Origin of the sequence: Staphylococcus coagulans, from assembly GCF_022557135.1 — a bacterium.
Taxonomy (GTDB): domain Bacteria; phylum Bacillota; class Bacilli; order Staphylococcales; family Staphylococcaceae; genus Staphylococcus; species Staphylococcus coagulans.
Genome location: NZ_CP092966.1, coordinates 1,996,726 through 2,054,396, shown reverse-complemented (window position 1 = coordinate 2,054,396; position 57,671 = coordinate 1,996,726). Strand labels below are relative to the sequence as shown.

Here is a 57,671-nt window from a genome sequence, read left to right as displayed (position 1 = left end):
ATATGAAATGGCTAGTCAATCATCTATGCGCTTTGATGTGCCTACTGCATCTGTGATTAACAAAGCGATTGAACAACCTATTGAATTTATCCGCCTGGTCCCAACATTACAGAAACATCGCAACGAGGTTCTTAAACGTATCCGCATTCACATAACACAAGGTATCATGAGCGGTGAGGGCTATTCTAAAATTGCTAAAGCGTTGCGTGATGACATAGGTATGACAAAAGCACAATCACAACGCGTGGCACGCACAGAAGCAGGCAGAGCGATGGCACAAGCAGGATTAGACAGTGCTATGGTAGCTAAAAACAATGGCATGAAGATGATGAAACGTTGGTCAGCTACTAAAGATACACGCACACGTGATACACACCGTCATTTAGATGGGCAATCGGTTGAAATAGATGACAATTTTAAATCTAGTGGTTGCGTGGGTCCTGCACCACATTTATTTGTGGGTGTCGCCAGTGCCAAAGAGAATATTAACTGTCGTTGTAAGTTACTGTATTACATCGACGAAGATGATTTGCCTGGCGTAATGCGTGTACGCAATGACGATGGTTCTACAGAAGTAATCCCGTCAATGTCCTATCGCGACTGGGAGAGAATGAGAAGGAAAGGATGATTAAAGTGAAGGAAAATAATGTGATTAAACTTTACTGGCTGAAGAATTATATTTTAATCATTCATTCTGATGGTAGCGAAGAACGAAGAAATTATAAAGGTGGAAAATGATATGGATTTTACAGTAAAAGTAAACGTTGAGGCTGATGAAGCTATAAGGAAATTAGAAAGAATTAAAGTTTTATGCGAAGAAATTAACGAGTTGCAGAATGGTAAACCGCTTATCAACTTCAATGTAAAAAACGAGTCAGATATTCCTGCTATCAAATCATTTAAAGAAGAAGAAAATGTAAAAAACGCTATTTTTTAATCTTATGTAGCTAGCACCTTACTGCTCGACCTAAAGTATGTCGTTAAACTGCTTTTTTATTATGCACTTTTCGGACTATTACGGTACGCAAAGGGCGAAAAAAGGAGCAATGATATATGAATGTCGAGGATATTAAGTCGTACTTTGAAGAACACAAAGACGACAAAGACGTAAAAGAGTATCTAAGTGGACTTAAGACGGTGTCTGTTGATGACGTTAAAGGCTTTTTAGATACAGAAGAAGGTAAACGATTTATTCAACCTGAATTAGATCGTTACCACACAAAAGGTTTGGAATCTTGGAAAGAGAAGAACCTTGAGAACTTGATTGAGAAAGAAGTACAAAAACGCAATCCTGAACAATCAGAAGAACAAAAGCGAATTAGCGCACTTGAAAAAGAGCTAGAGAAACGCGATGCAGAGGCTAAACGCGAGAAACTAAAAAGTTATGCATTAGGTAAAGCCCAAGAGATGAACCTACCACCATCATTGGTAGATAGATTCTTAGGTGATTCTGATGAAGATACTGAAGCGAATTTAAAAAGCCTTAAAGAAACTTTCGATAAGTATGTCAAAGAAGGCGTTGAGGCTAAATTTAAGTCAAGTGGGCGACATGTTCGAGAAGCGCAAGACAATGATGTGGACTTATCAAACGTTAAGTCAATCGAAGAAATGGCGCGAGAAATTAATATCAGAAAATAAAGTGAGGTAATAAAATATGGCAACTCCAACGTACACTCCGGCTAATGTTATTTTGTCGGATTTTAAAAATGGTGTAATTCCAGCAGAACAAGGCACGTTAATTATGAAAGAGATTATGGCAAATTCAGCTATCATGAAGTTAGCTAAAAATGAGCCAATGACAGCACAAAAGAAAAAGTTTACTTACTTAGCTAAAGGCGTAGGTGCTTATTGGGTTTCGGAAACTGAACGTATTCAAACTTCTAAACCTGAATATGCGCAAGCAGAAATGGAAGCTAAAAAAATCGGTGTAATCATTCCATTATCAAAAGAGTTTCTTAAATGGACTGCAAAAGATTTCTTTAACGAGGTTAAACCTTTAATTGCAGAAGCATTCTACAAAGCGTTTGACCAAGCTGTAATCTTTGGTACTAAGTCGCCTTACAACACTTCAACTAGCGGTAAACCTCTTGTTACTGGTGCAGAAGAAAAAGGTAACGTTGTCACAGATACAAACGACTTATATGTAGACCTCTCTGCATTAATGGCAACAATTGAAGATGAAGAGTTAGATCCTAACGGCGTATTAACTACACGTTCATTCAGAAGTAAAATGCGTAATGCTTTAGATGTTAATGACAGACCATTATTTGATGCTAACGGGAACGAGATTATGGGATTACCACTATCTTATACTGGAGCGGATGTATACGACAAAAAGAAATCGTTAGCATTAATGGGCGATTGGGATTATGCGCGTTATGGTATTTTACAAGGTATCGAATACGCAATTTCAGAAGATGCAACATTAACTACATTACAAGCATCTGACGCATCAGACCAACCAGTGTCATTATTCGAACGTGACATGTTTGCACTACGTGCAACAATGCATATTGCTTACATGAACGTTAAACCTGAAGCTTTCGCAACACTTAAACCAGCAGAGTTATAGGAGGGATAGTATGATTAATCCAGCTGAAGAAATCAAAGTTCAACGTGACGATGAGACTATCACAGTTACACGTAAAGCCTTCGATGCTTATTACAGTCAAGTAGGTTATCAAGAGGTTAAAACACGACGTACAGCGTCTAAAAAGAGTGAGTGATAATTATGACTCTTTACGAAGATATCAAACTTCTTCTTAAGAAAAACGGGGTTGATATTAAACCTGATGAAGAAGATTTATTTAAGATGGAAGTTGACGGAATACTGGAAGATGTTAGAGAAGTAACAAACAATGACTTTATAAAAGATGGTCAAATTGTTTATCCCTATCCAATTAAAAAGTACGTTGCAGACGTGCTTGAGTATTATCAACGACCTGAAGTTAAAAGAAATTTAAAATCGAGAAGCATGGGGACAGTATCGTACACATATAACGATGGTGTCCCTGATTACATTAGTGGCGTGTTAAATAGATATAAGCATGCTAAGTTTCATGTTTTTAAACCTATAAGATAGGAGTTTTGCTTGTGTTTGATCCATTCGACGAATACCCCCACACAATCACTAAAGTTAAAAAGACTAAAGTCAATAGTTACCCAAACCCAATCGTAAATTACGAAGATGTTTCTACGTTTAACGGATTTATGGACACACCCACAACTTCTGAAATGCTTAAATATCATCAAATGGGAAAAACTTACGATAGAAACCTATATACAAGGTATGACATACCAATAAATACAGAAGATTACTTTAAATACGAGGGTAGAATCTACCAAATTATAGGTTATCCAGTAGACCAAGGTGGTATGCATGAAGTCAATTTAACGCGATTGCAGGAGGTTCCAAATGGCAAAGGTTAAGTATGGCAATTGGGACTTGGTTGCTGAGTTGGACGATTATCGCGAAGAGATGGAAGATTGGGTTAAAAAAGGTATTTTAAAAACGACGCTTGCCATTTATAACACAGCTGTCGCATTAGCACCCGTCGACTTAGGATACTTGAAAGAAAGTATAGACTTTAAAGTTACTGATGGCGGTTTCTCGTCTGTGATTAGCGTAGGGGCTGAGTATGCGATTTACGTTGAATTTGGTAGCGGCATCTACGCTACCGGCCCTGGTGGTAGTCGTGCACATAAGATACCATGGTCCTATAAAGGTGACGATGGCGAATGGCACACAACCTACGGACAAGTAGCACAACCGTTTTGGAACCCTGCCATAGATGAAGGTAGAAAAGTATTTGAACGATATTTCAGTTAGAGGTGTTGATATGTGGGTATCCGCTGAATCGCTACTATTTAACCAAATTATGAATAACTTAATTGATAACCCTATCACTGACAAATTGGTCGGCGGTAGGGTTTTTGATTGCGTTCAAAAAGACGTGGATTACCCATATATCATTGTGGGTGAAACTAACGTGACTGAAAGCGAACGTTCGCCAGGTATGCGTGAGGTAATCGCTATTACGTTTCATGTTTATAGTCAGTACGAGAACGGGGCTGAAGCGCGTGAATTACTACGCTTTTTGGATATAGTAACAAAACAAAATATTTTATTTAAAGATTACGAAATCGAGTGGATAAAAAAAGATAATTCACAAGTTTTTACAGATATAGATCAATTTACAAAACACGGCGTATTACGAATGTTATATAAAATACGCCATAAAACGAAACAAGAAGGAGTGTAGTATATGGCAACTAGTTATATTGCTGTTTGTGAGCCGACTAATAACTCTTTAGGAATGGCTGGAGTGTTAGTTTCTGATTTGCTTGAGGGAGAAGAAAAAGTTTCTGCTGAACTTTCAGAAAAAATCGTTGCTGGTAAAAAGGATTACGACTATACATCAGTGGCCGAAGAATTGAGTCTTACATTCGGCTATATCCCTGGAGATAAAGGTCAAACACAATTTAAAAAAGCTATTAAAGATAGAAAACAAATCAAAGTTTGGTTGATTGAGAAGAAAAAGCGTAAAGACGGTTACCATGCTGCCTTTGGTTATGCTTTGGTTGAAGAGCATTCTAAATCGTTTGATGATGAAGAAGATAAAATCGAAGTAACTTTAAAAGTTAAATTCAACACAGCAGATGGTGTTTTTACAGATTTACCAAAATCCTGGTTAGATGCATCAGCGGCTGGCACAACAGTTGAGTTTGAAAAACCAGGAGAGTACACAGGTGACCTAGAAGAACGTCAGTCGACAAGCCAAAAATTCGAAACTACTATTTCTAGCAGAGATGAAAGTCACGAAGACGAAGAAGTAATGTAAATAAAAAGGGTGCACGACACCCTTTTTTTATTTCTAAAATCCAAAAATGCGAGGTATTAAAATGACTGAAAAAAACGTATTTCAAGCAGAAAAATTTGAACCCATTACAGAATTAGAGTTTAAAGATACTAAATTAAAAGCTAAAGGTACATTTTGGTTTGATATTGAAGCAGAAAAATATGCCAAAGAAGATAAAGAGGGTAACTCAAGTGGTTATCATGAGATTTTGCAAGGTATTTTAAACCGCAAAACTATAGCCATCGTTCAATTTTGGGATTGTGCATTAGCTCATATTAAGAATCGCCCGTCTAAAGAAGAAATTCAAGAAGCTATTCAAAATGTTATTGAAAAAGAAGGTACTACATTAGGTTTGTTGCAAGGGGCTATTCAAGTGTTAGGTGAATCGGGTTTTTTCAAGGAAGAGTTCAAGATGTTTTGGTTCCAGATGGCTCGAGCACCGAAATTAGTGAAGGAAGAGAACAGAGAAGAAGCGGAAAACGCGCTTCCGTTCATGAAAGAAACATACACAACACTGACAGGCAAAGAACCTTATTAAATTATAGTGAAATACGTTCAAAAACATCACAATATCTCGGTTATGTACGTTCTGAGGAGCTTTACCAAATGACACCAAAAGAATGGCAAGATTGGATAAGGGGAGCTCGTGAACGAGAGATAGATCAACTTGAAAGAAACTTACATCAAGCTGTTGCAAATGCAATGGCACAAAGTAAAAAAGGCGTCAAAGGCATGCACAGACAGCTGGTTAAGGAACGTAAAAATCTATATAAAGATGATGTTCAAATCAGAAATGATAGGCAGAAAGAAATTGAAAAACGCAAAATAATTCGACAAAAACAAATTGAAGAAGCTGAATCATTCTTTGGGAATCAGGAAGGAGGAAGTTAATGGAGAAGAACTTTTACGCTCGTATAAATGCTATTCTAAAAGATTTTGAACGTGGCGTAAGAAAAGCACAACGTTTAGCTAAAACTTCTGTTCCAAACGAAATTGAAACAGAAATTAAAGCGAACACAAGTAAGTTTCAACGAGCGTTGACACGGGCTAAAGCAATGGCTCAAAAATGGCGTGAGCATACTGTTGAAATTGATGGTGACGCATCCCCTTTGAAAAGAGTTATTACAATGACAAAAGCAATTTTAAAAACTTTTAGAAAACACACAGTAAAAATCGATGCAAATGTAAATAACTTTGATTTAATTAAAGCAAAGCTAGTTGACGTATGGCATGCTGGGGGACGCTCTTTAGATGATTTTAGTGAAAGGATAGACCATTTAGCGTCCAGAATACGTTCTTTTGGTACTGTTTTTGCACAACAAATTAAAGGTGTGATGATTGCTAGTGTACAAGCACTCATACCTGTAATTGCAGGCTTAGTCCCCGCGTTATTTGCTGTACTTAATGCGGTTGGTGTATTAGGTGGCGGTGTAATTGGCTTAGCAGGTGCTTTCTCTGTAGCTGGACTAGGCGCTGTAGCATTTGGTGCTATGGCTATCAGTGCAATTAAAATGTTTAATGACGGATTGATACAATCTACTGATGCAACGGATGCTTACGAAAAAAGCTTGGAAGGGTTAAAAAACACTTGGTCAGACATTATTAAACTTAATGCTGATTCAATATTTGGTGCTATGTCATCCGGATTAAACGGATTACAGACTGCATTAAAAAACCTAACGCCGTTTTTATCTGGTGTTTCTATGCTGGTGGATGCCAATGCACAACAATTTGAAAAGTGGGTAGCAAAGTCTAACACTGCTAAAAAAGCATTCAAAGCTCTTAATTCAGTAGGTGTTCAAATATTTGCTGACTTACTTAACGCGGCAGGGAGATTTGGCGATGGTTTAGTTAATATATTCACGCAATTTTTCCCACTATTTAAATTCATGTCGCAAGGCTTACAAAATATGAGTATCGATTTTCAAAATTGGGCTAATAGTGTGAACGGTCAAAATGCGATTAAATCATTCATTGAGTATACAAAAACCAACTTACCTAAAATCGGCAAAATATTTGGAAATGTGTTTAAAGGTATCGGCAATCTAATGATTGCTTTCGGTCAAAACAGTGCAGGTATTTTTGATTGGTTAGTACAAATGACTAATAAATTTAGAGAATGGTCCGAAACGGTTGGCAAATCAGAAGGATTTAAGAAATTTGTGAAATATGTGGAACAAAATGGCCCAGTGATTATGAAACTGATTGGCGATATTGTGCGTATCCTTGTTGCGTTTGGTAAAGCGATGGCGCCTATTGCAAGTGGTTTACTAAAACTTATAGGCAAAATAGCCGAATTTACGGCAGCGTTATTCGAGAATCACCCGAATGTTGCGAGATTCTTTGGTATTCTTACTATTCTCGGTGGTGCGTTTTGGGCATTGCTTACGCCTATTATATTCGTATCCACCATGCTAAAAGGCGTGTTCGGTAAAAGTCTTTTCGGTGCAATTAAATACATCATTAAATTTACAAGAGCGTCAACTATCTTAAAAGGTGCATTTAAATTAATAAAAGGTGCTATTGGATTACTCTTAAACCCAATAGGAAATCTTATGAAGCTATTACCAATTCTGGGCGGTGCATTAGCAGGTATCAGCTTACCTGTTTGGATAGCAATAGGTGCGGTTTTAGCGTTGGCTGGTTTCATAATTTATTTATGGAATACGAATGAAGATTTCAGAAATGCTGTTATAGAAGCTTGGGAGACAATCAAAAAAAGCATAGGAGAAGCGATAGAGGGAATCAAAAAATGGTTTGATGACCTATGGAGTAAAATTCAAGAAACATTAGAACCTATCATGCCTTTGTTGCAACAATTAGGTGATATTTTTAATGAAGTTTTAGGTAATGTGTTTATTGCAGTTGTAGAAGGTGTTATAACTGCTATACAAGGTTTATGGACAGTTATACAAGTTGTGTTTCAGGCGATAGGTACTATTATTTCAGTTGTTATACAGTTAATTGTTGGCATTTTTACTGCTTTTATCCAATTTTTGTCCGGAGACTTTTCTGGCGCTTGGGAAACACTGAAAAATACGATTGCTAACGTAGGCGAGACGATATGGCAAGGCATTCAATCTATTTGGAATACGATAAGTCAGTTCTTACTAGATACTTACAACAGAATTACTGGTCAGACAGCGTCGAGTTGGTCTGAAGTTTGGCAGACAATCCAAAATTATGCAATTGCAATTTGGAATGTTGTTGTGCAGTGGTTCCAAGAAGTTGCAAATACTGTTTTGACTAAAATGCTAACAGCCTATAATTACATTGTTCAAAAAGGACTTGATTGGGTTAATGCGATAAGACAAGCGATGATCAACTTTATAAATACGGTTGTACAAAAGTTTTGGGAAGTAGTTAATGAGTGTAGGAATGGCATGCAAAACGCTTTGAATGCCGTCAGAAGTTTTATAGGAGATTTTGTTCAAGCTGGTATTGATATTATCGGCGGATTAATTAGCGGAATTGTACAAAAGGCTAAAGATTTAGCACAGGCGGCATGGAACGCAGCTAAAGGTGCACTTAATGCAGCAAAAAGCGCACTCGATAGCCATTCGCCATCAAGGGAATTTATGCAACTAGGAAGGGACAGTATGACTGGTCTAGGTATGGGTATTAATCAATTTGCTAGTAAGGCAGCGAAAGAAAGTAAAAATGCTGCACTTAAAGTTATGGATGCATTTGACGCAAATCTTGTTCCCACTTTTGACACAGGTGCTATGTCAAAATCTTTAACTAGTGATATAAGCGGTTTAATAGATGGCGACATCAGACATGAATTACAAGAGAATAATCGACCTGTTGTGAATGTAATGGTAAAAAATGAATCTGATTTACCCGCTATCAAATCTTACATTGATGAGGTTAATGGTAAAGATGCAGCGTTCAGCGTGTTTTAAGGAAAGGGGTTAATATAATTGATTGCGCACGACATTGAAATTATAAAAGAAAATGGTAGCTACCGTTTAAGCGATAACCCTTTCACTTTTGATGCGTTGAGGGTTGTCGCTTTTAATGTTGAAGGTGCAGGTTATGAGCGCACTTATGACAACATAGAAGGTGTTAATGGCCGTTTTTATAATTCTTCAACAGAAGAGTTCAAAAAGGTTGAAGTTCACGTGAGATACGAAGTTGACAAAATTGCGTATGCTTCACATTTAAAAACTGGCTTACAAAATTTATTGAGTGGTCACTTCTATTTAAGGGAGTTAGCGACTCCCGATAATACTATTCAATTTGAAGATGTGTTTGCATCTAACTCAACACAAAAGTTTGAACTTGAATACGTTGATGGTCGTCAAATATACGTTGGTCTAACTAGTCAAGTATCCTTTGATACAACAAAAACTTCCGGAGACATTGCCTTGACTTTTGAAACGGTAGACTTACCTTATTTTGAAAGTATTGGATATAGCACGGATTTAGAACAATCGCCTTATATGGAAAAATGGGCAGTTCCTGACGAGATACCTTTTGATGAATCGAGTTATCGACGCAAATACACATTTACTGATGTGAACTATGGCGATGTTTATTACAATGGTGATGTACCTATCAACCAATTTAATCAAGATAGTTTGGTGCTTATAGAATTGGGAAAACCTGTAAAAAAAGGTGATGATAATGGATTTACCTTCTACACAGACAAAGGGAATATCGCAATCATCAAAGGTATTGAGTTAAAAGCTGGAGATATTATTAAGTTTGACGGATTACACACATATCGTAATGATATAAAGATTGATAATTTCAACGAGACGCTAGAACAACCCGTTTTAGTGCCTGGTTTTAATCGCTTTAGATGTAATCAAACAGTTCGCAAAATCGTGTTCAAACATAAAATTTACTTTAGATAGGAGGGGATTAACATCACGGTATTATTAAAAAGTTTGCAAGGGGTAGGTTATCCCCTCAATGTTAAAACTAAAGTTACGCACAAATTGAATGAAGAAAGTTCTTTAGAGATGGATATTATCGAAAATAAGGCGACCTTTGATGCTATTGGTGCGATAACTAAGATGTGGACGATTACAAAAGTTGATGGACCACAAGATTTAAAAGAGTATCGCATTACTTTAATCGATAAAACGAGTGTTGGTTCAAAAGAAAAGATATCTATACGTGCTATACCTGTTGAACTTGATGATTTAAATAATAAACGTGTATATCAAAGTTATACAGAAAGTATGACTGGTAAAGAGTTTTTCGATTTAACGTTCAAAAATACAGGTTACAAATATCAATTACACGCTAAAGTTAAATCTTCGAGATTCGAAAATTTGGGTGCAGGCGATACAAACCTCGAGTTGCTAAAAAAGGGGCTTGAACGTTATAAACTTGAATATGAGTATGATCCTAAAACAAAAACATTCCATCTATTCGATTCTGTACAACGCTTAGCTGACTACTATATTAAAGCGGGGGTAAATGCTAACAACGTAAAAATACAAGAGGATGCGACAAAGTGTTACACCGTGATTAAAGGTTTCGGCGGCTTTGAAGATGACCAAAATTATACAGAAGCTTCACTACAGTTCACTTTTAAGCACCCACTCGCAAATGTTATTGGAGAACGACATGCACCACCTATCATTAATAGTAAAATAACGCATGAAGATACCCTTAAAAAGGCTATGGAATTAGCTATTGATGAAAGCATCAAAGTATCCGTTACACTTGATTTCGTATCACTAAAAACAAAATTCCCCGAAGCAGAACCTAAAGTAGGCGACGTTGTTAAAACTGTAGATGATTTAATTGGTTTTAATGACTTTGTGCGTATAGTTGAGGTTACAACTGAACGTGACGCATATAATAACATTGTTAAACAAGATGTTGTACTCGGTGCATTCACTATCCAGCAACGTCATGCTAAAGCTGTCGGAGAGGCAGCGAACTACGTTAAAGCGTTGAAAGTCAATAAAACCGACCCCACGAAACTACTGAAAGAGTTACAAGCACAGACAAAGGCTAACACTAAAATTAGTCAAGATTTATTAGGACGTACTGACAAACTCAAACAATCTAACAAAAAAGAAAAGGCTATAACAACAGCAAACGGTACAATCATGTATGACTTCACCAGCCTTTCGGATATCCATAAAATAAAAAGCATCGCTACAATAGGTGATTCTGTTGCTAAAGGTACGCTAGCTAAAACAAATTTTACACAAATGTTAGCTAATAAAATTAAAGCTAGTCAAACGAATTTAGCATCAGGCGGGGCAACAATGTCTACAACTAAAAGTAACAATATATACACACAAGCAACCAAAGCGCACGGAGACCTTATCATATTACAAGGTACAGATGATGATTGGTTAGCGGATGTAGAAATAGGCACTGATAAAACGGACACAAAAACGTTTTACGGTGCCTTTTGTAGTTCTATAAAAGTTATCAAAGATAATAATCCTCAAGCCAAAATACTTGTGATGACTGCAACAAGACAGTGTCCTATGGACGGTGTCAAGATACGTCGTAAAGATACCGACAAAAACAAATTGAATCTAATTTTAGAAGATTATGTTAACGCGCAAGTTTTAGCTTGCAGTGAGTTAGATGTGCCTGTATTTGACACTTACCACACAGATTATTTTAGACCTTACAGTCCGGCGTTTAGAGCATCGAGTATGCCTGACGGCTTACATCCGAATGAAAAAGGCCACGAGGTTATTATGTACGAACTTATTAAAGACTATTACTTGTTTTATAACAGTAAAGGAGGACTTGAATGAAACTGAAACTTTCTACAAAATTACATTCTCTATTTGGTATTAAGAGTATTCATCAGCACGAAGATAATTACAGCAAAATTGAGTATGTAGTTAATAAAAATGATGAAACATTAAAAAAACACAAAAACGACGATAAGGATGCACACACTACCAATCAAATTGTTCACATTCGCAAAGACAGTTTAAAAGTCCCTGCTAATGAAGAATTAGATTATTTAAATGGTCGTTTTAGCAATATGGTATTAGGGCATAATGGAGATGGTATAAATGAGGTGAAGGATGCAAGGGTAGACAATACTGGTTTTGGGCATCCTACACTGCAAGACCGCTTGCGAAGAGATCAACTGCTCGTTTCCAACGAGTTGGAAAAAGTTAATAAAACTGTCGCTGAAAATTATGAGGAATTTACATTTAATGAATACAGATTTGAGCCTCAGAAACAAGAAATGCAATTTGTTACTGATTTAGCACCTTATCATAACGCTGTAATGCAATCGTTTTGGGTTGACCCTAAAGACCGTTTGATTTATATGACGCAAGCGCACGGTAATAAAAAAGACTATATTCTGACTAGATTAAAACCTAACGGGCAATTTGTTGATAGAGCAACGGTAAAAAACGGCGGTCATGGCACACATAACGCATACAGATATATTGGTGATACTCTTTGGATATATTCATCAATGATGGATGATAGAGGAAAAAAACGATTCGTACGATTTAAATATAAGTCCGGCGAGATTAATTATGGGTCTGATGCGCTAGAAGTTTTATCCAATCATACTTACAACAAATATGTTACTGCCATTTATAATCCGAAAGAAGAATTGTTTGTATTAAGATTTGGTGTAGATGACAACGAACAAACAAGTACAGGAGTTATAAACAGAGTTGAATTTATCAAAGCGAGTGATCTCGATAAAAACAACGCTGTAATTCAATACAAATTCGATATTCCAGCAAAATATACGAGTACCGTTCAACCGTTTCAAGGTATGACTTATGACGATGGTATTTTATACATTTACACAGGAGATTCTAACCCTAGTAATAGAAATTACTTAAATGCTTTTGATGTAAAAACTGGAAAAGAAATTTGGAGTCGTATTGTTGATATAGGCGGTATTTCAGGCGATTTTTACGGTAACTTTCAAGAAGCGGAAGGTGCATCTATGTATTATGACGAAGAAACTGGTAGAAAAGCGCTTTTATTAGGTGTAACAACTGGTCCTGGTAATAATAGACATCATTCCATATACTCTGTTGGTCAAAGAGGTGTGAACGAATTACTTACAAGCAAAACACCACCAGTATCAATGACAGATACCGGAGGGCGTGTCAAACCAATGCCAGCACAAGGACTCGGCAATTTGTATGATGTTACAGAAATAGGACATTATTATCTGTATACTGCTGACACATATAATATTGCAGACTTCCCTTTACCTAAAGAATTTAAAGATGCGGGTTGGTTTTTGGACGTATACCCAGGGAATTATAAAGGCGCTTTAAGACAGGTTTTAACAAGAAGCAGTACAGGCCGTAATATGGTTAAGTTTGAAAGAATCATCAATGTTTTTGATAAAAACGAGAACAGCCCTTGGAACTATGTTTATCAGACGGCTGGTTATTGGGAAAAAATTCCGAAAGGATTTAACAAACTATCGGATGTCGATTTTGTGGGCATGACATTCTATATATCTACAGAAGAGAGTCAGAGATTTTCTGATTTCCCTAAAAATTATAAGAATATTGCAGGGTGGACTTTTTCTATAGAACAAGTCAGCGAGAATGTAAAAAGACAAGTATTAAAACGCAATAACTATGAGTCTACATTCCAATGTCTTGTCAGAACAATTTCTAATAAAAATGCATCAAAATGGAATTTGATTGAAGGCAAGGAGGTAGAATGATGGATAATTTTTCTAAAGATGATAACAAACTTGAACTTGAAGTAACATCTAAGTATGGCCGGATTATAAATACAGATATACGCTTTTTTGCATCTGATAAAGGGACGTCGGTATTAAATTTTCTTATCACTAAAAATAACGTCCCGTTAGCAATTAGCGATAATCACGCAAAAGCTAGTATCGTTTTGAAATCCGAAAATTATAGCGTTGATTCAGGAGCTTACATTTCAGACGATTTAACAATTGTAGATCCAATAAATGGGCTATTGCAGTATGTGATACCCTCTAAATTCTTAAAATATAACGGTAAAGTTAACGCTCAAGTCTTTTTTACACAAAATGGAAGCGGAAATGTTGTGGTCGAAAGAGAATTTACATTCCAAATTGATAATGACCTAATTAGTGATTTCGACGGAGAAACTAAGTTAACATATATTAAATCAATTCAAGATGTTATTGAAAGTGTTGGTGATGAGGTAACAACACTTAAAAAGAGTTTAGAAAGTGCTAAATCAGTTGTTAGCTCAATAGAAAGCGAATCAAGCAAAAGTATTCAACAAATTGAAGTAAAGAAAAACGAGTCTGTAGAAGCAATTACAATTACGCAAAAGGCAGCTATAGAACAATTAGATTCCAAATTGGCGGAAGTAGTTTTGCACAAAAAAGAAATCGAGCAAAAGATTGATTTTTACACTTCTAAAGTAGATGACGATGATCTTGTAAAAAATACAACAACATCAAATTGGCAAAAGTATAAGATTACTGACGATGATGGAACTGTAAAAAACCTATCAGATGTTAGTATCTATCAAACTTTAAATGATAGTAATGCGTGTAGATTGGTTCATATCGAAAATGCTACAGACGCGCCTTCTGTGTACAACAATTCAGGATTATTAACGGTTTATGTAAATAAAAATAATAGTGGTAGAGCAATATGGCAACCAGATAATACAAATGATTATTACACTTCTCTAAAAAGTAGCGGCATATGGTTGCGTTTTGAAAAGTTAAGTGACGAAAGTGTATCAAAACAATTTGTAGAGAATTTAAGTAGATCAACCTTGGAACAAGCTCAATCATATTACGACGAGAATATTGATAAAAAAGAATGGCAAAAGCACCCTATCACTAACGAGCAAGGTTATATAAAAAATGTGAGTCTTGCAAATTCTGATGATGTTTTTTTCTCATTAGGCACAGGCTTTTACTATGTTACTAATGTTCCAAAGTTACCAAGCGAAATTAACTCTAGTGACGGTTATTTAAACGTATATGCTAAAGATAGTTTGAATATGTTATATGACTTCACACCGAATAATTCAAACGTTAGTCTAAAAAAACGTATGGTTAACGGAAGATTAGAGGAACGATGGTCGTCTTTATCAGGCAATCAAAACAAAAAAACATTATTTGATGGTTCAGCAACTGGAGTGGGCACTTCCCTAACTTTAACTGATGATTATACAAATTATTCATTATTAATGATTTCAGGCGTTTACTCTGGTGGTACCTTTACAAATGCTCATTTAGTTTATGATGCATCGCGTATAACTTTATCGAATACTAACCTTAACGATGAACGAGCTCAAGGATGCGCGGTATATGAATGTCAATTACAAAAGGATAACAACAGAACGCTCAGCATTAAAAACGATGTTTATTTTGATGCAGTAAAACAGCAAGGCTCTGGTCCTAACGCCAATAAATATACAATCAAAAAGATTGTGGGGTGGAAGTAATGCAAATAGCAGTTAACGAAAAGGGAGAAGTGCTTAACTATGCCAACATAGGTAGTTTAGGTAATGGTTTTTATGTAGATTCAAAGAATATTCCTAGTGATTTTGATGAAAAATTTGAGCCTAAAAGATTTATATATAGCAACGGCAAAATCAAGGAAAATGCCAACTTTAAGCCAAATAACGAAAATAATGATGAGTTGAAAGATGAAGAACCATATAAAAATGAAAACGACGTCTTAAAAGAAATGCTTGCATCCTTACAAAAACAAACAGTAAAAGCAAATATGACTTCTATGCAATTAGCTCAACAAAATACGTCTTTAACCAAACAACTGACAGAATTAAGTTCAGAAGTTAAAAAATTAAAAGAAAGCGGTGTTTAGAATGGCTAAAATGAACGATTTAATTTTTCCAACTTTCAAAGATTTAAAAGTGCAATGGAGCTGGGGATTCGTCACGTTGGAAGATATGCAGTGGTATGTTGATATGGGTGTTATCGACAAAGCTGAATATGCATTGATTACAGGGGAAAAATATCCCGAGACGAAAGACGAAAAGTCACAGGCATAATGCTTGTGGCTTTATTTTATAGAAAGCAGGTGCTTCAAAGGTACCAAAAAGAGTAGGTGACATGATGTTTGGTTTTATCAAACGGCGGGAGCACGAATGGCGTATTTTGCGCTTGGAAGAAAATGATAAAGATATGTTTAAAAAACTAGATAACATTGAACATAGTCTTCGAACACAAGAAAGGGTTTACGACAAGCTTGATAGGACTTTTGAAGAATTAAAACGCGATAGATTAAAAGATGAGCAAAATAAAAAGGAAAACGCCAAAAACATTAAAGATTTGAAAATGTGGATGCTGGGTGTTATAGGCACGATTGCAAGTACGATTGTTATTGCTATTCTACGTACATTTTTTGGTATTTAAAGGAGGTGAATCTTATGAAATTTGCATACAGTTTTTGGAGTTGTTTTTGGTTTGGCAGATGTAAACGATAACTACAGTGGATTAAGTCGGCACTTATGTGTCGGCTTTTTATTTTGTTTGAAATGAGGTGCATAAATGGCATTACCAAAAAAAGGAAAACCAACGGCCTCACAAGTTGTTAAATGGGCAAAAAATTTAGCTAAAAGACACGGTGGCGTTGATGTTGATGGTTATTACGGTTATCAGTGTTGGGATTTACCAAACTATATATTAAAAAAATATTGGGGCTTTACGACATGGGGCAACGCTAATGCCATGGCTCAAAAAAGTAATTACCGTGGCTATGATTTTAAAATATTACGTAACACACCTAGTTTTGTTCCAAAACCTGGAGATTGGGCTGTTTGGGCTGGGAGTAATCCTGGGCATGTAAATATTGTCGTTGGTCCTAGTACAAAAAAATACTTTTATGCTGTTAACCAAAATTGGCGTAACCATAGTAGTTATGTAGGCTCTAAGGCGACGCTTGAAAAACATGATTATAACGGTGTTACGCATTTTGTGCGTCCTCCTTATAAAAAAGAAGCGACTAAAGACAACCATAATCCTTCGCCAGCACCACAACCGCAAAAAGACCCTAAACCTGACCAAAAGCCTGAAGAGCCAAGATGGAAAAATATCAAAAAGGTAGAATATACACTTTTCAGCAGTGTTTTAGACCAAAAAATACAATATATAGACCATAACGTAGCGTTAGGGAACCTTCAAAAAGACCCAAAAGGGATATATCTCAAAGAATCATCACACTTACGTTCTGTTAAACAGCTGTATATCCAGCGTAATAAATATATCGAAGAGAATCAATATCCCCACGCATACGTTGATAGGGAGCACGTATGGATAACAAGACCGATTAATTTTGAAGCCCCATTGCACCCTGGTTGGCTTGTTATAGAAGTTTGTGGTGGACTTACAGAGAACAAGCGTCAGTTTATGCTGAATCAAATCAGAGCGCTGATATATGGGGTGTGGTTACTTGGTTCAACGGATTTAAAATTATCAAAAAGCAGTTTGAAAGTTGATGATAACATTTGGCGTACGATGAAAGACCTTATTGATTACGATTTAATCAAAAATGGTATACCCGATAATTCGAAATATGAAGATGTTGTAAAGAAATTGATTGAAATGTACGGAAAAAGAGACAAGTTGTTGCGTGAGACGATATATACAAACACGACTAATACTAAAATCAAGATAAAACCATCAACAAGTGTTGATAACACTACAAGCGGACATACTACAATTAAAGGACATTCGGTTAAACACACAACTAGCCCTAAAATTACGGTAGAAAAAAGTAAATACACATTTAAGCAAGCGTTGAACGCTCAAATGGCAAAAGGTAAACCTAAAAAGTCAGTTAGCTACGGTTGGATAAACGCGACGCGTGATCAAACAAGTAGTGCAATGAACCCTAAGACGATATGGGCTAGTTCAACGCAACGTTATCAGATGCTTAACTTAGGTAAATATCAAGGCGTGCCGGTCAATAAGTTAAATCAATTACTAAGAGGTAAAGGTACACTACACAATCAAGGCAAAGCATTTGCAGATGCCTGCAAAAAGTACAATTTGAACGAGATTTACTTAATTGCTCATGCGTTATTAGAAAGCGGAAATGGTAAATCAAACTTTGCCAGCGGTGCAAGTGGTGTATATAACTACTTTGGAATCGGTGCGTTTGATAACAATCCTAACAACGCTATATCTTTTGCACGTCGTCACAATTGGACTTCCCCAGCAAAAGCAATCATAGGTGGCGCAAAATTTGTGAGAGAGGGATACATCAATCAAGGTCAAAACACGCTATACCGTATGCGTTGGAACCCTAAAAATCCAGGTACACACCAATACGCAACGGCGATTGAATGGTGTCATCATCAAGCAACAATAATGGCAAGTTATTACAAAAAAATAAAGTTATCAGGAATATACTATATTCAAGATAAGTATAAGTAGGTTATTGAGTGATAAATGAACAAAAATAATATATGTTTTTAAGCTGACTATTTACTTGGTCGGCTTTTTATTTTGATTAAAAGGAGCAAGTGACATGAAAATTAATTGGACAAATCGACTTAAAAATGGAGCAACTCTATCTGCTTTGATAGGGTTGCTTTTTTTATTAGCTAAACAAGTTGCTGACATTTTCGGCGTCGATATTTCCGACCAACTACAAACAGCCAGCGGCATTGTAGGCACGATTCTAACGCTCTTAGCCTATTTGGGTGTTATTACCAATCCAAACACAAAAGGCGTGTCTGACGCTGGCATAGACATGCAATTGAGCAAGCCGCGTGACCAAGATACACACCCAGTCTCTTTTGAAGAAGATAGCAATAGTAAAACCCCGAAATTTTACGATACATCACAACCTTTTACAGACGACAGCACAGACGTTGTCTTTGATGTTAACCAGTATGAGGCAAACGAAAGAGAAAGAGGGTTATAACATGGTTGCTAATCTTTCTAAAAAAGAATTCCTATCTTTTTTAAATTCGACTGAAGGCAAACAGTTCAACGAAGATGGGGTTTTTGGCTTTCAATGCTTCGATTATGCGAACACCGGGTGGAAAAAGCTTTTTAACCATATGCTAATGGGACAAGGTGCAAAAGATATACCATTTAACTCCATCAACAAAAACCACTTTAAAACAGAGGCGAAAATTTATTCAAACACGCCTGATTTTTTAGCAGAACCTGGCGACATGGTTGTATTTGGTTCGAATTATGGCGGTGGCTATGGCCACGTTGCGTGGGTCATTGAGGCGACACTAGATTACATTATTGTACTCGAACAAAACTGGTTAGGCGGTGGATGGACTGACAATATAGACTATCCTGGTTGGGGTTGGGAGAAAGTAACGCGTCGTAAGCATGCGTACGACTTTCCGATGTGGTTTATCCGACCTAATTTTAGACCAGAAGGCGTTCAAAAAACAGCGCAATCCGTTACTAATTCAAAAGAAAAAGCCGTTAAGCAACCGCAAAAGCAACCTAAAAAATTGACTTACATCCGTGATGAGATAAAAGGTTACAACATGGATAAACGCGGTTATAAACCACGCGGTATCGTTCTACACAACGACGCAGGTAGTGCAGGGGCAACAGCAGAGGCGTATCACAACGGATTAGTTAATGCCGATTACAACCGTTTAGAAAGAGGCGTCGCACACGCATACATCAGCGGTAACACGGTGTATCAAGCTATACCAGAGGGCAGGGTGGCGTGGCATGTAGCTAATCGTGCAGGTAACCACGACTATTATGGTATCGAGATATGTCAATCTGTTGGTGCAACCGATAAACAATTTTTGGCAAACGAGCAATCAGCTTTCCAAGAATCGGCACGAATGCTAAAAAAATGGGGATTGCCTGCCAACCGTAATACAGTACGTTTGCATGTTGAGTTTTACAATACAGCTTGTCCACACCGTAGCATGTTATTACACACAGGTTATGATCCAACAACAAAAGGTATCGCACCTGAATCAATGCAGTTAAAATTAAAAGATTACTTTATTAAGCAAATACGCGCTTACATGGACGGTAAAGTACCAGTAGCAACTGTATCAAACAAAACGAGTGCTAGCAGTAACACTGTTAAACCAATTGCAGGTGCATGGCGAGTAAATAAATATGGTACTTACTATATGAAAGAAAGCGCCACTTTTGTTTGTGGTAATGAACCGATTAAAGTTAGAACAGTTGGACCTTTTACATCATGCCCAGTAGGGTATCTGTTCCAACCTGGTGGCTGGTGTGAGTATGACGAAGTGATGTTACAAGACGGTCGTGTTTGGGTTGGTTATGACTGGCAGGGTCAACGTTACTACTTACCTATACGCAAATGGAATGGTGTAGCCCCACCAAATCAAGGTTTAGGCGATTTATGGGGAACAATTAAATAGAGTGTGTTATAATCAATGCACACTGCATGATTAAGAAAGGGCTATCTTATATGGGTAGCCTATTTTTTTATGTTATAATACATATAAATTACCGGTAACCAATCCGGCTTTATTTACCGCACCCTATGCTAGTTAAGGGGTGCTTTTAGTTTTCTTCTTGAAATAAATAGAATGAGGCATTAATATTGTAACTAGAAGAGGAGGAGATCGTTATGCAAAATGTATTAAAAACTATTGCTAAAGCATATATGATTTCTGGTGATTTAAATGCGACAATTGGAAAGAAGAATATACGTCGTCATCGTCAATTAATAGAATTTAGTGATGATTCTGAGCAACTTAATAGTGATTGGTATGCTGTAGGAAATGATTTGCGCAAGTCAATAAAAACGTATGATAAACAAAGGTTAATGTATAATGGCAGATAATCAATTAGATGAAATCGAAAAAGAAGAACAAGTATTAAAGAGAATAATTAATGATGCAGATCCTGAAGAACGTAAAGTTATAATGAGAAAGCTTTCGATAACTAAAAGTGGCCCATTACCCGATGCAGAGGAATTTAGACAATACGAAGATGCTGTACCAGGTGCAGGAGATAGAATTTTATCAATGGCTGAAACAGAACAAACACATCGTATTGATTTGACTAACAAGGAACAAGAAAAATATTACAAAAGTAACAATATGCTAACTCTTGTTGGTGTTATATGCAGTATGATAGTTTCCGTTTGTGGTATTGCAGGGGCGGTTATATTAGGTATTGTAGGTCAATCTTGGGCAGCTGGCGTTATCGGAACCTTATCGTTAGGTAGTATTGTTGCTAATATGTTAAAGGCCACTTCTAATAATTCTGAATAAGTAATAGATTTTGGATTAACATTGTATAGCTATTCACCCACCACGCCCTAACCGGTGTGGTATTTTTATGGAAACACCCCGCCTGCAATAGGTGGGGTGGTCATTAATTGGTCAACATATTTGTTGAATACCTCGTATATAGCGGTTTCCAACGTCCCGCCGTCTCCATAAAAATATGGTTAAAACCGTTGTTATAACAGCATTTTACATTAGCAAGTGTCAAATATGTGTCAAGAAAATAATTCTCTGACACGCTGGCCTTGCTCTTTTTTATGTTCATCAAGCAAGTGTGAATAAGTGTCAAGAGTAATAGAAATATTGTAATGTCCTAAGCGTTTGCTAATGTATTCGATAGGTATACCTTTAGAAAGTAAATATGATGTGTGAGTGTGACGCAGGGCATACGGAGTTATAGCATCGTCGTTTAATCCTATTTTCGTTTTAGTGTGGTTAAATGATTTTTTAACAGCATTATGGCTTAATTTAAACAATTTTCCGTCAACACGTTTAGGAAGATTAGATATTTTAGATTTGATAAGTTTTATATCTTTTTGTGTAACTTCCACAAATCTGTCTGCATTTGCTGTTTTGGTTCCGCGAAGATGAATAAGACCATCTTTCTCGTTCAGATCTAATTCGATCATGTTAATTACATCACTGTATCTAGCTCCTGTAATTGCTAGTATATACAAGAATATATAACTCATTTCGTTACGTGATTTAAAGTATTCAATCATATCTAAATATTGCTTGATAGTCATAAATTTAGTGGATTCATCTTTAGCTTTATTTGTACCTTTAATATCGACATTGTATGTGGGGGCTTTTTTTAAATAACCATCATAAACTGCATCTTTCAGACATTGAGACAAACAACCATTAACTTTTCGAACGGTCTCATCAGCTCTACCTTGTCCAAATTCATTTAAAAACTTTTGATATTCAGAACGAGTAACATTTTTTATAAGTACACCTTCTCCGAAATACTTGCCAAACAATTTCAAAGAACGTTGATACCAATAATAATGACTTTTAGTAACTTGTTTCTTATTTTTAATTTCAAGCCAATCACTGTAATACTCCTTAAATGTCTTATCATCAATTGCATTACCATCTTCTAAATCACGTATGAGTTGCTGCGCTGCATTAACTGCCTCAGCTTTCGTTTTAAAGTCTGATTTACGTTTCTTGCCCGATTTAAAAGAAGGGTGTTTAACATCGTATTGCCAAGACGATGACGTTTTATTTTTACGTTTTGTTACTGTAAATGAAGCCATTTTGTAGTTCCTCCTCAAAAATAGTAAAAAATAATAAGGGTACAGGAGTACCCCTGAAAATTATTCGAAACTTGAAACTATAATACTACGTACATTACCGTCATCAGTTAGTGATAAAGTGACGTAATAATCTTTATTTAAAGATTCAGAATGATATTTTTGTTCTGTGTCTGATTTATTAGAAACAAATTCAGCATCTTTTGCCATCAAATCTTTCGCATGTTCATTCAAGAAGTTTTTATCTGTATTTTTATTTAACGATAAATTAGAAAAATCTTTTTCAGCTTGTAATATATCGTCATTGTCACCTAGTATATAAGTCATATCATCAATAACCACAGGATTATTATTGTTATGCTTTTTAGTTAGCTTTCCATAAACCGTGTTATCTTCCGGTCTAACTTTTTTAGTTTCAGATGTTTTATCTTCTTGCTTTTCTTTTTCTTGCGTTTTTTTATTGTCTTGTTTTTTAGATTGTTCATCTGTTGCTTTTTGCATTTGCTTTTCAGTATCGTTTTTCTGTTTATCTTCATCGTTGCCAAATAAGGCGCTGCAACCACCAAAAACTAAAATAATTAACAGAATGATACCTAAACAACCAAGACAACCTTTTTTGTTATCTTCTTTTTTCTCCGACATTCACATGTCCCCCTTAAGAATGAATTATATTAAACGCATAAAGCGATTTAACCAGTTTTATAAATCTTTATAAATAATCAAAGGTTCAAACTCTATTATGTATTTACCATATCGAGTTCTTAAACCATATTTTTGTTTGTAATGTTGTATGGTATCTAGCACAAAATCTTTAGTGACTTCAAAATATGTAGCTAAATCATAAATATTTTGCACACCATAATTAAAAGCGTTTATTAAGCCCTGCAATGTAATCACTGATTCATTTGCAAGGCGTCGTGCCTTTAATTCGAATTTACGATTAAGTATATTGTATTGATCTAAGATGTTTCCGTAGGTTATTTTATGATGAGCTATTTCCTCAGCAAGCGTTTCATACTTTTCGTATTCTGATAAATCGTCATCAATCAATATAACTTCGTCAGAATAAAATCCTTTGTAACCGCATGGGAGTTTAACGTTATCTTTAATTTTAATGCGTTGATTCTCTATTAATAGCTGTTCATACTTAGACAAATATATCTTCCCCTTTATTTATCTTCGTTTTTAAATCTTTCGACTAAAGACATGATATAGTCGATATCCTCTTGCTTTAATTCACCTTCTAAATAAGCTGCTAAAGTTTGAGGCTCTTCTACTTTCATTTTCTTTCTACCACTTAACTCATCTAAGGATACATTAAAATAATCTGATAATGCGCTAGCATGTTCCATTGAAGGGCTAGTAATCCCTTTTTCCCATCTATCAATTGATGCTTTCGAAAATTTAACTTCATATTTTGCATTAAGTCTGTCACTCAATTCTTTCAATGATAGGTTACGTGATTTTCTTAATTTACTAAGGTTGTCTGAGAAGTTAGTCATATTTTTTCTCCTTATTTGTATTTTACAGACTTATTATATAAGTTTATTCTCATATTTGTAACGCATTTTACGAATTTATTTCTCAAAAATGAAATTTATTTGTTGACGCTGAAACATTCTGGTTCTGTTGCAAAGCTAAAAAATAAATCTCTAGACTCATGTTTAAAATAATACTTCGTATTAACTTGCTGGCATGATGCTAATTTCACGGCATGGCGAAAACCCGTAGATTTGAAGAGATCTGCGGTTCTTTTTATATAGTCCGTAAATACATTCAATGCCTTTGATCGTATTCTTTGCCGTATTGATAGTTTGATAACTTATTTTCCTTACTTTGATATGACAATGATCTTGTTCAATGAGATTATTTAAATATTTAGAGGTACAATGACAGTTCGGGTTAAGCTTAAAATCTTTGATTAGTTTAGACATTGCGACCTTCGTTGACGGTGCTTGATCTGTAATTATCATTTGGGGTTTGCCAAATTGCTTGATAAGACGCTTAATAAACGCATATGCCGCATGATTATCTCGTTGCTTACGCAACCAAATATCTAATGTATGGCCGTCTGCATCAATCGCACGATATAAATAGCACCATTTGCCCTTAATTTTGATATATGTCTCATCGGCACGCCATTTATAATAAGCTTTTTTATGCTTTTTCTTCCAAATCTGATACAAAATCGGTGCATATTCTTGAACCCAACGATAGACTGTTGAATGATGAACATTGACACCACGTTCTCTTAATATTTCAGATATATCACGATAACTCAATGAGTATCTTAGGTAATAGCCAACGGCTACAGTGATGACATCTTTATCGAATTGTTTATATCTGAAATAGTTCATACAGAAGACTCCTTTTTGTTTAAATTATACTATCAAATCAACTTTGCAACAGAACCCAAGGCACCCACAATGACCCAAATTAAAGCAGTCCATAACGTTCCAATATACCCTAATACTTTAATAGCAATAGATGAATAATACGCACCAAAAACATACATTCCTGCTACAAATACAAACCAAAACCAACCGACTGCGGTTCCTAATTTGTGTTGAGGTGAGCGATATGTGATCCATACGAGAAAAGCATATGCAAATAAAGGATAGCCAAATCCACGTACACTATAGGTAATAATCATCAAAAAATAGTGTTCAGAAGGTAAAGCCCAACTAATAAATAATATTTGTCCAATAATATAGATAACTGTACCTGTCAGCATCACTTTTCGTGGTCCAAACATTTCAACTAACACACCAGAAAACCATGATGCAATGGCTATGGTCACACCGTAGCAGGTAGTGACATAGGCAGCTTGTTGTAGTGTCAATCCATGGTCAATAAGATAGGGACTAATCCATGCGGCTTCTAAACCTTCTCCCATCATAAATATTAAAACACCTACGTAGCCCCATAACAATGAAGGTGGAAATCCAAGCTTTGAGACCGAAATTTTCATATAATCCCTCCCTTTATAAAATAAAATTACAGTAGTTTTTTAATTTGAAAGTTGACGTGCTGGATGATCTTCACGAATGTATTTTGCACCTTGACCAAATAGGTTTTCTCGAAGTGTCTCTCCTTCATAATCTTGTCGATAAATGCCTCTTTCTTGAAGGACTGGAACCACTTTTTCAACAAACGCTTCAAGTGTGCCCGGAGAATAGGCTTGTGCAACATTAAATCCGTCTACATCAGCAACACGAATCCACTCTTCCAGTTGATCTGCAATCTTTTCAGGTGTGCCTACGAAGCGGACTGGACCTGTCCCTAAGCCATGAAATTTAATCGCTTCTCGCAACGTCCATTTGCGATTTGGGTCTTTAGTATACATATCCATAGCATGCTGAATTGCACCAGTTTCAATGCTTTCTAGATATTGATCTGGATCGTATTGAGAGAAATCAATACCGGTATGTCCACTCAATAAAGCAGCGGTTCCTTCATAACTGACCAATTCAACTAATGCTTGATGTTTTTCTTCAGCTGCTTCTTCAGTTTCTCCAATAATTGGCATAATAAGCGGTAAAAATAACAATGAGTTTTTATCACGCCCGAATTTTTCTGCGCGTGCTCTTACATCCTCGACATAAGCTTTACAAGCATCTAAAGAGTGTTGTGTCGTAAAGACAGCTTCTGCATGTTTCGCTGCAAAATCACGCCCTCGTGAAGAAGCGCCTGCCTGAAAAATAACAGGTGTTCGTTGTGGTGAAGGATCAACAAGGTGAGGACCTGGAACATTGAAAAACTTGCCTTTATGATGAATTAAGTTGACTTTATCAGGATCTGTATATGTATCGCTGTCAATATCTCTGACGATAGCATGGTCATCCCAACTCTTTTCCCATAATTTGTAAGTGACTTCTAAAAATTCATCCGCTCGGTCATAGCGTGTTTCTTTTGGTAATCGCTCTGTGAGACCTAAGTTGACAGCCTCACTTTCTAAATAAGAGGTAACGACATTCCATCCGATTCGTCCTTTAGATAAGTGATCTAGTGTAGAGAGTTGTCGCGCTAATTGATAAGGCTTTGCATATGTTGTTGATACGGTAGGTGCAAAACCGAGGTGCTTCGTAACTGCTGCCATTGCTGAAATCGCTGCAATCGGATCGTAAGCAGGAAATTGAACTGCATATTTTGTGGCAGCCCTATGAGAATTTTCATAGGCACTATAAGTCCCTAAAACGTCAGCCATAAAAAGGGCATCAAACTTTCCTTTTTCGAGTGTTTGCGCAAGATGCGTCCAATATTCGATATCTCCATGAAGATGCCCTTTATCTTTTTCGTGTTTCCATAAACCTATGGAATGCGGTGATGGAGACTGTTGGACAAAACCGTTTAAATGTATTTGTTTCTTTGACATAAATAGACCCCCTAAAAATTAAAAAGCAATACTTCTTTACTTTAAAGATAAGAAGTATTGCCATGTAATCTTATCTTCTAACCGATACGAAGATGCGCATCAGTTACTGGAATTGGCACAGTACCATATAGCCTGTTGCCGAAACTTCATAGGGCCAGTCCCTCCGCTTCTCTAGATAAGTTTTATATGAATTTTCTGAAAATAATATATTTTGTATTTTAGCGGGTGTCTTTTAAAAAGTCAACTATACTTATCAAATTACTATGAATATTAAATATTAAAGATTGTAAAAACTGAAATAGAAGTTAAAGTCTTCATACTTAAATTTGAAAAGAATGATCAATGCACTGATTTTAAACAATGGTGTTGTATTTTTTAAAATAAAGTCAATTTATTATAAAAATAATATTAAACGATTAAACATAAAGAAAAACATATTACACTTAGGAATAGAAATAAACCATTTACGCAAAAAGTAACAAATTTTTAGAAATAAGCATTACAATAAAAATGTAATTAAAGAAAAAGGAGATGAAAACAATGGCTGGCATTTTTGGTTTTATCAAAAAAGTGTTTGACTTATTAAGTAGCATCCTTGTACACGGTGAACCAAGAAACTAAATGGTTAAGGCTGAGGCAGAAAAAAATTGTCTCAGCCTTTTTATTTTAAATAGATAAAAATGCTATTGCATATACTTTGAAATAATAATGTATATAAAGTTAGGTTTATTCACTCGATGCGCTTCCTTAAAATTTATCGTGTTTTAAGCATGAATACTTCGGATTTATAAAGCTTTAAATGTGTAAAATAATCATAGTGGACAATAAAATTATTAAATATTTTTGCAAAGTATTATGTTCATGGTAAACTCTATATTGTCCAGTCCTAGCTCAATGATGGGGAGATATTCACTTTCTCTTATTGAACAGTGACCGAATACCAAGTTTTAGATTGAGACAGACTTATCATGACTGCAATCGATGCTGTTTAAATCTGGAACTTGTCTAATGATTATAAGAGGAGTAAAACGAGAGTGAATAAAAAAAATAAATCATTATTAGTGAACGTATTCGTTTGTTTTGTTGCATTAGTCATATTAATAGGCAGTTTGAGTTTATACCGTTATTTTAAAAAGCAGCATGAACAAGAACTGACAAATTTTCAAGCGAGTCAGCAAGAGAAAAAGAAAAATAGCGTTGAGAATACGGATTATATTCCCCGCTTAAAAACGGTACTTGATCAAAAGAATCTGAATTATAACCAAATTGACCAGTATTTAAAAAATGTGCAATTTAACGGTTCTATCGCTGTTTTTGAAAATGGTAAGTTAAAGATGAACAAAGGCTATGGATTTCAAGATTTAGAGAACGGGAAACCGAATAATCCAAATACTCTTTACTTGATTGGTTCAGCTCAAAAGTTTTTAACAGGAATGATGGTTAAAAAACTAGAATTAGATGACAAAATTAATATTAATGATGACGTGGATCGATATTTATCTCATTTTGAAACGACACCGAAAATTACGTTGAAAGACTTGATGTTACATCGTAGTGGTCTATACAAGTACAAAGGTTCTAAAGATATTCTAAATTTAGACGAGGCTGTCGATTCAATTCAAAAAAGAGGCGTGGATCCGAAGCATTATCACAAACACTTCTATAATGATGCAAACTACCTCGTACTCGCAAAAGTGATTGAAGAAGTGACGCATCATACTTATGCAGAAAATTACTATAAATATTTTGGCAATCCTTTCCAACTTAAACATAGCGCATTTTACAATGATGCACGTTATAAAGAAGATATGGCGAAAGGCTATCAATTAAATAAAAATGCGCCAGTATTTAAACCGCCTATGTTTTTGAATCAATATTATGGAGCAGGTAATTTATATATGTCAGTACATGACATGGGGGTGCTCGTTAGAAAACTTCAAATGAATAAAGTTTTCCCATCAAAAGATACAAAGCCCTATCTTCATGAGTTAATGACAACACGATATCCTGAAAAATATCGTTACGGTTTTTACACTTATCCTGACCATAACCGAATTAATGGTATTTTTTATGGTCAAACCTTTACGACATATTTTAATGACCATTATATCGTCGTTTTAGCAACAAATTATGAGAACCCTAAACCTAATGTAAATGAAGCTAAAATTAAACACATTTATTATAATATTTTAAAACAGCATAAAGTGACAAATCATCCTGGTTTAACCGTAGCTACAAACGAATAACTAAAAGAAGCATGAATGAGAGTATGAAAATAAAAGAATTTCTGTCTCATTCATGCTTTTTCTATTTTCATGGCGCACTATCGATAATGATTTCGTATAATGCTTTTGAGATGAATGATTCAAGTTTGGCTTTGTAAATGTAGTCATGATGTGTATTGAGGAAAAACGTATAAATTGTGATTGAAAGGGAGTAAAAGATGATTATGTGTTAACACGTATAGTAAATTAGCCAATGTTCCTCGATATAATGGTTGTTGATTTTTCTGGCTTTTTCTTCTAAGCCTAAAAATTCGAAACCAATTTTGTCAAAGAATACTTTAGCTGTAATATTATTTGATGCAACAGATACCATAATATTTTCTATGCCGTGATTTTTGGCATATTGAATAAAGGCATCGATTAATTGATGGGCTAACGATTCATCGCGATATTGAGGTGTGACATATAAACTTTGGATAAAGGCTTTGTGTTTTTTAGTGATGTGCTGGCTATGGTAAAGTTGTAAAAATCCAACGAGCGTTTCATCTTGAAAAGCACCGAAAACGAGATTTGTATTTTGATTTTCAGTGTTGAGAAGATTGTGGATTTCTTCATCTGTAATTTCAGGAGGAGTATTGAATTCGTGTAAAAAAGTGAGTGGATCATTCTGGTAAGCTTCAGTCATGAGTTGTTTAAATTGGCTGGCATCATTATCGGTTAATATTTTAATCATAGGCAACCTCCCGCTTCTTGTTTAAAAAATTTCTTCAATTACAATCATAGTAAATAACATTTAAAATTTCAATGTTATTTTAGGTTTTATAGATTTTATATATTTAATATATAAATGGACATGATTTTATTGCTTTGTCTCGTTAAAATGTAATAGAATTAAATTTTTGGCTTATGGTGAGATGACTCAACTGATAGTGAAAAGATTTAAAATCAAAGAGGGATTAGCGATAGAAGGTAGTGCAAATAAGGTTCAAAGCTATGATTAAAATGAAGACATACGATCAAAAGTATCTAGCCTATGAATTAGAAATATAAAAAGCGATGAAACACGAAAATCAAATCCGTTGTTCCATCGCTTTTTTATTTAGATTTATTTATTCAACAACTTCTACATTAAGTGTTACATCAATGTTGCCTTTTGTCGCTTTTGAATAAGGGCAAAAGGCATGTGCTTCTTCTAGTGATTTTTCAGCATCTTCTTGTGAGATGTTTTTAACTTTAGCACGTATATCAACGGCTAATTTAGGACTTTCACTGTCAGGATCTTCTTGAAGTTTAACTGTTAAATCGACAACGGGTTCTGCTTTACGAAAACCGTTTCGTTTTAAGATTAAATCAAAAGCACCGTTGAAACATGAAGCGTAACCTGTTGCGAAAAGTTGTTCAGGGTTTGTTTCATTTTCTTTAGCGTTATCAGGAGGTGCTAGGTCAAATTCCAATTTTTTATCGTCTGTTTGTACGTGACCTTTACGACCACCTGTATTGGTTGCAGTTGTTTCATAAATTGTTGACATCAATGATTCCTCCCTTAAATACGTATCTTTCAATCTTTACCCATTTACTTGTTTTTTAATCATCACATCTTTTCAAAAAGGCAGTGATACGCTATAGTGAGTATATTCAGAAATGACTGACAACTTCGGGAGGGATTAATATGACAAAAATTAAAGTATTTGATGTTAGAGAAGATGAGTTACCAGCGCTTCAACAATGGATTGAAGTGCATAAAGGGACAGTTGAAGTAGAATTAACAGCGTCTCCTTTAAATGAACAACAACTTGAAACATTAGATGATGTCGATGGGGTGACAATTTCACAAACGACATCATTTGATAGTGCTTACTATGAGCGATTAGTAGATAAAGGGATTCATCATATCGCACAGCGTTCAGCGGGTTATGATCAATTTGATTTAGAAGTTGCCAACCAATATGGCGTTAAAATTTCCAATGTGCCAAGTTATTCTCCTCAATCCATTGCTGAATTTGCGGTTACACGTACATTAGAATTAGTACGTCACACACCACAAATTGATAAAAATATTGTGGCACAAGACTTTACTTGGAATTTAAATCTACAGGGGCGTACCATTGAATCGCTAAAAATTGGGGTCTTAGGTACCGGGCGTATTGGTCGCCGCGCTGCTAAAATTTTTAGTGGTTTTGGATCAGAGGTTTTAGCTTATGACTTACTTCCTGATGATGATTTGAGGGATGTTGTGACATATGTGGATAGCTTGGAAGAACTCGTTTCAAAAGTAGATGTATTAACATTACATATTCCTGGTTCAAAAGAAAACCATTATTTGATTAATGAGGCAGTACTACGTCAAGCACAACCAGGCCTTATTATCATTAATGCTGCCCGTGGTAGCGTGTTGGATACACAAGCACTCCTTAAAAGTTTAGACGAAGGGATTGTTGCAAGTGCGGCAATCGATACCTATGAGAATGAAGGGGCATATTTTAGACATGATTGGGGAAATAAAAAATTAGATGATCCAGTATTACAAATGTTGTTAGAACACGAAAATGTGTTGGTTTCTCCACATGTTGCATTCTATACGGATGAAGCTGTTAAAAATTTAGTGGATATCCCACTAGAAGATGTTTTATCATTTATTACGACAGGTCAAGCTGTAAATATTGTCAATCCATAAATGAGAAAAGGTGAATCATCATTGAAAACACAAATTGTAGCAAGTTTTATGCCACGTCAAAAGCAGTTATCGGATGAACAACGCGCATTGATTCAACAAAATGCTGCTTTTTTTGACATTCTTGAATTGCGAATTGACGCCTTAGCAGAATGTCGCACCATTGTTGTAGAACAACTTATCGACCAAATTTTAGAAAACTATCCAACTAAGCCGTTCGAAATCTTAGTGACTTATCGTACACAAAGTCAAGGTGGAGAAGGGCATTACGAAAAGGAAGACTACTTTAAGCTGTTGCGCGGATTAACACAATTAAAAGAAATTGATTTAATTGATGTTGAATGGGCGCATGATCAACAAGCGCGAGGGGAGATTGTATCACAAATTCATCAAGCTGGAATGGTTTCGATTGCCTCTTACCATAATTTTGAAGAAACACCGCCGATAGAAGTGTTGAAAAAAACCTACTATCACATGTCTCAACTAGGAGCCAATCATTTAAAAATTGCAGTTATGCCGAGAACGACACAAGATGTGTTAGTGCTATTACAAGCCCTTTCTGAATCGAGCGACGCCTTACAACAGTGGGTAACAGGGATTTCAATGTCGCAATTAGGTTTGATTTCACGAACTGCCCAAAACACTTTTGGTGGGGCACTTTCATACGGTGCATTGGAAGAAGGGGTAGCTCCCGGCCAACTTCATGTTAAACAATTAGCAGAAGTACTTCCATTGCACAGTTTATTTGAAAGTTAAAAGACTCTCGTTTATAATTGATAATGATTATCATTTTAAGGGGTAGATAGAGATGGAGCTTCGTGAAGCAATTAGTTCAAGAAGAAGTATTAAGAAGTTCAAAAGGGATATGTATATTGATGAATCTGCGTTGAAAGAAGCAATATTAGAAGCGGCTGACGCACCTAATCATGGTATGCGCGAACCGTGGCGCGTTGTCTACGTGCCTAAAAATAAATTAGGCGAAATGAGCCGAGAAATATCAAGATATGCATTCCCAAAAGATAAAGAGAAGCAAGAAAGTCATTATGAGGCCGTTACAAATTTGGGAGGATTTTTAGCGCTCATTATGACATGTGATGCGAGACAGAGAGAAGAAAATGAGAACTATTTAGCTATTGGCGCTTTCGCACAAAATCTATTGTTGTTATTGTATGAAAAAGGCATCGGAACATGTTGGAAAACACCGGATTATATTTTTAAACCCAAAATCAGAACCATCTTTGGCGTGGCACCAGATGAAAAACTTGTTGGATTTATTTATTTAACAGATTTAAAAGATGAGGCAGATTTTCCAAAAGTAGAACGCAAAAATAGAGGAATATTAACAGAGTATATTTAGTCCAAAACGTTGTTTGGATTGGATCACCGAAAGCGTTCTATTAAACGCAACTCTAAGTAGATAAGGGATAACATATTTGTGTGCATAGATAAATAGAGGGGCTAGGACATCATCTCGTCCTAGCCCCTCAAATGATTAGCCTAAGCTTTCAGCTAAATAGTTTTCAACTTGTTCAGGTGATTTTGCATTAGCAGAGTGTAAGTGGTGTAATTTTTGGCCATCTTTAAAGATTAAAATACTTGGAATACCCATAACCTCGTATTCTTCCACTGCTTGATCAAGCTCATCACGATCAACAGAATACCAATCATATTGATTGTATTTTTCAATAATTGGATCAATCCACATATCCATCGCTTTACAGTCTGGACACCAACCAGCTTCAAATTTAATAATAACAGGTTGTTCGCTTTGGATGATTTGATTGAATGATTCCATGTTAGTAATGCGTTGCATCTAAAACATCTCCTTTATATCTATTACGTAACGACATTATAACGGATTTCATAGATGAAGTCATCTATGTGATTCATTGATAAACAAAGGCTAAGGTCGTGCATCTCCTAATATTTAACATTTTTGATATAGAGCATAAAGCAATGGAAGCAGATGGCGTCTTGTGAAACCATTCGATATTCCGCCCATCTATATATTCAATATAAAACAATATGGCAATGATTTTTTTGAAAAAAACAAGCATTTTAATTAATAATTTGATATATTAAAATTAATTGGAATAAGGAGGTCAAAGGCATGATCAAATTTTATCATTATCCAAATTGTACAACATGTAAAAAAGCAGCGAAATTTTTATCTGATCATGGGGTGAGCTATGAGCCTATCGATATTGTACAGCACACACCGACAGAAAAAGAGTTTCGTCAAATTATAGAAAAATCAGGCTTGGATATTAAAAAGTTCTTTAATACACATGGCGCAAAATACAGAGCGTTAAATCTTAAAGACAAACTAGAAAATATGAATGAAGACGAAAAAATAAGTTTACTTGCTTCTGATGGCATGTTAGTAAAGCGACCATTAGCAATCTTAGGTGATAAAGTGACAGTCGGCTTTAATGAAGAGGTCTATCGCAATACTTGGCTATCATAAAATAGTTGATAGAACCGTTCCAATATGTCATGATAAAATTGTAATTGTAAACATTATAGGAGGGGATTAACGTGGCAGTGCCAAGCGAATTAAAATATTCTAAAGAACACGAATGGGTAAAAGTTGAAGGTCAAACAGCGACAATTGGAATTACAGATTTTGCGCAAAGCGAATTAGGTGATATTGTCTTTGTAGAGCTTCCAGAAGCAGAAGATGAACTTACTGAAGGTGAAACTTTCGGAAGTGTGGAATCAGTTAAAACTGTTTCTGAATTGTATTCTCCTGTATCAGGAAAAGTCATCGAAGTGAATGAAGGTTTAGAAGACGAACCTGAAGCGGTTAACGAATCACCTTATGAAAAAGCTTGGATGGTAAAAGTTGAATTAAGCGATGAAAGCCAATTAGATGCATTATTAAGTGCAGCTGATTATGAACAAATGATTGGTGAATAATGCCCGCATAAAGACTCCTCGGTAATCTGATTATCAAGGAGTTTTTTGTACTCAAATATTTTTTAGAAGGTGAAGACCATGGCGATGATCAATAAGGTTATTGTTGTAGAAGGTAAATCTGATAAAAAACGTGTTCAAGAGGTGTTGTTAGAACCTGTCGAAATTATATGTACACATGGAACGATGGGAATTGAAAAATTAGACAATATGATTGAATATTTGTATGATAGACAGGTCTACATTTTGGTAGATTCAGATGCGGAAGGTCGAAAAATCCGCAAATGGTTTACAACTTATTTGAGTGAGCGCATCGATATTTTCATCGATACGAATTATAGTGAAGTGGCACGTTGTCCACGCGATTACCTCTCTAATGTATTACAACATTTTGGATTTAAAGTAAAAAAAGATTTTTATGTTAAAGGGAAGTATTCATATCATGAGTGTTTCAGAGCAATTGAACAATATATATAGAAATAAAGATGAAAACGTTCATCTCATATTTGGTTATACACCGATGTGTGGGACATGTAAAATGTCTGAAAGAATGTTAGATATTGCAAATGAGATGACACAATTACCTATTGTGAAAATAGATTTAAATTTTCATCCAGATTGGAGCCAAGCAAATGAAATACAGTCTGTGCCTGTGTTAATGATCATGCATTATGATCAAGAAGTAGAAAGGTTATATGCTTTTCAGTCTGTACCGTACTTGTTAGAAAAAATAAAAAAAGTAATTGACGCATGTTGATTACAATGATAAGATTAATATCAATTAAATAGTCAGAAAACTCTTATCCGGAGTGGTGGAGGGATGTGCCCTATGAAGCCCGGCAACCGTCTAGTATATAGAAATGGTGCCAATTCACATAAAGTAAAAATTTTACTTTTGAAGATGAGAGAAAAGCGATTTGTGTTAATGCTTTCTCTTTCATTTTTTAAAAGAGAAAGCATTTTTTATTTTGCAGATAAGAGGGGAAACACAAGGAGGAACAGTATGATTGAGCTTAAAAACATCGTTAAAAAGTACGAAAGTAAATCAAAATCTGTAACAGCTGTAGATCATGTTGACCTAAAGATAGAGAAGGGTTCAATCTATGGTATTATCGGATTTTCTGGTGCTGGTAAAAGTACTTTAATACGATTATTTAATTATCTAGAAACACCTACATCAGGCGATGTGATTATCGGCGGGGATAACATAGGACAGTTAAGTAAAGCAGATTTACGCAAAAAACGACAAAAAGTCAGTATGATTTTCCAACACTTTAATTTATTGTGGTCAAGAACGGTAATGGATAATATTATTTTCCCACTAGAAATTTCAGGAGTTGCAAAAAGTGAAGCAAAGCAGATAGCATTAGAGCTCGTTGAACGTGTTGGTTTAAAAGGGAGAGAGCATGCGTACCCTTCTGAATTATCAGGTGGTCAAAAACAACGTGTCGGCATTGCGCGCGCACTTGCCAATGATCCAGAAGTATTATTATGTGACGAAGCAACAAGTGCACTTGACCCTCAAACGACAGATGAAATATTAGACTTGCTTTTACAACTTAAAAAGGAAAAGAATTTAACGATTATTATTATTACACATGAGATGCACGTTATTCGTCGGATTTGTGATGAAGTATCTGTAATGGAAAATGGTCGTGTCATTGAGCAAGGTAAAGTTTCTGATATTTTTGAAAATCCACAGCACGCAGTGACACGCCGCTTTGTTCAAGAAGACTTGAAACCGAGTGATGAAAGTGATGAGCTTGTAGCGACATTTCCTCTAGCAAAAGATGATGTTTTGATTAAATTGACTTTTTCTGGCGATAATACAACACGTCCGATATTGTCTCATCTATCGCAAGAATATCATCTTTCAGCCAATATTTTAGAGGGTAATATTAAACAATCAAAAACGGGAACTATAGGCTATTTACTCGTTCACATTCAAGATGTCTCAAAAACAAATTTTGATGAAGTACAAGCGGACTTAGAGTCACAAAATATCGATGTAGAGGTGGTCAGTCATGGGTAAGAGTTTTAGCGAAATACTTCAAGAGATGATAACGATGCCGAATGTACGTTGGCCGGATGTTTGGGTAGCGACATATGAAACGCTATACATGACAATCATCTCAACAGCATTCTCATTTATTTTTGGGCTCATTTTAGGTGTGATTCTGTTTTTAACATCTAAAAGTAAATCTAAAGCAGGACGTATATTTTATAGTATTGTTTCTTTCATTGTGAATTTATTTAGAGCGATACCATTTATCATTTTGATTTTATTGTTAATTCCATTTACAAGTTTACTATTAGGTACAATCAGTGGTCCAACGGGTGCTTTACCTGCTTTAATCATTGGGGCATCTCCTTTCTACGGTCGACTCGTAGAAATTGCGCTTAAAGAGATTGATAAAGGCGTTATTGAAGCGGCGAAATCAATGGGAGCGACAACTTGGACAATCGTATTAAAAGTATTAATACCAGAATCACTACCAGCCTTAATTTCAGGTATTACTGTAACGGCGATTGCTTTAGTAGGATCTACTGCAGTGGCAGGTGTTATCGGTGCTGGTGGTTTAGGTAACTTGGCATACTTAACTGGATTTACGCGAAATCAAAACGACGTTATTTTAGTTTCAACCATTTTAATATTAATTTTGGTATTTATTATTCAATTCTTAGGGGATTGGATAACGAATAAAATAGATAAACGCTAATAATAGTGAAGAGGAGACTGTTTTAATGAAAAGATTTTTATCGATTATTGTTGTTCTTGTTGTTGCAGTTGCTTTAGCCGCATGTGGAAATGGTTCTGATAGTAAAAAAGAAGACAAAAAGATTGTTGTTGGTGCTTCACCTGCGCCACACGCTGAGATCTTAGAAGAAGCAAAGCCATTATTAAAAGATAAAGGTTATGATTTGGAAATTAAAACAATTAACGATTATACAACACCGAACAAGTTGTTAGATGCTGGCGAATTAGATGCAAACTTTTTCCAACACACACCTTATTTAGATACTGAGAAAAAAGACAAAGGTTATAAAATCGAATCTGCTGGTAATGTTCATTTAGAACCTATGGCGGTTTATTCAAAAAAATATAAAAGCTTAAAAGATTTACCAAAAGGAGCAGAAATTTTCGTTTCTAACAACCCAGCTGAACAAGGTCGTTTCTTAAAATTCTTCGTTGATGAAGGTTTAATTAAGATTAAAAAGGGTGTAAAAATCCAAGACGCAACATTTGATGATATTACTGAAAATAAGAAAGACATTAAATTCAACAGTAAACAATCTGCAGAATTCTTACCTAAAACATATCAAAATGGTGAAGGTGATGCGGTCATCATCAATTCAAACTTTGCAATCGAGCAAAAATTAAATCCACAAAAAGATTCTATTGCAGTTGAAAAAGGAAATAATAACCCATATGCAAACTTAATTGCTGTTAAAGAAGGGCATAAGGACGACAAGAAAATTAAAGCTTTAATGGAAGTATTACAATCTAAAGATATTAAAGACTTTATTAAAAAGAAATACGATGGTGCAGTTGAACCAGCGAAATAAATATCTTTGTGAAAACGTGTTTCAAATACTTGAACGCGTGTTAGCGAGATATGTATCAATGATTTGAACTTAATTTAATGCGTAGTACAAACGATTATCGACTATAAGTGTATGAAAGTGAATGTACTACGCATTTTTTATACCTATTCGCACTCAGAATCAAGCTGTTGTTATTTGAAAGGAGCATACATATGAAAAAATTAACGCTATTACTTACATCTATTGCAGTATTCGCACTTGTATTAACGGGCTGTGGACAAGATAAAACGAGTAAAGCAGATGACAAAAAAATAGTTGTCGCAGCAACACCAACACCCCACGGTGAAATTGCTAAAAAAGCTGGCGAAATTATGAAAAAGAAAGGTTACGATGTTCAAATTCGCGAAGTCAATGACTACAAAATCCCGAACAAGTTATTAGATAAAGGCGATGTCGATGCTAACTTATTTCAACACGTTCCTTACTTAAAAGAAGAGAAAAAATCACACGGCTACAAAATTGAAGAAGTTGGCAAAGTTTTAACAACTCCTATGGGCGTCTACAGTAAAAAACATAAAAGCTTAAAAGATTTACCTGATGGTGCGAAAATCTATATTTCTAATAACCCAGCAGAAGAAGGACGTTTCTTATCATTCTTCGTAAAAGCAGGATTAATTAAAATCAAAGACGGCGTTAAAATTGAAGATGCAAAATTGGATGATATTGTTGAAAATAAAAAGCATTTGAAATTTGATAACCAACAAGGGGCAGAGTTTTTACCTAAAACGTATAACAATAATGAAGGCGATGCGGTTATTATGAATTCAAACTATGCGATTGACAATGGTTTGAAACCACTTAAAGATTCTATCGCAGTCGAGGATGAATCGTCACCATTTGCGAATATTTTAGCTGTCAAAGAAGGCCATAAAAATGATAAGAAATATCAAGAGTTTCTAAAAGCCTTACAATCTGCTGAAGTGAGAGACTACATTAAAAAAGAATACGATGGTGCAGTGATTCCTGCAAAATAACATTGATAATTAAGGTGACAGTTTGAGAATTTCATCTCGTAATCGATAATACGGATTCAGTAATAGATTTCACCTTCTTTAATAAGAGACTTAAAGATTGTCATTGATAGGGAGAAAATGAAGCTTCTTCTAAGTGGAATCAATCAAAAATGTACCGAGTTTCTTCCTATTTAAATAAATAATAATTTTATAATAATCAATGAAAAGGCGGGACAATGAAATCAAATCGATTTCTGTCCCGCCTTTCTATATGATTTAGGCTTCATTAGTAAAGCGACCTAAAATAAAACTGATTATAAATCCTAAGAGAAGCGTGATTATCGATGCTAACCATGTAAGGCCCTGGTTAGGCAAACCAGGAAAGACTGAAAATAGTGAACCGATCACTAAACCAAGTATGGCTGCATAAGTGAGATAAGTGTAATGTTTTAACAAATACGTAATCACTTTACTTGCGATTAGAAACCCTACAACTATCCCCATACCTACCATTAAAATGACAGGTAAAGCTTCGAAATTGAAACGTACAATTTCAGAAATGGAATAAGTTACAGTACTGTATACACCGAATAATAATAATATAAATGATCCAGAAACCCCTGGTAATAACATCGCACTTGATGCACATACACCAGCAATAAAATATTTAATGAGCATTGGCAGGGACAAATCAATATAGCTAGGTGCAGCATGTGAAGTATCACCTTTAAAAAATGCCATCAATGCAAGTGCTATAATAGCCACTCCCATAATAACCCAATGCTGGATTTTGTATGTTTTTTTGTAATGTGAAATACGCAATAGAAATGGAATAATCCCTAAAATTAATCCAAAAAAGAAAAACATCGTCGGTACTAAGTGTGTTGCTAACAGATAATTGATAACGCTACTTAAAATGCCGATTGCCAAAGCCATTCCGATAATAATAGGTAATAAAAACAAGATACTTTTTTTGAAATGCTTTGAAAAAACACCACTTACAGAAGCGATAAAATCATCGTAAATGCCTAGGAGTAATGCGATTGTGCCGCCACTTACGCCGGGAATTAGATCACTAATGCCCATCGCAAAACCTCTAGGTATATTTGAAATCTTAAATTTCGACATGATTCTATTCCTTTCCTTAGTTTATCGTTACATCATACCACATTATAACTGATTTCAATCCTATGTCATCTATAATATGTGTCAAAAATGACGAATGAGAACAGGAGGGATGTGATTATCAATAACTTTTCTAAAAAGGATTCTGGTTTGCTTTCTTAAGATGTCTTGTAATATAACCCGAAACGGTTTATAATTCCCATCATTTCCGTTATAATTAGCAATTAGAGACCAAAGAAAACTTTTTGACGTTACATTAAAATTATTATAAACTAAACTATGGAATCTAACATTATTTTGGAGGGAATATTAATGCCATCAACATTAGAAATTAAAGACTTACATGTGTCTATTGAAGATAAAGAGATATTAAAAGGTGTCAATTTAACGATCAATACTGGGGAAATTCACGCGATCATGGGGCCAAATGGTACTGGGAAATCTACTTTATCATCAGCAATTATGGGGCATCCGTCATATGAAGTGACGAAAGGTGAAGTATTATTAGATGGGGTCAATGTTTTAGAATTAGGCGTAGATGAACGCGCTAAAGCGGGTCTATTCTTAGCAATGCAATACCCATCAGAAATCACAGGTGTTTCAAATGCAGACTTCATGCGTTCAGCTATGAATGCACAACGCGAAGAAGGTAACGAAATTAACTTAATGCAATTTATTAAGCAACTTGATAAACAAATGGATTTCTTAGACATGGATAAAGATATGGCACAACGCTACTTAAACGAAGGATTCTCAGGTGGTGAGAAAAAACGTAACGAGATTTTACAATTAATGATGTTACAACCTAAGTTTGCTATTCTTGATGAGATTGACTCAGGTCTTGATATTGACGCTTTGAAAGTCGTATCAAAAGGAATTAACGAAATGCGTGGCGATGAATTTGGTGCGTTAATCATTACACACTACCAACGTTTATTAAATTACATTACACCGGATCACGTTCACGTTATGTATAATGGTATCGTTGTAAAATCTGGCGGTTCTGAATTAGCGAAACGTCTTGAAGAAGAAGGTTACGAGTGGGTTAAAGAAGAATACGAAACAGCCATTTCAAATCAATAATCATCATAGGAGGAAATAATTATGACTACTGAAACATTAAATATTTCTGAAGCACAACTTGTTGATTATTCCCAATCTCAAAACGAACCTTCTTGGATGACAGAGTTAAGAAAAGAAGCGTTTAGACAAGCTGAATCTTTGGAAATGCCAAAACCTGATAAAACGAAATTAAATAAATGGGATTTTGATTCATTCAAACAGCATGAAACACAAGGTGCTGTGTTCCATGATTTAAAGGAATTACCAAGTGAAATTGACCGTATTATCAACGTTGAAAACACAGAAAATCTTGTGATTCAACATAACAATACATCTGCATATACAAAAGTTAATGACAAAGCACTTCAAGATGGTGTAATCATTGAGCATATAAGCGAAGCGTTAATCAATCATAGTGAATTAGTTCAAAAGTATTTTATGAAAGATGCTGTTACGGTAGATGAACACCGCTTAACTGCTTTGCACACTGCTTTAATGAATGGCGGAATTTTTGTATACGTTCCTAAAAATGTCGTTGTTGAACATCCAATTCAATATGTTGTACTTCATGACGATGAAAATGCGAGCATCTTTAATCACGTTCTTTTAGTGACTGAAGAGAGTGCCGAAGTGACTTACGTTGAGAATTATCTATCAACTGCAAGTGGAGAAGGAAATCAATTAAATATTGTTTCTGAAGTCATCGCAGGTGCCAATTCTAACATTTCATATGGTTCTGTAGACTTCTTAGATAAAGGTTTCACTGGACATATTATCCGTCGTGGTGTGACAGAAGCAGATGCAACAATTAAGTGGTCTTTAGGTTTAATGAATGAAGGCGATCAAATCATCGACAACACAACAAACTTAATTGGTGACCGTTCAACTTCTGAACTGAAGTCAGTTGTAGTCGGACGTGGCGATCAAACAATTAACTTAACATCAAGAATTGTACAATATGGTAAAGAAACCGATGGCTACATCTTAAAACATGGTGTAATGAAAGAAAATGCCTCATCCATTTTCAATGGCATTGGACATATTAAACATGGCGGTTCAGGTTCTGCTGCTAACCAAGAATCACGTGTGTTAATGTTATCTGAGCATGCACGTGGGGATGCGAACCCTATTCTACTTATTGATGAAGACGATGTAGAAGCAGGACACGCGGCATCTGTTGGGCGTGTTGACCCTGAGCAACTTTACTATTTAATGAGTCGTGGTATTTCACAACGTGAAGCAGAACGTCTTGTCATTCACGGATTCTTAGATCCAGTGGTACGTGAATTACCTATTGAGGATGTACAGCGTCAATTACGAGAAGTTATCGAATTAAAAATAGGCAAATAATACAATTCTAGAAAGGTCTGTGATTGTAGTGGCCGATACAAAATTAGATGTAGAAGCAATTATCAAAGACTTTCCCATTTTAGACCAAAAAGTCAATGGCAAACGTCTTGCATATTTGGATTCAACAGCAACAAGTCAAAAGCCTAAGCAAGTGATTGATACATTACGTGACTATTACGAGCGATATAATTCTAATGTTCATCGTGGTGTGCATACGTTAGGCTCACTTGCAACAGATGGTTATGAAGGTGCACGCGAAACGGTGCGTCGTTTTATACATGCTAAACACTTTGAAGAAATTATTTTCACACGTGGAACAACAGCTTCTATAAACATGATTGCACATAGTTATGGTGATGCAAATGTGGGACAAGGTGATGAAATCGTTGTAACCCAAATGGAACATCATGCGAATTTAGTGCCTTGGCAACAGCTTGCACACCGTAAAGGAGCGAAACTCAAATTCATACCGATGTCAGAAGATGGCACATTATCCATTGAAGCGGTTAAAGAGACCATCACCGATCAAACTAAAATTGTGGCTATTGCGCATGTTTCAAATGTTTTAGGTACAATTAATGATATTAATGCAATTGCTGAAATAGCACATGCACATGGTGCCATTATTTCAGTGGACGGTGCACAATCTGTACCGCATATGAAGGTAGATGTCCAAGATTTAAACGTTGATTTTTATAGTTTTAGTGGCCACAAAATGCTTGGACCTACAGGTATCGGCGTTTTATATGGTAAACGTGAACTATTAAATGAAATGGAACCGACAGAGTTCGGTGGAGATATGATTGATTTTGTTGGTTTGTATGAAAGTACATGGACAGATTTACCTACAAAATTTGAAGCGGGAACGCCTCTGATTGCACAAGCGATTGGTTTACAAGCAGCTATTGAGTACATTGAATCTATTGGATTTGATGCTATTCATGCGCATGAGCAAGTACTGACGCAATATGCTTACGAACAAATGTCTCAAATCGAAGGTATCGATATCTATGGCCCAGCTAAAGACAATCGTGCGGGCATTATCACCTTCAATCTCAAGGATGTTCATCCTCACGATGTGGCAACTGCTCTAGATACTGAAGGTGTTGCAGTTCGTGCAGGCCATCATTGTGCACAGCCGTTAATGAAATGGCTCAATGTATCATCAACAGCGCGAGCAAGTTTTTATATCTATAATACAAAAGAAGATGTGGATCAACTTGTCGAAGGATTGAAACAAACGAAGGAGTTTTTCTCATATGAATTTTAATAACCTAGACCAATTATATCGTTCAGTTATTATGGATCATTATAAAAATCCTCGTAATAAAGGTGTAATCGAGGATGGTACGATGACAGTGGACATGAATAACCCAACATGTGGTGACCGTATTCGTCTCACATTTGATATCGTCGATGGCATCATTAAAGATGCGAAATTCGAAGGTGAAGGTTGTTCGATTTCAATGTCGAGTGCGTCAATGATGACTGAAGCGATTAAAGGGCATAGTTTAAAAGAAGCAATGCAAATGAGCCAAGAATTCACAAAAATGATGCTTGGTGAAGATTATGAGATTACTGAAGATATGGGAGATATCGAAGCATTACAAGGTGTTTCTCAATTTCCAGCACGAATTAAATGTGCCACACTCGCATGGAAGGCACTTGAAAAGGGTACAGTTGAAAAAGAAGGTAAAAGTGAAGAATAACACTTAAATGGTGTATACGAGGAAACGTATTTCAAAATAGAGAATTGGGTAGTCAAAGGGTACTCATGTATTAATTAAGAAATAGGAGTGATGATTGATGGCTAAAAAAGCACCTGATGTAGGCGATTATAAATATGGCTTCCATGATGAAGACGTATCAATTTTTAGATCAGAGCGTGGTTTGACAGAAAATATTGTACGCGAAATTTCAAGAATGAAAGATGAACCTGAATGGATGTTAGACTTTCGTTTGAAAGCTTTAAAGTTATTCTATAAAATGCCGATGCCTCAATGGGGTGGAGATTTATCAGAATTAGACTTTGATGACATTACGTATTATGTCAAACCTTCAGAACGTTCAGAGCGTTCTTGGGATGAAGTGCCAGAAGAAATTAAACGTACGTTTGATAAATTAGGTATCCCAGAGGCAGAACAAAAATATTTAGCAGGTGTGTCTGCACAATATGAATCTGAAGTCGTTTACCATAATATGGAAAAAGAACTAGAAGAAAAAGGTATTATCTTCAAAGATACAGATACTGCACTTAAAGAGAATGAAGACTTGTTTAAAGAGTATTTCGCATCTGTTATCCCTGCTGGTGACAATAAGTTTGCCGCTTTAAACTCAGCTGTATGGTCAGGTGGTTCATTCATCTACGTGCCTAAAAATATTCAATTAGATACACCTTTACAAGCATACTTCCGTATTAACTCAGAAAATATGGGACAATTTGAGCGTACACTCATTATTGCTGATGAAGGTGCCTCTGTTAACTATGTTGAAGGATGTACAGCACCAGTGTATACGACAAACTCTCTACACTCAGCGGTTGTAGAAATTATCGTCCACAAAGATGCACACGTACGTTATACAACAATCCAAAACTGGGCTAACAATGTTTATAACTTAGTTACTAAACGTACGTTCGTTCATGAAAATGGTAACATGGAATGGGTCGACGGGAACTTAGGATCTAAGTTGACAATGAAATATCCTGCTTGTGTATTATTAGGTGAAGGTGCTAAAGGTAGCACGCTTTCTATCGCTTTTGCAGGTCAAGGTCAAGTCCAAGATGCAGGTGCAAAAATGATTCATAAAGCACCGAACACATCTTCTACAATTGTGTCAAAATCAATTTCTAAAGATGGCGGTAAAGTGGTTTATCGCGGCATCGTTCACTTTGGACGTAAAGCGAAAGGTGCACGTTCTAATATCGAATGTGATACTTTAATCCTTGATAACGAGTCAACTTCTGACACAATTCCTTACAACGAAATTTTCAACGATAATATCTCACTTGAACATGAGGCAAAAGTTTCTAAAGTTTCTGAAGAGCAATTGTTCTATCTCATGTCACGTGGTATTTCTGAAGAAGAAGCAACAGAAATGATCGTTATGGGATTCATTGAACCATTCACAAAAGAATTACCAATGGAATATGCCGTTGAAATGAACCGATTAATCAAATTTGAAATGGAAGGCTCTATTGGATAGAGTGCCTCTTCGTTAAAATGGTATTTACTGATTAAAGGATAGTCTCACGTTAGAGACTATCCTTTTTTAATAGCTATCATTTATATATTGTATAATATTGGGCTAAATGCTATGCTTGTAAAAATATGTATAATAGGAGGTACTTATGTCAAATCTTACAATAAGGCGACAGAAAATAAGATATCAAGATTTTATATTATTTCCACTTTTTGTTTTGATTCAATATTTTTCTCCTATATTAGCTGAGCAATACTTGCCAAATATGTTATCTACGGTGATGAATTATCATTTAACCCCTGAAATGCAGGCACTATTATTCAATATTATTATGTTTACAGCACAACTGATTATTATTCTACTCTTCATTTTTTTAAAAAGAGATTCAATTTTCAAACAGTTTCAACAAAGGTGGATGGAATTACGTTTTTATATTAAGAAAATCATTTTTGTTTACATCATTTGGAGTGCTTTTATTTTGATTTATCAAAAAGTAGCCCCACTTGCAATATTGGATACCCAAAATTATATTTTTATATTGAGCTTATTAACTATAGGTGGACTGACGCCAATTGTCGAAGAAATACTCTTTCGTCATTTACTTATCGGCGAATTAGGGAAGAAATGGGGCTACTTAACAATGTCTTGTGTGTCTATCTTATTATTTGGTATTGCACACTTTTTACATTTTCAATCTATTTGGACATTCTTACCTTTTATTTTAGGAGGTATTACACTTACTTATGTATATTTAACATCAAATCGAAACCTTCTTGTTGTGATTGCATTGCACATGCTTATTAATACAGTATCGCATATTTTAAATTCAATTTAACAAGAATCAAAGTTTTGTTCTGCTCATATGGAACAATTTATGAAGTAACTTAATCAATGTCTGCAAAACATACTATGAAAATCAATGTTCGTTGTTTTAATTGTCCTTTTTGAAATGTTACTGCGAAGCGTTAACATGCTTGCTTTAAAATGTTATGAGATGCAATTGCATATGCCTAATTATTAAGGGTATAAACTTAGTAATCTTTTTGTCAGTAGTTAACTTGCAATTTAAATGCGCATCATAGACAATAAAATTAATATGATTTTATGATTTAAAATTTACGATTTTAAGATGATTTTAAAGGTGGAAAGTTCAACTATAAAACACGTAGGCCGAGTTTATTGTCGTTTTCGATGAATGCTTAAATGACTGGGCTAGAGGCTTGTTGGCTTTTACTGAAAATTAGAGGGGGAACCGATTAATGATCATTGCGATCATTTTATTAATTTTTGTATCTTGTTTCTTTTCAGGAAGTGAAACTGCACTCACTGCAGCAAACAGGGTCAAACTCAAATCTGAAGCGGACCATAACAATAAAAAGTCCGCAAACTTATTAAAGCTTTTAGATAAACCGAGTGCGTTTATTACGACCATATTGATTGGTAATAATATCGCAAATATTTTATTACCAACGTTGGTGACGATATTGGCGGTTGATTTAGGGTTAAACGTCGGGATTGCTTCGGCGATTTTAACTATAGTGATTATTGTTTTTGCGGAAGTGATCCCGAAATCAATAGCTGCCACATTTCCAGATCCGATTGCTCGACTTGTCTTTCCGGTTATTCGCTTTTTTGTCATTATATTAAAGCCAATTACCGTAATTTTAAATGCGATAACAGATGGGATTAATCGCTTATTATCTCGCGGTCAAGAGAACCAAGGTATGTCTAAAGAAGAAGTGCGTACAATGGTTTCTATAGCGGGGACTGAGGGTGCCTTTAATGAAATGGAACGTAATCGTATCCAAGGCGTCATGAACTTTGACCGTTTGAAAGTGAACGATATTAACAATACGCCTCGTGTGAATGTGACTTCGTTATCTGTAGAAAATGATTATGATGAAGTGTATGACATTGTCACTAATCACCCATATACGCGCTACCCGGTTTATGAAGGCGACATCGATCATGTTGTAGGGGTATTTCATTCAAAATATTTACTTGCATGGAGTAAAAAACCTGAAAAGTCAGTTTTAGATTTCTGTTCAGAGCCACTATTTGTTTATGAGCATAATCGTGCAGAATGGGTACTCAGAAAAATGACCGTTACGCGAAAACATATGGCGATTGTGTTAGATGAATATGGAGGTACAGATGCAATTGTCACGCATGAAGATTTGATTGAAGAAATGCTAGGTATGGAAATTGAAGATGAAATGGATCGTGAAGAAAGCGATAAATTGAATCAAGTTCGCTAGTACAATAAACGATTGTCATCACTGTTCTCAAATACAAGGGGGAGATTTTGATGTGGTATCAAACTGAATTGACACGGCGACTTCGTTTAAAATATCCAATCATACAAGCGGGGATGGCGGGTTCAACAACACCAGAGCTTGTCGCAGAAGTATCCCGAAATGGGGGATTGGGCACGATAGGAGCAGGTTATTTATCACTTGATGATTTAGCCGCTTCTATTAAACAAGTTCAAGCACTGACGTCAAAACCATTCGCAGTTAATCTATTTGTTCCTGAAACCTTTTCATACACCGAAGAAGCTGTTGAACGCATGAATACTTTTTTAAAGCCCTATCAACAAAGTTTAAATCTATCACCTGCCATAGTTGGCGAACATAGTGAAGCGCAATTTGAAGCAATGATTGATATCATTGTAAACTTGCAAGTTCCTGTATGTAGCTTTACTTTTGGTATTCCATCAAAAGCGATGATACAGCGACTGAAAAAGGCGAATATTTTTTTAATTGGCAATGCAACGACAGTTGAAGAGGCCATTGCTGTAGAAGAAGCAGGACTTGATTTTGTAGTAGCTCAAGGAAGCGAAGCAGGTGGTCATCGAGGTACATTTAAAAAAGAGGCGATACAGTCGATGATTGGCACAATGGCATTAGTTCCTCAAGTTGTTGATCACGTTTCTATTCCAGTCATTGCAGCAGGTGGTATTATGGATGGACGAGGTTGGATAGCGAGTCTCGCGTTAGGTGCAAATGCTGTTCAATTGGGGACAGCTTTCTTAACAACAAAAGAGAGCCAGGCCAAGTCAATTCAAAAGCGCATGATTTTTGAGAGCGACGAAACAGATACCATTGTCACAAAAGTTTTAAGTGGTAAGGCTGCAAGGGGCATTAAAAATAAAATTATAGAGAATTTGGAACAAAGTGAAGTAGACGTATTACCTTATCCGATACAAAATGATTTAACAAAACAAATTCGTGCCACTGCGGCGAAAAGCGGTCAATCAGAGTGGATACATGTTTGGAGTGGCCAAGGTGTTCGTTTAGCAAAAGATGATGATGTGAATACTCTTTTTAAACAATTATTAAATCAAGCCCAACAACAAATTGACAAGTTCAACTTGTAATGGGCTTGTTTCTTTATCTATGAGGCACGATGAGAGAGCCATTCTAACAACATATTTTGATGTGTCGCTGTTGGATTAATACAGTCTAAATGATCTAAATAAGGCAATGCATAAAGTGTCATATAATGCCCGTATTTATAATTTTCTTGTACATAAGATAATGTCGTGTCTATATGCACAGAAGTATCATTAAATCCGTGAATGATTAATGTTTCCACATCAATCGGCGTTTGCGTCAGCGGTGAGGCTTCTCGTAGTGTATGTGTAGCAGAAGTATTAAAATATTCAGCTACAGCATCTTGACCTAAATGTTGATGTAATGTGTAAAGTATATCGGTGACAGGGGCAAGTGCGACGATTTGATTGAATAAATCAGCTTGAAGGAGCGCAAGTTGTCCACCCACAGAATGGCCTATACCAATGACTTGTGTTGGTGCGTAGTTTGAATCTTTAAAATGTGAGACAGCTTGTGCAACATCTTCAGTTGGACAAGGCCAAGGGTGCTCTGAGCCACGACGGTATTCGATATTGACGACTGAATAGCCTGCATCAATAAAAAAATCGATATAAGGATCCATCATTGATTTGCTATATTTTTGGCGCCAGTATCCCCCGTGAATAAGCACAATCCATGCATTGAATTGAGCCTGTTGGTTTTCATAGACATCGTAGTGCTGATCTTCATGTGTGCCATATTCGATTTGTTCAACCATGATTGAAGCTCCTTTTATTGTGAGATTATTTTCTTCACTTATACCCTGCTTTAATATCAGTCAACCGTAAAGATAGCTGTGAGGCGCGTTAATAACTCAGTTTGATCAGAAGATGATATTGTTCAAGTGATTAAAAGGCAAGTCCCAATATTGATATGATAAAATAAATACGGTGATAAAAATGATAGAAATTGGTCTAACAGGGTGGGGCGATCACGACACCCTGTATGAAGATTTACAAAGAAAATCAGATAAATTAAAAACGTATGCAAGTCATTTTCCAGTTGTTGAATTAGATGCTTCATATTATGCAATTCAACCTGAACATAATATTTTAAAATGGATTAGAGAGACGCCTGAACGGTTTAAGTTTGTTGTGAAAATTCATCAAGCATTAACGCTTCATGCTGATTATCATGATTTTGCGGATTCGATTTCGCAGTTATTCAATGATTTTCGATTAATGATTGAACCGCTTGTTGAAGCACAAAAACTAGCGATGGTGTTAGTCCAATTTCCACCGTGGTTTGATTGCTCTACAAAGAACATTCAATACATTCGTTATGTACGCGAGCAGTTGAAGCAGTTTCCTGTATGTATAGAATTTCGACATCAGTCTTGGTTTAAAGGCGACATGAAAGAGCATACGCTTGCTTTTTTAACAGAACATCAACTCATCCATTCGGTGTGTGATGAACCTCAAGTAGGTGAGGGCAGTATTCCTTTTGTGAATCGAATTACGCATCAAACGGCATTAGTTCGATTTCATGGGCGAAATCAATACGGGTGGACTAAAAAAGATATGTCTGATCAAGAATGGCGTGATGTCCGCTATCTTTATGATTATTCTGAAGCGGAACTTCAACAATTAGCTGACAAAATCAAGTTATTAGATCATAAAGCAGAGCAAGTCTATGTTGTTTTTAATAATAATTCAGGTGGACACGCCGCAAATAATGCAAAATACTTTCAGAAATTATTAGGGATAGACTACGAAGGACTTGCCCCGCAACAACTTAAATTATTTTAAAGGGAGGTTATAATTTTGAGTATAATTATTCTTATATTAGTTGGTTTTCTCTCCGCTATTATCGGTTCACTCGTTGGAATCGGTGGTGGTATTATTATTGTCCCTACACTCATTTACTTTGGTGTCACCATGAATGTTTTAGATGAGATTACGCCTCAAACTGCAATTGGGACATCCTCAATTATTCTCATTGCGACCGGTCTTTCTTCAACGATTGGTTATTTGAAACAAAAACAAGTTGATATCAAAAATGGCTTTTTATTTTTAATTGGTATTATTCCTGGTGCGTTAATCGGTGCGTATTTAAGCCAATATTTAACAATCCATTCATTCAATTTATATTTTGGGATTTTTTTAATTGTAGTAGCAATAATGTTAATGATACGCCATCGCATTCCGCCAATCAAAGCATTTCAACAAGAACGTTATATGAAATCTTTTACTGATGCGCATGGAGAACATTATCGCTATGGTGTGGTGCCTTCCATCGCTATTATCGCTTCATTCGTCATTGGTTTAACAGCAGGGTTATTTGGCATTGGTGGGGGGGCATTGATGACACCGCTCATGTTGCTCGTCTTTAGATTTCCACCTCACGTGGCTGTGGGTACGAGTATGATGATGATATTTTTCTCAAGTTTAACGGGTTCAATAGGTCATATCGTTCTTGGTCATGTCTTATGGGGATACAGTATTATCCTAATCATTTCCAGTTGGATTGGTGCACAGATAGGTGTAAAATTAAATAAAACCGTCAAGTCTGACACAGTCGTATTGATTCTACGACTTGTCATGTTAGCATTAGGCGTATATTTAATTATACGTTCATTCTTTAATTAAAGTGAGGCGATATTATGCGTTTAACGATTTATCATACAAATGATATTCACAGTCATTTGCATGCCTATACACGTATTACAGCATACCTCCAAGCAACGCGACCAACTTTAACGCACGCTTCACGTTACGTCGATATTGGGGACCATGTCGATTTATCACTTCCTGTGACAGAAGGCACATTAGGTAAGCGTAATATTGAATTATTAAATGAAGCCGGTTGTGATGTGGCGACAATAGGAAATAATGAAGGCATGACGATTTCTCATGAAGCGCTTAACACGTTATATGACGATGCAACATTTAAAGTGACTTGTACGAACGTATTAGATGAATCAGGCAATTATCCACGGCATTTTTTGTCGTCTTATATTGAAGAAATAGAAGGCGTTCGTATTATGTATGTGGCCGCAACAGCCGCTTTCACGCCGTTCTATCGTGCATTGGATTGGATTGTCACTGATCCATTTGATGCGATTAAAAAAGAAATAGACACTAAAAAAGGACAATATGATGTTTTAATTGTACTCAGCCATGTCGGCATCTTTTTTGACGAAAAACTATGCGAAGCGATTCCAGAAATTGATGTCATTTTTGGTGCACACACACATCACTATTTTGAACATGGGCAAGTTGAAAATGGGGTATTAATGGCTGCAGCAGGCAAGTATGGCCATTTTCTTGGAGAGGTGACGCTCGATATTGAGAATCGAAAAGTTGTCTCTAAACAAGCGATTTTACACCCATTAGATACGTTACCTAAAGTGGAAACGCATTTTGAAGAAGAAGGCCGCGCATTATTAGATCAACCGATTGTGACAAAGAGAATGACATTGCCTCGAGCTATGAATTATATTACGCAAACAAGTTATTTACTTGCACAAAGTGTCCATGAATTTACAGACGCCGATTGTACAATAATTAATGCAGGGCTAGTCGTAATAGGCTATGAAAATAAGTATTTAACAGAATATGATGTGCATCAAATGTTGCCACATCCGATTAACGCGGTTCGAGTGAAACTCACAGGTGCGCAGTTAAAAGAAGTGCTGTTGAAAGCGCGAGAACAGGCCTATATGTATGAACACGCACAGGGATTAGGTTTTCGCGGCGATATTTTTGGAGGCTATATTTTATATGATGCTGGGTTTATCGCATCTAGTGAGCGCTATTTTGTTAAAGGTGTAGAGATTGATGATGATGAAATATATACGTTAGGTACGGTAGATATGTATACATTTGGGCGTTATTTCCCAATGTTGAAAGATGCAGAAATCATGTATTTAATGCCTGAATTTTTAAGAGACATCTTTAAAGATAAATTATTGGCAATATAAATAATAAGCCTCGTACATTTTAATTTTGTGTGAAGTTCGTTATAATGTATTGAGACCTATAAATTACGGGAGGTTATCCGCTGTTATGGCTACTAAAAATGAAGAAATTTTACGTAAACCGGATTGGTTAAAGATAAAGTTAAACACGAACGAAAATTATACAGGACTTAAAAAAATGATGCGCGAAAAAAACTTACATACCGTTTGTGAGGAAGCTAAATGTCCTAATATTCATGAATGTTGGGGAGAACGTCGTACGGCGACATTTATGATTTTAGGTGCGGTATGTACGCGTGCTTGTCGTTTCTGTGCTGTTAAGACAGGTTTACCGAATGAGTTGGACTTAGGTGAACCGGAACGTGTTGCACAATCAGTAGAAACAATGAATTTAAAACATGTCGTTATTACTGCTGTTGCACGTGATGATTTGAAAGACGCTGGTTCTAATGTATACGCTGAAACCGTACGTAAAGTGCGTGAACGAAATCCATTTACGACAATTGAAATTTTACCATCTGATATGGGTGGTGATTATGAAGCGTTAGAAACTTTAATGGCTTCAAAACCTGATATTTTAAATCATAATATTGAAACAGTACGACGTTTAACACCAAGAGTACGTGCTCGTGCAACGTATGATCGTACTTTAGAATTTTTACGTCGTTCTAAAGAATTACAACCAGATATTCCAACAAAATCAAGTATTATGGTGGGATTAGGAGAAACAATTGAAGAGTTGCACGAAACAATGGACGATTTACGTGCCAATGGTGTTGATATTTTAACAATTGGACAATATTTACAACCTTCTCGTAAGCACTTAAAAGTACAAAAATATTATACACCTTTAGAGTTTGGTAAATTGCGTAAAGTAGCTATGGAAAAAGGTTTCAAACATTGTCAAGCAGGACCATTAGTACGTAGTTCATATCATGCAGATGAACAAGTTAATGAAGCAGCGAAACAAAAACAACAGCTTGGTGACCAACAACTTAAAATATAAAATCCAGGTGATAGCAACATGATAAAAGTAGGAAATCACTATTTTGAATTAATTGAGTCTTATAAAGATGGATTTAACGAAGATGATTTTATCTCGAGATATTCTGAGATTCTAGATAAATATGATTTTATCGTAGGCGATTACGGTTATGAGCAACTAAGACTTAAAGGGTTTTATCATGATTCATACAAAAAGGCAGACTTTAATAAGCGTTTTTCAACGATACAAGATTATTTATATGAATATTGTAACTTTGGTTGCGCTTATTTTATTGTACGTCGTTTGTCGAAGCGCGAAGCTGAAGCGCAATTGGGGCATGAAGGGGCACCTTCAGAAGAGAACAAGCTGAAAGATGTTAAAATTCAGCCAACAATTCAAGATTAATACCATTTTATGATTAGCGTGTAAAAATAGAGAGATAATCGGATAGACACGCAAAGGTCAGAAGATGTTTGGGCTTGGTTGTGTATGTCTTGGTAAAAACTATGCACAGCCTGAGTCATCTCTTATCAGGTGAGGCGAAATTTTAGCCTGTATACAAAAAGGAAGGTTGGGATGGAAATCCCAAAATAAATAGCGCTCAGATGATTTTTAATAGAAAATCGTCTGGGCGCTTCCTTTTTGTAGTAAAACTTTCTATTGAATGACTTCGGATCAGCCTGTAGTCTCGTGCTCATCTTGTTACCTCAAGTGTCTCGTCATCCATACTTCGTTTATGCGTGTCATGACTCACTGTTATAGTTAAAAATAATCACATTCGCATCACTTAATTTATATCAACGGAAATCTAAATGAACGATGAACTTTATTGAATCACTTCATTTAAATAAGCAGTAATTTCGTCTGCTTCTTCATCACTGACACCTAATATATAGGAAATGTAGCCTTCCTCTTCTAAATCATCAGTTCCAATAATGCCAAATTTATTTGTCTGTGTATTTAAAACCAAAGTTTTCCCATAATGACGATCTGTTTGAATCAACACGAGATCATAGCGACTATGTTCGCCAACAAAGCCAACGAATCTAATCTGAGAAGGCTCAACATCATCATATAAAAACATATCTATCATCTTGTATACTCCTTTAAAATCATACTATGCCAAGTATAGCGATAAATGAAGTTGCATGCAAAATTGTGATATGATAGAGAAGAATAGGGGTGACATAAAAGTGTATTTCGTTGACAAAACACAATTAGAAACTAAACTCAAATATTTAGACCAATTAACCCAAGATTATCCAGAAGTGAAATCCAATTCATACGCATTTGAGCGTGTGGCACAAATGTTGATTGAGTCATCTGTTGACATCGGCAATATGATTATCGATGGCTTTATATTAAGAGACCCTGGAAATTACAAAGATGTGATTGACATTTTAGAACTTGAAGGTGCGATTTCTAAAGAGACTCAAAATATCTTACACGAAACGATTGATGTGAGACGTCAGTTTGTTCATTATTATGACAAGCTCGATGCGACACAGTTAGTACCTTTATTTGATAAAGCCGTGCCGTATTATCAACAATTTATTAAAGAAATTGTCCAGTTTTTAGAAAATGAAAATGTACCAGTGACAGCATTTGGTAAAGGAGAGAAAGCGTGAATGAAAGCTTATAAAGGCTATTTAATCGACTTAGATGGAACAATGTATAAAGGCAGCCAAAAAATTGAAGGTGCTGCGGAATTTATTGATTATTTGAATCAAAATGATATTCCGCATATTTATGTGACGAATAATTCTACAAAAGCACCTGTAGATGTTGTCGATAAGTTAGCGAGTTTTGATATTTCAGCTCAACCACAAGAAGTTGTGACCTCTGCAATGGCGACTGCGGATTATATTAGTGGAGAACATCCAGGCGCTACAGTGTATATGCTAGGTGGAACAGGCTTAGCAACGGCTTTAGAGGAGAGTGGACTTCAATTGAAAGATGATATTCATGTGGACTACGTGGTTATCGGTTTAGATGAAGCGGTCAATTATGAAAAATTAACAAAAGCGACATTAGCTGTTCAAAATGGTGCAACATTCATTTCAACTAACCCAGACCCGTCTATCCCTAAAGAACAAGGTTTTTTGCCGGGAAATGGTTCGATTACAAGTGTGGTGACTGTCTCCTCTAAACAGACACCGATTTTCATTGGGAAACCTGAAACGCCTATAATGGAAAAAGCACTTGAAATGTTGCAATTAGATAAAAGTGAAGTGGCCATGATTGGCGATCTTTATGATACAGACATTATGTCAGGCATTCATGTAGGTATGGATACCATTCACGTCCAAACAGGTGTAACTTCAAAAGAAGAGGCAATGAATCGAGAAACACCGCCTACATATAGTGTGAAAGATTTAAATGAATTGTGTGAAAATCTTATAAAAAGCGAGTGATCATTCATGGAGAAAATTTTAGTCACTAGACGTATTCCTCAAAAGTTTTTAGAAAGATTAGAAGCATTAGGTGAAGTTGAGATGTGGGATCATGAATTAACACCTATGCCTCGTGAACAGTTTGTGGAAGCGGCGAAAGATAAAACGGCCCTACTCGTAACATTAAGTGAACGTATCGATGCGACTCTTTTTGAAGCAGCGCCAAAATTAAAGGTTGTAGCGAATATGGCTGTCGGTTATGACAACATTGATCTTCAAATAGCTGAGCAAAGTCATGTGCAGGTTGCTAATACTCCAGGCGTTTTAACTGAAACGACTGCTGAATTAGGTTTTGCTTTAATGATGGCTACTTCAAGACGAATTGTCGAAGCAGAAAAATATGTGCAACAAGGTCAATGGGAAAGTTGGGGTCCCTACTTGCTTGCAGGAAAAGATATTTACCAATCTAAAGTGGGTATTTTTGGCATGGGTGAAATTGGGCGTGCCTTTGCGAGAAGACTTAAAGGCTTTAATGCAGATATCTTATATCATAATCGCTCAAGAAATATGAAAGCGGAACATGAGTTGGGTGCTTTTTATACCTCATTTGATACATTAATTAAAGAAAGTGATTTCGTCATTTGTACAGCGCCTTCTACGCCTGAAACGCAAAACACGTTTAATAAAGAAGTGTTTAAAAATATGCGAAATGATGCCATTTTCATAAATATCGGTCGCGGGGACTTAGTCGTTGAAGAAGATTTAGTGGAAGCGATAGAAAATGGTGAGATTGCGGGTTGTGGATTGGATGTAGTACGTGATGAACCGATTCGTACGGATCATCCACTATTAAAATATCCAAATGTGGTCGTGACACCTCATATTGGTAGTGCGTCAGTCTTAACAAGAGACCAAATGATTCAAACTTGTATTTTAAATATTGAAGATGTCGCTCAAGGTCTTTTAGCGCGGAATCAAGTTGTCACTAATACGCATTAATTTTAAAGTATCTACAAAGAAGTTGAGCACGAAAAACTTATCCATTCGATATACCTTTTAAATATTAAACTTGATGTGGACAAGTCAATTCAATGTCCATTTAGTTTTTGTCATTATGAATTAAATGATACGACAGTAATTTATTTTTAACTATAATAGTGCGTTATGATATGCATAAACAAAGTGATATCATACGAAGTTTTATCATAAAAAAGTA

General features: G+C 35.8%; 66 protein-coding genes and 2 riboswitches (1 of these 68 running past the window's edge). Of the genes, 53 read left to right on the top strand and 13 right to left on the bottom strand.

Annotated features, from left to right (window positions below; translation table 11 throughout):
* The 25 genes from KM149_RS09795 to KM149_RS09675 all read left to right on the top strand — a co-directional run.
* Window positions 1-628 carry the 3' portion of a phage head morphogenesis protein gene (locus KM149_RS09795; RefSeq protein ID WP_216342219.1) on the top strand. The gene continues 320 nt to the left of window position 1, outside the view, so only the last 628 of its 948 coding nucleotides appear in the window; its start codon lies off the left edge, out of view; its stop codon occupies window positions 626-628.
* Window positions 629-739: 111 nt separating this feature from the next.
* Entirely contained in the window at window positions 740-937 is a 198-nt protein-coding gene (locus tag KM149_RS09790; RefSeq protein WP_216342220.1) for a hypothetical protein, read from the top strand.
* A 116-nt stretch (window positions 938-1,053) separates the two neighbouring features.
* On the top strand, window positions 1,054-1,638 hold the full coding sequence (locus KM149_RS09785; protein WP_216342222.1) for a DUF4355 domain-containing protein: 585 nt from the start codon (window positions 1,054-1,056) through the stop codon (window positions 1,636-1,638).
* A 16-nt stretch (window positions 1,639-1,654) separates the two neighbouring features.
* Entirely contained in the window at window positions 1,655-2,572 is a 918-nt protein-coding gene (locus KM149_RS09780) for a phage major capsid protein (RefSeq protein ID WP_216342224.1), read from the top strand.
* Between the two features lie 10 nt (window positions 2,573-2,582).
* Window positions 2,583-2,726 carry a hypothetical protein gene (locus KM149_RS09775; protein WP_216342226.1) on the top strand — a complete coding sequence of 48 codons (144 nt, stop codon included), beginning with the start codon at window positions 2,583-2,585 and terminating at the stop codon, window positions 2,724-2,726.
* A 5-nt stretch (window positions 2,727-2,731) separates the two neighbouring features.
* Complete coding sequence (locus KM149_RS09770; protein ID WP_241415341.1) at window positions 2,732-3,082, top strand: head-tail connector protein; 351 nt, start codon at window positions 2,732-2,734, stop codon at window positions 3,080-3,082.
* 11 nt (window positions 3,083-3,093) lie between these two features.
* Window positions 3,094-3,429: a phage head closure protein gene (locus tag KM149_RS09765; protein ID WP_216342230.1), complete on the top strand. Its 336-nt coding sequence runs from the start codon at window positions 3,094-3,096 to the stop codon at window positions 3,427-3,429.
* A complete protein-coding gene (locus KM149_RS09760; protein ID WP_216342232.1) occupies window positions 3,416-3,829 on the top strand; it encodes an HK97-gp10 family putative phage morphogenesis protein in 414 nt (137 codons plus the stop codon). Before KM149_RS09765 ends, KM149_RS09760 begins: the two co-directional genes overlap by 14 nt.
* Window positions 3,830-3,839: 10 nt before the next feature.
* A complete protein-coding gene (locus tag KM149_RS09755) occupies window positions 3,840-4,262 on the top strand; it encodes a DUF3168 domain-containing protein (protein WP_214972458.1) in 423 nt (140 codons plus the stop codon).
* A 3-nt stretch (window positions 4,263-4,265) separates the two neighbouring features.
* On the top strand, window positions 4,266-4,841 hold the full coding sequence (locus KM149_RS09750; protein WP_216342234.1) for a phage tail protein: 576 nt from the start codon (window positions 4,266-4,268) through the stop codon (window positions 4,839-4,841).
* A gap of 61 nt (window positions 4,842-4,902) precedes the next feature.
* A complete protein-coding gene (locus KM149_RS09745) occupies window positions 4,903-5,397 on the top strand; it encodes a tail assembly chaperone (RefSeq protein ID WP_214972463.1) in 495 nt (164 codons plus the stop codon).
* A gap of 68 nt (window positions 5,398-5,465) precedes the next feature.
* Window positions 5,466-5,750, top strand: coding sequence for a hypothetical protein (locus tag KM149_RS09740; RefSeq protein WP_214972466.1), 285 nt, complete (start codon window positions 5,466-5,468; stop codon window positions 5,748-5,750).
* The gene (locus tag KM149_RS09735; RefSeq protein ID WP_241415340.1) at window positions 5,750-8,764 is read left to right on the top strand and encodes a phage tail protein; all 3,015 of its coding nucleotides are present in this window, start codon (window positions 5,750-5,752) and stop codon (window positions 8,762-8,764) included. The genes KM149_RS09740 and KM149_RS09735 overlap by 1 nt, the downstream gene beginning before the upstream one ends.
* An 18-nt stretch (window positions 8,765-8,782) precedes the next feature.
* Window positions 8,783-9,721 carry a phage tail family protein gene (locus KM149_RS09730; RefSeq protein WP_216342238.1) on the top strand — a complete coding sequence of 313 codons (939 nt, stop codon included), beginning with the start codon at window positions 8,783-8,785 and terminating at the stop codon, window positions 9,719-9,721.
* A 12-nt stretch (window positions 9,722-9,733) separates the two neighbouring features.
* Window positions 9,734-11,602 carry an SGNH/GDSL hydrolase family protein gene (locus KM149_RS09725; RefSeq protein WP_241415595.1) on the top strand — a complete coding sequence of 623 codons (1,869 nt, stop codon included), beginning with the start codon at window positions 9,734-9,736 and terminating at the stop codon, window positions 11,600-11,602.
* Window positions 11,599-13,515: a phage baseplate protein gene (locus KM149_RS09720; RefSeq protein WP_241415339.1), complete on the top strand. Its 1,917-nt coding sequence runs from the start codon at window positions 11,599-11,601 to the stop codon at window positions 13,513-13,515. The genes KM149_RS09725 and KM149_RS09720 overlap by 4 nt, the downstream gene beginning before the upstream one ends.
* A complete protein-coding gene (locus KM149_RS09715) occupies window positions 13,512-15,257 on the top strand; it encodes a phage baseplate upper protein (protein WP_216342242.1) in 1,746 nt (581 codons plus the stop codon). The genes KM149_RS09720 and KM149_RS09715 overlap by 4 nt, the downstream gene beginning before the upstream one ends.
* The gene (locus KM149_RS09710) at window positions 15,257-15,640 is read left to right on the top strand and encodes a DUF2977 domain-containing protein (protein WP_214972475.1); all 384 of its coding nucleotides are present in this window, start codon (window positions 15,257-15,259) and stop codon (window positions 15,638-15,640) included. Before KM149_RS09715 ends, KM149_RS09710 begins: the two co-directional genes overlap by 1 nt.
* A gap of 10 nt (window positions 15,641-15,650) precedes the next feature.
* Window positions 15,651-15,827, top strand: a complete 177-nt coding sequence (locus KM149_RS09705; protein ID WP_203160915.1) for an XkdX family protein — start codon at window positions 15,651-15,653, stop codon at window positions 15,825-15,827.
* Window positions 15,828-15,891: 64 nt separating this feature from the next.
* Window positions 15,892-16,191, top strand: coding sequence for a DUF2951 family protein (locus KM149_RS09700; RefSeq protein ID WP_216342260.1), 300 nt, complete (start codon window positions 15,892-15,894; stop codon window positions 16,189-16,191).
* 135 nt (window positions 16,192-16,326) lie between these two features.
* A complete protein-coding gene (locus tag KM149_RS09695) occupies window positions 16,327-18,213 on the top strand; it encodes a glucosaminidase domain-containing protein (protein ID WP_241415337.1) in 1,887 nt (628 codons plus the stop codon).
* Between the two features lie 94 nt (window positions 18,214-18,307).
* Entirely contained in the window at window positions 18,308-18,706 is a 399-nt protein-coding gene (locus KM149_RS09690) for a phage holin (RefSeq protein WP_241415336.1), read from the top strand.
* A 1-nt stretch (window position 18,707) separates the two neighbouring features.
* A complete protein-coding gene (locus KM149_RS09685) occupies window positions 18,708-20,165 on the top strand; it encodes an SH3 domain-containing protein (protein WP_241415335.1) in 1,458 nt (485 codons plus the stop codon).
* A 212-nt stretch (window positions 20,166-20,377) separates the two neighbouring features.
* Window positions 20,378-20,593, top strand: a complete 216-nt coding sequence (locus KM149_RS09680) for a hypothetical protein (protein ID WP_241415334.1) — start codon at window positions 20,378-20,380, stop codon at window positions 20,591-20,593.
* On the top strand, window positions 20,583-21,026 hold the full coding sequence (locus KM149_RS09675) for a DUF2335 domain-containing protein (RefSeq protein WP_115871751.1): 444 nt from the start codon (window positions 20,583-20,585) through the stop codon (window positions 21,024-21,026). Before KM149_RS09680 ends, KM149_RS09675 begins: the two co-directional genes overlap by 11 nt.
* Window positions 21,027-21,256: 230 nt before the next feature.
* Here the strand turns inward: KM149_RS09675 and KM149_RS09670 are convergent, their stop codons facing one another.
* The 7 genes from KM149_RS09670 to KM149_RS09640 all read right to left on the bottom strand — a co-directional run bounded on the left by KM149_RS09670 (window position 21,257) and on the right by KM149_RS09640 (window position 26,675).
* Window positions 21,257-22,303, bottom strand: coding sequence for a tyrosine-type recombinase/integrase (locus KM149_RS09670; RefSeq protein WP_241415333.1), 1,047 nt, complete (start codon window positions 22,301-22,303; stop codon window positions 21,257-21,259).
* Between the two features lie 60 nt (window positions 22,304-22,363).
* Window positions 22,364-22,942 (bottom strand): hypothetical protein, encoded by a 579-nt coding sequence (locus tag KM149_RS09665; protein WP_241415332.1) that lies wholly within the window; start codon window positions 22,940-22,942, stop codon window positions 22,364-22,366.
* A gap of 57 nt (window positions 22,943-22,999) precedes the next feature.
* Complete coding sequence (locus KM149_RS09660) at window positions 23,000-23,455, bottom strand: ImmA/IrrE family metallo-endopeptidase (RefSeq protein WP_241415331.1); 456 nt, start codon at window positions 23,453-23,455, stop codon at window positions 23,000-23,002.
* A 14-nt stretch (window positions 23,456-23,469) separates the two neighbouring features.
* A complete protein-coding gene (locus KM149_RS09655; RefSeq protein WP_182361347.1) occupies window positions 23,470-23,802 on the bottom strand; it encodes a helix-turn-helix domain-containing protein in 333 nt (110 codons plus the stop codon).
* Window positions 23,803-23,982: 180 nt separating this feature from the next.
* Window positions 23,983-24,657 carry an IS6 family transposase gene (locus tag KM149_RS09650; RefSeq protein WP_241415330.1) on the bottom strand — a complete coding sequence of 225 codons (675 nt, stop codon included), beginning with the start codon at window positions 24,655-24,657 and terminating at the stop codon, window positions 23,983-23,985.
* Window positions 24,658-24,689: 32 nt separating this feature from the next.
* Window positions 24,690-25,271 (bottom strand): MFS transporter, encoded by a 582-nt coding sequence (locus tag KM149_RS09645; protein ID WP_342592898.1) that lies wholly within the window; start codon window positions 25,269-25,271, stop codon window positions 24,690-24,692.
* A 39-nt stretch (window positions 25,272-25,310) separates the two neighbouring features.
* The gene (locus tag KM149_RS09640; RefSeq protein ID WP_060830252.1) at window positions 25,311-26,675 is read right to left on the bottom strand and encodes an LLM class flavin-dependent oxidoreductase; all 1,365 of its coding nucleotides are present in this window, start codon (window positions 26,673-26,675) and stop codon (window positions 25,311-25,313) included.
* 67 nt (window positions 26,676-26,742) lie between these two features.
* Window positions 26,743-26,857: riboswitch (SAM riboswitch) on the bottom strand.
* A gap of 852 nt (window positions 26,858-27,709) precedes the next feature.
* On the opposite strand from KM149_RS09640, the gene KM149_RS09635 reads away from it, so the two are divergent.
* Window positions 27,710-28,921, top strand: a complete 1,212-nt coding sequence (locus KM149_RS09635; protein ID WP_103356653.1) for a serine hydrolase domain-containing protein — start codon at window positions 27,710-27,712, stop codon at window positions 28,919-28,921.
* A 208-nt stretch (window positions 28,922-29,129) separates the two neighbouring features.
* Here KM149_RS09635 and KM149_RS09630 read toward each other — a convergent pair whose 3' ends face one another.
* Both KM149_RS09630 and KM149_RS09625 read right to left on the bottom strand, forming a co-directional pair.
* Complete coding sequence (locus KM149_RS09630; protein ID WP_241415329.1) at window positions 29,130-29,633, bottom strand: GNAT family N-acetyltransferase; 504 nt, start codon at window positions 29,631-29,633, stop codon at window positions 29,130-29,132.
* A 376-nt stretch (window positions 29,634-30,009) separates the two neighbouring features.
* A complete protein-coding gene (locus KM149_RS09625; RefSeq protein ID WP_165545028.1) occupies window positions 30,010-30,429 on the bottom strand; it encodes an organic hydroperoxide resistance protein in 420 nt (139 codons plus the stop codon).
* A gap of 140 nt (window positions 30,430-30,569) precedes the next feature.
* On the opposite strand from KM149_RS09625, the gene KM149_RS09620 reads away from it, so the two are divergent.
* The 3 genes from KM149_RS09620 to KM149_RS09610 are packed head-to-tail and all read left to right on the top strand — an operon-like array spanning window position 30,570 to window position 32,928.
* Window positions 30,570-31,574 carry a D-2-hydroxyacid dehydrogenase gene (locus tag KM149_RS09620; protein WP_060830249.1) on the top strand — a complete coding sequence of 335 codons (1,005 nt, stop codon included), beginning with the start codon at window positions 30,570-30,572 and terminating at the stop codon, window positions 31,572-31,574.
* A 21-nt stretch (window positions 31,575-31,595) separates the two neighbouring features.
* Window positions 31,596-32,327, top strand: a complete 732-nt coding sequence (gene aroD / locus KM149_RS09615) for a type I 3-dehydroquinate dehydratase (RefSeq protein WP_060830248.1) — start codon at window positions 31,596-31,598, stop codon at window positions 32,325-32,327.
* Window positions 32,328-32,379: 52 nt separating this feature from the next.
* A complete protein-coding gene (locus tag KM149_RS09610; protein ID WP_103356656.1) occupies window positions 32,380-32,928 on the top strand; it encodes a nitroreductase family protein in 549 nt (182 codons plus the stop codon).
* Between the two features lie 135 nt (window positions 32,929-33,063).
* Here KM149_RS09610 and KM149_RS09605 read toward each other — a convergent pair whose 3' ends face one another.
* Window positions 33,064-33,384, bottom strand: coding sequence for a thioredoxin family protein (locus KM149_RS09605; RefSeq protein WP_103356657.1), 321 nt, complete (start codon window positions 33,382-33,384; stop codon window positions 33,064-33,066).
* 297 nt (window positions 33,385-33,681) lie between these two features.
* On the opposite strand from KM149_RS09605, the gene KM149_RS09600 reads away from it, so the two are divergent.
* The 8 genes from KM149_RS09600 to KM149_RS09565 all read left to right on the top strand — a co-directional run bounded on the left by KM149_RS09600 (window position 33,682) and on the right by KM149_RS09565 (window position 39,067).
* The gene (locus KM149_RS09600) at window positions 33,682-34,038 is read left to right on the top strand and encodes an arsenate reductase family protein (protein ID WP_050345918.1); all 357 of its coding nucleotides are present in this window, start codon (window positions 33,682-33,684) and stop codon (window positions 34,036-34,038) included.
* A gap of 71 nt (window positions 34,039-34,109) precedes the next feature.
* Window positions 34,110-34,490: a glycine cleavage system protein GcvH gene (gene gcvH / locus KM149_RS09595; RefSeq protein ID WP_050345917.1), complete on the top strand. Its 381-nt coding sequence runs from the start codon at window positions 34,110-34,112 to the stop codon at window positions 34,488-34,490.
* A 78-nt stretch (window positions 34,491-34,568) separates the two neighbouring features.
* Window positions 34,569-34,964, top strand: coding sequence for a toprim domain-containing protein (locus KM149_RS09590; RefSeq protein WP_050345916.1), 396 nt, complete (start codon window positions 34,569-34,571; stop codon window positions 34,962-34,964).
* Window positions 34,930-35,244 (top strand): thioredoxin family protein, encoded by a 315-nt coding sequence (locus tag KM149_RS09585; RefSeq protein ID WP_241415328.1) that lies wholly within the window; start codon window positions 34,930-34,932, stop codon window positions 35,242-35,244. Before KM149_RS09590 ends, KM149_RS09585 begins: the two co-directional genes overlap by 35 nt.
* A 40-nt stretch (window positions 35,245-35,284) precedes the next feature.
* Window positions 35,285-35,395, top strand: a riboswitch (SAM riboswitch).
* 95 nt (window positions 35,396-35,490) lie between these two features.
* Window positions 35,491-36,519 carry a methionine ABC transporter ATP-binding protein gene (locus KM149_RS09580; RefSeq protein WP_241415327.1) on the top strand — a complete coding sequence of 343 codons (1,029 nt, stop codon included), beginning with the start codon at window positions 35,491-35,493 and terminating at the stop codon, window positions 36,517-36,519.
* Window positions 36,512-37,207, top strand: a complete 696-nt coding sequence (locus tag KM149_RS09575) for a methionine ABC transporter permease (protein WP_050331560.1) — start codon at window positions 36,512-36,514, stop codon at window positions 37,205-37,207. Before KM149_RS09580 ends, KM149_RS09575 begins: the two co-directional genes overlap by 8 nt.
* Window positions 37,208-37,232: 25 nt before the next feature.
* Window positions 37,233-38,054 (top strand): MetQ/NlpA family ABC transporter substrate-binding protein, encoded by an 822-nt coding sequence (locus KM149_RS09570; RefSeq protein WP_016424575.1) that lies wholly within the window; start codon window positions 37,233-37,235, stop codon window positions 38,052-38,054.
* 191 nt (window positions 38,055-38,245) lie between these two features.
* Window positions 38,246-39,067, top strand: a complete 822-nt coding sequence (locus KM149_RS09565) for a MetQ/NlpA family ABC transporter substrate-binding protein (RefSeq protein ID WP_016424576.1) — start codon at window positions 38,246-38,248, stop codon at window positions 39,065-39,067.
* 255 nt (window positions 39,068-39,322) lie between these two features.
* Here KM149_RS09565 and popT read toward each other — a convergent pair whose 3' ends face one another.
* Window positions 39,323-40,174 carry a polyprenyl-phosphate transporter PopT gene (popT, locus tag KM149_RS09560; RefSeq protein ID WP_165545023.1) on the bottom strand — a complete coding sequence of 284 codons (852 nt, stop codon included), beginning with the start codon at window positions 40,172-40,174 and terminating at the stop codon, window positions 39,323-39,325.
* 309 nt (window positions 40,175-40,483) lie between these two features.
* Between popT and sufC the strand changes: the two genes are divergently transcribed.
* The 8 genes from sufC (at window position 40,484) to KM149_RS09520 (ending at window position 49,163) form a co-directional block, all read left to right on the top strand.
* Window positions 40,484-41,254, top strand: a complete 771-nt coding sequence (gene sufC / locus KM149_RS09555) for a Fe-S cluster assembly ATPase SufC (RefSeq protein ID WP_241415326.1) — start codon at window positions 40,484-40,486, stop codon at window positions 41,252-41,254.
* A 21-nt stretch (window positions 41,255-41,275) separates the two neighbouring features.
* Entirely contained in the window at window positions 41,276-42,583 is a 1,308-nt protein-coding gene (gene sufD, locus KM149_RS09550; RefSeq protein WP_241415325.1) for a Fe-S cluster assembly protein SufD, read from the top strand.
* A 28-nt stretch (window positions 42,584-42,611) separates the two neighbouring features.
* A complete protein-coding gene (locus KM149_RS09545) occupies window positions 42,612-43,853 on the top strand; it encodes a cysteine desulfurase (protein WP_060830243.1) in 1,242 nt (413 codons plus the stop codon).
* Complete coding sequence (gene sufU, locus KM149_RS09540; protein ID WP_050331554.1) at window positions 43,843-44,292, top strand: Fe-S cluster assembly sulfur transfer protein SufU; 450 nt, start codon at window positions 43,843-43,845, stop codon at window positions 44,290-44,292. Before KM149_RS09545 ends, sufU begins: the two co-directional genes overlap by 11 nt.
* Window positions 44,293-44,389: 97 nt before the next feature.
* On the top strand, window positions 44,390-45,787 hold the full coding sequence (gene sufB / locus KM149_RS09535) for a Fe-S cluster assembly protein SufB (RefSeq protein WP_016424582.1): 1,398 nt from the start codon (window positions 44,390-44,392) through the stop codon (window positions 45,785-45,787).
* Window positions 45,788-45,932: 145 nt separating this feature from the next.
* Window positions 45,933-46,619, top strand: a complete 687-nt coding sequence (locus KM149_RS09530; RefSeq protein WP_215021775.1) for a CPBP family intramembrane glutamic endopeptidase — start codon at window positions 45,933-45,935, stop codon at window positions 46,617-46,619.
* 424 nt (window positions 46,620-47,043) lie between these two features.
* Window positions 47,044-48,042 (top strand): CNNM domain-containing protein, encoded by a 999-nt coding sequence (locus tag KM149_RS09525; RefSeq protein WP_165546105.1) that lies wholly within the window; start codon window positions 47,044-47,046, stop codon window positions 48,040-48,042.
* 50 nt (window positions 48,043-48,092) lie between these two features.
* Window positions 48,093-49,163, top strand: a complete 1,071-nt coding sequence (locus tag KM149_RS09520) for an NAD(P)H-dependent flavin oxidoreductase (protein WP_165546106.1) — start codon at window positions 48,093-48,095, stop codon at window positions 49,161-49,163.
* Window positions 49,164-49,180: 17 nt separating this feature from the next.
* Here the strand turns inward: KM149_RS09520 and KM149_RS09515 are convergent, their stop codons facing one another.
* A complete protein-coding gene (locus KM149_RS09515) occupies window positions 49,181-49,876 on the bottom strand; it encodes an alpha/beta hydrolase (RefSeq protein ID WP_050345903.1) in 696 nt (231 codons plus the stop codon).
* Between the two features lie 181 nt (window positions 49,877-50,057).
* On the opposite strand from KM149_RS09515, the gene KM149_RS09510 reads away from it, so the two are divergent.
* The 5 genes from KM149_RS09510 to KM149_RS09490 all read left to right on the top strand — a co-directional run bounded on the left by KM149_RS09510 (window position 50,058) and on the right by KM149_RS09490 (window position 54,467).
* Window positions 50,058-50,906, top strand: a complete 849-nt coding sequence (locus KM149_RS09510; protein ID WP_214972535.1) for a DUF72 domain-containing protein — start codon at window positions 50,058-50,060, stop codon at window positions 50,904-50,906.
* A gap of 9 nt (window positions 50,907-50,915) precedes the next feature.
* Entirely contained in the window at window positions 50,916-51,746 is an 831-nt protein-coding gene (locus tag KM149_RS09505) for a sulfite exporter TauE/SafE family protein (protein ID WP_214972544.1), read from the top strand.
* Between the two features lie 14 nt (window positions 51,747-51,760).
* Window positions 51,761-53,080 (top strand): bifunctional metallophosphatase/5'-nucleotidase, encoded by a 1,320-nt coding sequence (locus tag KM149_RS09500; protein WP_241415324.1) that lies wholly within the window; start codon window positions 51,761-51,763, stop codon window positions 53,078-53,080.
* An 85-nt stretch (window positions 53,081-53,165) separates the two neighbouring features.
* On the top strand, window positions 53,166-54,083 hold the full coding sequence (lipA, locus tag KM149_RS09495) for a lipoyl synthase (protein WP_016424591.1): 918 nt from the start codon (window positions 53,166-53,168) through the stop codon (window positions 54,081-54,083).
* An 18-nt stretch (window positions 54,084-54,101) separates the two neighbouring features.
* Entirely contained in the window at window positions 54,102-54,467 is a 366-nt protein-coding gene (locus KM149_RS09490) for a YutD family protein (RefSeq protein ID WP_060830194.1), read from the top strand.
* 421 nt (window positions 54,468-54,888) lie between these two features.
* Here the strand turns inward: KM149_RS09490 and KM149_RS09485 are convergent, their stop codons facing one another.
* Window positions 54,889-55,155 carry a DUF3055 domain-containing protein gene (locus KM149_RS09485; RefSeq protein WP_016424593.1) on the bottom strand — a complete coding sequence of 89 codons (267 nt, stop codon included), beginning with the start codon at window positions 55,153-55,155 and terminating at the stop codon, window positions 54,889-54,891.
* Between the two features lie 100 nt (window positions 55,156-55,255).
* Between KM149_RS09485 and KM149_RS09480 the strand changes: the two genes are divergently transcribed.
* Genes KM149_RS09480 through KM149_RS09470 form a run of 3 tightly spaced genes read left to right on the top strand, consistent with a single transcriptional unit; the run spans window position 55,256 to window position 57,454 of the window.
* On the top strand, window positions 55,256-55,690 hold the full coding sequence (locus tag KM149_RS09480) for a DUF86 domain-containing protein (RefSeq protein WP_016424594.1): 435 nt from the start codon (window positions 55,256-55,258) through the stop codon (window positions 55,688-55,690).
* Window positions 55,691-56,476 carry a TIGR01457 family HAD-type hydrolase gene (locus KM149_RS09475; protein ID WP_214972530.1) on the top strand — a complete coding sequence of 262 codons (786 nt, stop codon included), beginning with the start codon at window positions 55,691-55,693 and terminating at the stop codon, window positions 56,474-56,476.
* Between the two features lie 6 nt (window positions 56,477-56,482).
* Window positions 56,483-57,454, top strand: a complete 972-nt coding sequence (locus KM149_RS09470; RefSeq protein WP_103356705.1) for a 2-hydroxyacid dehydrogenase — start codon at window positions 56,483-56,485, stop codon at window positions 57,452-57,454.
* Window positions 57,455-57,671: the final 217 nt, after the last annotated feature.

Excerpts from the sequence above, each read along its gene's own strand:
- KM149_RS09790 (WP_216342220.1), top strand. The coding sequence starts at position 740 with ATGGATTTTACAGTAAAAGTAAACGTTGAGGCTGATGAAGCTATAAGG.
- KM149_RS09785 (WP_216342222.1), top strand. The coding sequence starts at position 1,054 with ATGAATGTCGAGGATATTAAGTCGTACTTTGAAGAACACAAAGACGAC.
- KM149_RS09780 (WP_216342224.1), top strand. The coding sequence starts at position 1,655 with ATGGCAACTCCAACGTACACTCCGGCTAATGTTATTTTGTCGGATTTT.
- KM149_RS09775 (WP_216342226.1), top strand. The coding sequence starts at position 2,583 with ATGATTAATCCAGCTGAAGAAATCAAAGTTCAACGTGACGATGAGACT.
- KM149_RS09770 (WP_241415341.1), top strand. The coding sequence starts at position 2,732 with ATGACTCTTTACGAAGATATCAAACTTCTTCTTAAGAAAAACGGGGTT.
- KM149_RS09760 (WP_216342232.1), top strand. The coding sequence starts at position 3,416 with ATGGCAAAGGTTAAGTATGGCAATTGGGACTTGGTTGCTGAGTTGGAC.
- KM149_RS09755 (WP_214972458.1), top strand. The coding sequence starts at position 3,840 with ATGTGGGTATCCGCTGAATCGCTACTATTTAACCAAATTATGAATAAC.
- KM149_RS09750 (WP_216342234.1), top strand. The coding sequence starts at position 4,266 with ATGGCAACTAGTTATATTGCTGTTTGTGAGCCGACTAATAACTCTTTA.
- KM149_RS09745 (WP_214972463.1), top strand. The coding sequence starts at position 4,903 with ATGACTGAAAAAAACGTATTTCAAGCAGAAAAATTTGAACCCATTACA.
- KM149_RS09740 (WP_214972466.1), top strand. The coding sequence starts at position 5,466 with ATGACACCAAAAGAATGGCAAGATTGGATAAGGGGAGCTCGTGAACGA.
- KM149_RS09735 (WP_241415340.1), top strand. The coding sequence starts at position 5,750 with ATGGAGAAGAACTTTTACGCTCGTATAAATGCTATTCTAAAAGATTTT.
- KM149_RS09720 (WP_241415339.1), top strand. The coding sequence starts at position 11,599 with ATGAAACTGAAACTTTCTACAAAATTACATTCTCTATTTGGTATTAAG.
- KM149_RS09715 (WP_216342242.1), top strand. The coding sequence starts at position 13,512 with ATGATGGATAATTTTTCTAAAGATGATAACAAACTTGAACTTGAAGTA.
- KM149_RS09710 (WP_214972475.1), top strand. The coding sequence starts at position 15,257 with ATGCAAATAGCAGTTAACGAAAAGGGAGAAGTGCTTAACTATGCCAAC.
- KM149_RS09705 (WP_203160915.1), top strand. The coding sequence starts at position 15,651 with ATGAACGATTTAATTTTTCCAACTTTCAAAGATTTAAAAGTGCAATGG.
- KM149_RS09700 (WP_216342260.1), top strand. The coding sequence starts at position 15,892 with ATGTTTGGTTTTATCAAACGGCGGGAGCACGAATGGCGTATTTTGCGC.
- KM149_RS09695 (WP_241415337.1), top strand. The coding sequence starts at position 16,327 with ATGGCATTACCAAAAAAAGGAAAACCAACGGCCTCACAAGTTGTTAAA.
- KM149_RS09690 (WP_241415336.1), top strand. The coding sequence starts at position 18,308 with ATGAAAATTAATTGGACAAATCGACTTAAAAATGGAGCAACTCTATCT.
- KM149_RS09685 (WP_241415335.1), top strand. The coding sequence starts at position 18,708 with ATGGTTGCTAATCTTTCTAAAAAAGAATTCCTATCTTTTTTAAATTCG.
- KM149_RS09680 (WP_241415334.1), top strand. The coding sequence starts at position 20,378 with ATGCAAAATGTATTAAAAACTATTGCTAAAGCATATATGATTTCTGGT.
- KM149_RS09675 (WP_115871751.1), top strand. The coding sequence starts at position 20,583 with ATGGCAGATAATCAATTAGATGAAATCGAAAAAGAAGAACAAGTATTA.
- KM149_RS09670 (WP_241415333.1), bottom strand. The coding sequence starts at position 22,303 with ATGGCTTCATTTACAGTAACAAAACGTAAAAATAAAACGTCATCGTCT.
- KM149_RS09665 (WP_241415332.1), bottom strand. The coding sequence starts at position 22,942 with ATGTCGGAGAAAAAAGAAGATAACAAAAAAGGTTGTCTTGGTTGTTTA.
- KM149_RS09655 (WP_182361347.1), bottom strand. The coding sequence starts at position 23,802 with ATGACTAACTTCTCAGACAACCTTAGTAAATTAAGAAAATCACGTAAC.
- KM149_RS09650 (WP_241415330.1), bottom strand. The coding sequence starts at position 24,657 with ATGAACTATTTCAGATATAAACAATTCGATAAAGATGTCATCACTGTA.
- KM149_RS09645 (WP_342592898.1), bottom strand. The coding sequence starts at position 25,271 with ATGAAAATTTCGGTCTCAAAGCTTGGATTTCCACCTTCATTGTTATGG.
- KM149_RS09640 (WP_060830252.1), bottom strand. The coding sequence starts at position 26,675 with ATGTCAAAGAAACAAATACATTTAAACGGTTTTGTCCAACAGTCTCCA.
- KM149_RS09630 (WP_241415329.1), bottom strand. The coding sequence starts at position 29,633 with ATGATTAAAATATTAACCGATAATGATGCCAGCCAATTTAAACAACTC.
- KM149_RS09625 (WP_165545028.1), bottom strand. The coding sequence starts at position 30,429 with ATGTCAACAATTTATGAAACAACTGCAACCAATACAGGTGGTCGTAAA.
- KM149_RS09620 (WP_060830249.1), top strand. The coding sequence starts at position 30,570 with ATGACAAAAATTAAAGTATTTGATGTTAGAGAAGATGAGTTACCAGCG.
- KM149_RS09610 (WP_103356656.1), top strand. The coding sequence starts at position 32,380 with ATGGAGCTTCGTGAAGCAATTAGTTCAAGAAGAAGTATTAAGAAGTTC.
- KM149_RS09605 (WP_103356657.1), bottom strand. The coding sequence starts at position 33,384 with ATGCAACGCATTACTAACATGGAATCATTCAATCAAATCATCCAAAGC.
- KM149_RS09600 (WP_050345918.1), top strand. The coding sequence starts at position 33,682 with ATGATCAAATTTTATCATTATCCAAATTGTACAACATGTAAAAAAGCA.
- KM149_RS09590 (WP_050345916.1), top strand. The coding sequence starts at position 34,569 with ATGGCGATGATCAATAAGGTTATTGTTGTAGAAGGTAAATCTGATAAA.
- KM149_RS09585 (WP_241415328.1), top strand. The coding sequence starts at position 34,930 with ATGAGTGTTTCAGAGCAATTGAACAATATATATAGAAATAAAGATGAA.
- KM149_RS09580 (WP_241415327.1), top strand. The coding sequence starts at position 35,491 with ATGATTGAGCTTAAAAACATCGTTAAAAAGTACGAAAGTAAATCAAAA.
- KM149_RS09575 (WP_050331560.1), top strand. The coding sequence starts at position 36,512 with ATGGGTAAGAGTTTTAGCGAAATACTTCAAGAGATGATAACGATGCCG.
- KM149_RS09570 (WP_016424575.1), top strand. The coding sequence starts at position 37,233 with ATGAAAAGATTTTTATCGATTATTGTTGTTCTTGTTGTTGCAGTTGCT.
- KM149_RS09565 (WP_016424576.1), top strand. The coding sequence starts at position 38,246 with ATGAAAAAATTAACGCTATTACTTACATCTATTGCAGTATTCGCACTT.
- popT (WP_165545023.1), bottom strand. The coding sequence starts at position 40,174 with ATGTCGAAATTTAAGATTTCAAATATACCTAGAGGTTTTGCGATGGGC.
- sufC (WP_241415326.1), top strand. The coding sequence starts at position 40,484 with ATGCCATCAACATTAGAAATTAAAGACTTACATGTGTCTATTGAAGAT.
- sufD (WP_241415325.1), top strand. The coding sequence starts at position 41,276 with ATGACTACTGAAACATTAAATATTTCTGAAGCACAACTTGTTGATTAT.
- sufU (WP_050331554.1), top strand. The coding sequence starts at position 43,843 with ATGAATTTTAATAACCTAGACCAATTATATCGTTCAGTTATTATGGAT.
- sufB (WP_016424582.1), top strand. The coding sequence starts at position 44,390 with ATGGCTAAAAAAGCACCTGATGTAGGCGATTATAAATATGGCTTCCAT.
- KM149_RS09530 (WP_215021775.1), top strand. The coding sequence starts at position 45,933 with ATGTCAAATCTTACAATAAGGCGACAGAAAATAAGATATCAAGATTTT.
- KM149_RS09525 (WP_165546105.1), top strand. The coding sequence starts at position 47,044 with ATGATCATTGCGATCATTTTATTAATTTTTGTATCTTGTTTCTTTTCA.
- KM149_RS09520 (WP_165546106.1), top strand. The coding sequence starts at position 48,093 with ATGTGGTATCAAACTGAATTGACACGGCGACTTCGTTTAAAATATCCA.
- KM149_RS09515 (WP_050345903.1), bottom strand. The coding sequence starts at position 49,876 with ATGGTTGAACAAATCGAATATGGCACACATGAAGATCAGCACTACGAT.
- KM149_RS09510 (WP_214972535.1), top strand. The coding sequence starts at position 50,058 with ATGATAGAAATTGGTCTAACAGGGTGGGGCGATCACGACACCCTGTAT.
- KM149_RS09500 (WP_241415324.1), top strand. The coding sequence starts at position 51,761 with ATGCGTTTAACGATTTATCATACAAATGATATTCACAGTCATTTGCAT.
- lipA (WP_016424591.1), top strand. The coding sequence starts at position 53,166 with ATGGCTACTAAAAATGAAGAAATTTTACGTAAACCGGATTGGTTAAAG.
- KM149_RS09490 (WP_060830194.1), top strand. The coding sequence starts at position 54,102 with ATGATAAAAGTAGGAAATCACTATTTTGAATTAATTGAGTCTTATAAA.
- KM149_RS09485 (WP_016424593.1), bottom strand. The coding sequence starts at position 55,155 with ATGATAGATATGTTTTTATATGATGATGTTGAGCCTTCTCAGATTAGA.
- KM149_RS09475 (WP_214972530.1), top strand. The coding sequence starts at position 55,691 with ATGAAAGCTTATAAAGGCTATTTAATCGACTTAGATGGAACAATGTAT.
- KM149_RS09470 (WP_103356705.1), top strand. The coding sequence starts at position 56,483 with ATGGAGAAAATTTTAGTCACTAGACGTATTCCTCAAAAGTTTTTAGAA.